Annotated in this window: 47 protein-coding genes, 1 tRNA gene and 3 pseudogenes; 25 read left to right on the forward strand and 26 right to left on the reverse strand. The window is 33.6% G+C overall.

The window, feature by feature from the left end; genetic code table 11:
- Nucleotides 1-332: 332 nt before the first annotated feature.
- Complete coding sequence (locus HOG88_RS00310; RefSeq protein ID WP_295002059.1) at nucleotides 333-845, forward strand: DUF302 domain-containing protein; 513 nt, start codon at nucleotides 333-335, stop codon at nucleotides 843-845.
- A gap of 148 nt (nucleotides 846-993) precedes the next feature.
- Here the strand turns inward: HOG88_RS00310 and HOG88_RS00315 are convergent.
- The 4 genes and pseudogenes from HOG88_RS00315 to HOG88_RS00330 all read right to left on the reverse strand — a co-directional run.
- A pseudogene (locus HOG88_RS00315) lies at nucleotides 994-1,150 on the reverse strand (transposase); the annotation flags it as partial.
- 684 nt (nucleotides 1,151-1,834) lie between these two features.
- Complete coding sequence (locus HOG88_RS00320) at nucleotides 1,835-2,095, reverse strand: transposase (protein WP_295002060.1); 261 nt, start codon at nucleotides 2,093-2,095, stop codon at nucleotides 1,835-1,837.
- A 101-nt stretch (nucleotides 2,096-2,196) separates the two neighbouring features.
- Entirely contained in the window at nucleotides 2,197-3,972 is a 1,776-nt protein-coding gene (recQ, locus tag HOG88_RS00325) for a DNA helicase RecQ (protein ID WP_295002105.1), read from the reverse strand.
- Nucleotides 3,973-4,059: 87 nt separating this feature from the next.
- The gene (locus HOG88_RS00330) at nucleotides 4,060-4,677 is read right to left on the reverse strand and encodes a riboflavin synthase (protein WP_295002061.1); all 618 of its coding nucleotides are present in this window, start codon (nucleotides 4,675-4,677) and stop codon (nucleotides 4,060-4,062) included.
- A gap of 159 nt (nucleotides 4,678-4,836) precedes the next feature.
- Here HOG88_RS00330 and HOG88_RS00335 point away from each other — a divergent pair, with 159 nt between their 5' ends.
- Nucleotides 4,837-5,496 carry a ferritin family protein gene (locus HOG88_RS00335; protein ID WP_295002062.1) on the forward strand — a complete coding sequence of 220 codons (660 nt, stop codon included), beginning with the start codon at nucleotides 4,837-4,839 and terminating at the stop codon, nucleotides 5,494-5,496.
- 21 nt (nucleotides 5,497-5,517) lie between these two features.
- Here the strand turns inward: HOG88_RS00335 and HOG88_RS00340 are convergent, their stop codons facing one another.
- Nucleotides 5,518-6,204: a tetratricopeptide repeat protein gene (locus tag HOG88_RS00340; protein WP_295002063.1), complete on the reverse strand. Its 687-nt coding sequence runs from the start codon at nucleotides 6,202-6,204 to the stop codon at nucleotides 5,518-5,520.
- A gap of 109 nt (nucleotides 6,205-6,313) precedes the next feature.
- Here HOG88_RS00340 and mnmG point away from each other — a divergent pair, with 109 nt between their 5' ends.
- The 5 genes from mnmG (at nucleotide 6,314) to HOG88_RS00365 (ending at nucleotide 12,144) form a co-directional block, all read left to right on the forward strand.
- The gene (gene mnmG / locus HOG88_RS00345) at nucleotides 6,314-8,194 is read left to right on the forward strand and encodes a tRNA uridine-5-carboxymethylaminomethyl(34) synthesis enzyme MnmG (RefSeq protein WP_295002064.1); all 1,881 of its coding nucleotides are present in this window, start codon (nucleotides 6,314-6,316) and stop codon (nucleotides 8,192-8,194) included.
- A gap of 86 nt (nucleotides 8,195-8,280) precedes the next feature.
- Nucleotides 8,281-8,805 (forward strand): ubiquinol-cytochrome c reductase iron-sulfur subunit, encoded by a 525-nt coding sequence (gene petA, locus HOG88_RS00350; protein ID WP_295002065.1) that lies wholly within the window; start codon nucleotides 8,281-8,283, stop codon nucleotides 8,803-8,805.
- 13 nt (nucleotides 8,806-8,818) lie between these two features.
- A complete protein-coding gene (locus tag HOG88_RS00355) occupies nucleotides 8,819-10,036 on the forward strand; it encodes a cytochrome bc complex cytochrome b subunit (protein WP_295002066.1) in 1,218 nt (405 codons plus the stop codon).
- A 10-nt stretch (nucleotides 10,037-10,046) separates the two neighbouring features.
- Nucleotides 10,047-11,129, forward strand: a complete 1,083-nt coding sequence (locus HOG88_RS00360) for a c-type cytochrome (RefSeq protein WP_295002067.1) — start codon at nucleotides 10,047-10,049, stop codon at nucleotides 11,127-11,129.
- 136 nt (nucleotides 11,130-11,265) lie between these two features.
- Nucleotides 11,266-12,144, forward strand: a complete 879-nt coding sequence (locus HOG88_RS00365) for a DUF234 domain-containing protein (RefSeq protein WP_295002068.1) — start codon at nucleotides 11,266-11,268, stop codon at nucleotides 12,142-12,144.
- Here the strand turns inward: HOG88_RS00365 and HOG88_RS00370 are convergent.
- Entirely contained in the window at nucleotides 12,137-12,940 is an 804-nt protein-coding gene (locus tag HOG88_RS00370) for a J domain-containing protein (RefSeq protein WP_295002069.1), read from the reverse strand. The two genes, HOG88_RS00365 and HOG88_RS00370, sit on opposite strands and share 8 nt — an antisense overlap.
- Nucleotides 12,941-13,072: 132 nt before the next feature.
- Between HOG88_RS00370 and purF the strand changes: the two genes are divergently transcribed.
- Both purF and HOG88_RS00380 read left to right on the forward strand, forming a co-directional pair.
- A complete protein-coding gene (gene purF, locus HOG88_RS00375) occupies nucleotides 13,073-14,434 on the forward strand; it encodes an amidophosphoribosyltransferase (RefSeq protein ID WP_295002070.1) in 1,362 nt (453 codons plus the stop codon).
- Nucleotides 14,434-15,393 (forward strand): TIGR01212 family radical SAM protein, encoded by a 960-nt coding sequence (locus HOG88_RS00380; protein WP_295002071.1) that lies wholly within the window; start codon nucleotides 14,434-14,436, stop codon nucleotides 15,391-15,393. The genes purF and HOG88_RS00380 overlap by 1 nt, the downstream gene beginning before the upstream one ends.
- Nucleotides 15,394-15,396: 3 nt before the next feature.
- Here HOG88_RS00380 and HOG88_RS00385 read toward each other — a convergent pair whose 3' ends face one another.
- The 5 genes from HOG88_RS00385 to HOG88_RS00405 all read right to left on the reverse strand — a co-directional run bounded on the left by HOG88_RS00385 (nucleotide 15,397) and on the right by HOG88_RS00405 (nucleotide 19,201).
- Nucleotides 15,397-15,942, reverse strand: a complete 546-nt coding sequence (locus HOG88_RS00385) for a DUF2393 family protein (protein WP_295002072.1) — start codon at nucleotides 15,940-15,942, stop codon at nucleotides 15,397-15,399.
- Nucleotides 15,939-16,451 (reverse strand): DUF2393 domain-containing protein, encoded by a 513-nt coding sequence (locus tag HOG88_RS00390; protein WP_295002073.1) that lies wholly within the window; start codon nucleotides 16,449-16,451, stop codon nucleotides 15,939-15,941. The genes HOG88_RS00385 and HOG88_RS00390 overlap by 4 nt, the downstream gene beginning before the upstream one ends.
- On the reverse strand, nucleotides 16,451-17,134 hold the full coding sequence (gene hisIE, locus HOG88_RS00395) for a bifunctional phosphoribosyl-AMP cyclohydrolase/phosphoribosyl-ATP diphosphatase HisIE (protein ID WP_295002074.1): 684 nt from the start codon (nucleotides 17,132-17,134) through the stop codon (nucleotides 16,451-16,453). The genes HOG88_RS00390 and hisIE overlap by 1 nt, the downstream gene beginning before the upstream one ends.
- Nucleotides 17,134-18,213, reverse strand: coding sequence for a prohibitin family protein (locus HOG88_RS00400; protein WP_295002075.1), 1,080 nt, complete (start codon nucleotides 18,211-18,213; stop codon nucleotides 17,134-17,136). The genes hisIE and HOG88_RS00400 overlap by 1 nt, the downstream gene beginning before the upstream one ends.
- 61 nt (nucleotides 18,214-18,274) lie before the next feature.
- On the reverse strand, nucleotides 18,275-19,201 hold the full coding sequence (locus tag HOG88_RS00405; RefSeq protein WP_295002076.1) for a branched-chain amino acid transaminase: 927 nt from the start codon (nucleotides 19,199-19,201) through the stop codon (nucleotides 18,275-18,277).
- A 117-nt stretch (nucleotides 19,202-19,318) separates the two neighbouring features.
- On the opposite strand from HOG88_RS00405, the gene HOG88_RS00410 reads away from it, so the two are divergent.
- The 9 genes from HOG88_RS00410 to HOG88_RS00450 all read left to right on the forward strand — a co-directional run bounded on the left by HOG88_RS00410 (nucleotide 19,319) and on the right by HOG88_RS00450 (nucleotide 26,671).
- Nucleotides 19,319-20,491, forward strand: coding sequence for a fatty acid desaturase (locus tag HOG88_RS00410; protein ID WP_295002077.1), 1,173 nt, complete (start codon nucleotides 19,319-19,321; stop codon nucleotides 20,489-20,491).
- A gap of 161 nt (nucleotides 20,492-20,652) precedes the next feature.
- Complete coding sequence (locus tag HOG88_RS00415; protein ID WP_295002078.1) at nucleotides 20,653-20,862, forward strand: hypothetical protein; 210 nt, start codon at nucleotides 20,653-20,655, stop codon at nucleotides 20,860-20,862.
- 666 nt (nucleotides 20,863-21,528) lie between these two features.
- Nucleotides 21,529-21,936: a hypothetical protein gene (locus tag HOG88_RS00420; RefSeq protein ID WP_295002079.1), complete on the forward strand. Its 408-nt coding sequence runs from the start codon at nucleotides 21,529-21,531 to the stop codon at nucleotides 21,934-21,936.
- Nucleotides 21,937-22,780: 844 nt separating this feature from the next.
- A complete protein-coding gene (locus HOG88_RS00425) occupies nucleotides 22,781-24,439 on the forward strand; it encodes a hypothetical protein (protein ID WP_295002080.1) in 1,659 nt (552 codons plus the stop codon).
- Between the two features lie 26 nt (nucleotides 24,440-24,465).
- A complete protein-coding gene (locus HOG88_RS00430) occupies nucleotides 24,466-24,879 on the forward strand; it encodes a hypothetical protein (protein WP_295002081.1) in 414 nt (137 codons plus the stop codon).
- Between the two features lie 378 nt (nucleotides 24,880-25,257).
- A complete protein-coding gene (locus tag HOG88_RS00435) occupies nucleotides 25,258-25,407 on the forward strand; it encodes a hypothetical protein (protein ID WP_295002082.1) in 150 nt (49 codons plus the stop codon).
- Nucleotides 25,408-25,476: 69 nt separating this feature from the next.
- A complete protein-coding gene (locus HOG88_RS00440; RefSeq protein ID WP_295002083.1) occupies nucleotides 25,477-25,710 on the forward strand; it encodes an addiction module protein in 234 nt (77 codons plus the stop codon).
- Nucleotides 25,711-26,004: a type II toxin-antitoxin system RelE/ParE family toxin gene (locus tag HOG88_RS00445; protein WP_295002084.1), complete on the forward strand. Its 294-nt coding sequence runs from the start codon at nucleotides 25,711-25,713 to the stop codon at nucleotides 26,002-26,004. It begins immediately after the preceding gene.
- Between the two features lie 97 nt (nucleotides 26,005-26,101).
- Entirely contained in the window at nucleotides 26,102-26,671 is a 570-nt protein-coding gene (locus tag HOG88_RS00450; RefSeq protein WP_295002085.1) for a tetratricopeptide repeat protein, read from the forward strand.
- A gap of 86 nt (nucleotides 26,672-26,757) precedes the next feature.
- On the opposite strand, the gene HOG88_RS00455 is transcribed toward HOG88_RS00450, so the two are convergent.
- Together HOG88_RS00455 and HOG88_RS00460 are read right to left on the reverse strand one after the other, a co-directional pair.
- On the reverse strand, nucleotides 26,758-26,925 hold the full coding sequence (locus HOG88_RS00455) for a hypothetical protein (protein WP_295002086.1): 168 nt from the start codon (nucleotides 26,923-26,925) through the stop codon (nucleotides 26,758-26,760).
- Between the two features lie 118 nt (nucleotides 26,926-27,043).
- A complete protein-coding gene (locus HOG88_RS00460; RefSeq protein ID WP_295002087.1) occupies nucleotides 27,044-27,223 on the reverse strand; it encodes a hypothetical protein in 180 nt (59 codons plus the stop codon).
- Between the two features lie 311 nt (nucleotides 27,224-27,534).
- Here HOG88_RS00460 and pstB point away from each other — a divergent pair.
- From pstB to HOG88_RS00480, 4 genes and pseudogenes are all read left to right on the forward strand, one after another.
- Nucleotides 27,535-28,317 (forward strand): annotated as a pseudogene (pstB, locus tag HOG88_RS00465) (phosphate ABC transporter ATP-binding protein PstB).
- Nucleotides 28,318-28,439: 122 nt separating this feature from the next.
- Nucleotides 28,440-29,099, forward strand: a complete 660-nt coding sequence (locus tag HOG88_RS00470) for a PhoU domain-containing protein (RefSeq protein WP_295002088.1) — start codon at nucleotides 28,440-28,442, stop codon at nucleotides 29,097-29,099.
- A gap of 63 nt (nucleotides 29,100-29,162) precedes the next feature.
- Entirely contained in the window at nucleotides 29,163-29,840 is a 678-nt protein-coding gene (locus HOG88_RS00475; protein WP_295002089.1) for a response regulator transcription factor, read from the forward strand.
- Nucleotides 29,834-31,213 carry a HAMP domain-containing sensor histidine kinase gene (locus HOG88_RS00480; RefSeq protein WP_295002090.1) on the forward strand — a complete coding sequence of 460 codons (1,380 nt, stop codon included), beginning with the start codon at nucleotides 29,834-29,836 and terminating at the stop codon, nucleotides 31,211-31,213. The genes HOG88_RS00475 and HOG88_RS00480 overlap by 7 nt, the downstream gene beginning before the upstream one ends.
- A 193-nt stretch (nucleotides 31,214-31,406) precedes the next feature.
- Here HOG88_RS00480 and HOG88_RS00485 read toward each other — a convergent pair.
- A tRNA-Leu gene (locus HOG88_RS00485) sits at nucleotides 31,407-31,490 on the reverse strand.
- Between the two features lie 449 nt (nucleotides 31,491-31,939).
- Between HOG88_RS00485 and glnA the strand changes: the two genes are divergently transcribed.
- The 3 genes from glnA to leuA all read left to right on the forward strand — a co-directional run bounded on the left by glnA (nucleotide 31,940) and on the right by leuA (nucleotide 36,135).
- Nucleotides 31,940-33,370: a type I glutamate--ammonia ligase gene (gene glnA / locus HOG88_RS00490; RefSeq protein ID WP_295002091.1), complete on the forward strand. Its 1,431-nt coding sequence runs from the start codon at nucleotides 31,940-31,942 to the stop codon at nucleotides 33,368-33,370.
- A gap of 72 nt (nucleotides 33,371-33,442) precedes the next feature.
- Nucleotides 33,443-34,396, forward strand: coding sequence for a sensor histidine kinase (locus tag HOG88_RS00495; RefSeq protein WP_295002092.1), 954 nt, complete (start codon nucleotides 33,443-33,445; stop codon nucleotides 34,394-34,396).
- 80 nt (nucleotides 34,397-34,476) lie between these two features.
- Nucleotides 34,477-36,135 carry a 2-isopropylmalate synthase gene (gene leuA / locus HOG88_RS00500; RefSeq protein WP_295002093.1) on the forward strand — a complete coding sequence of 553 codons (1,659 nt, stop codon included), beginning with the start codon at nucleotides 34,477-34,479 and terminating at the stop codon, nucleotides 36,133-36,135.
- On the opposite strand, the gene HOG88_RS00505 is transcribed toward leuA, so the two are convergent.
- From HOG88_RS00505 to HOG88_RS00560, 12 genes and pseudogenes are all read right to left on the reverse strand, one after another.
- The gene (locus HOG88_RS00505) at nucleotides 36,132-38,123 is read right to left on the reverse strand and encodes a penicillin-binding protein 1A (RefSeq protein WP_295002094.1); all 1,992 of its coding nucleotides are present in this window, start codon (nucleotides 38,121-38,123) and stop codon (nucleotides 36,132-36,134) included. The two genes, leuA and HOG88_RS00505, sit on opposite strands and share 4 nt — an antisense overlap.
- Nucleotides 38,120-38,809 carry an ATP-binding cassette domain-containing protein gene (locus HOG88_RS00510; RefSeq protein WP_295002095.1) on the reverse strand — a complete coding sequence of 230 codons (690 nt, stop codon included), beginning with the start codon at nucleotides 38,807-38,809 and terminating at the stop codon, nucleotides 38,120-38,122. The genes HOG88_RS00505 and HOG88_RS00510 overlap by 4 nt, the downstream gene beginning before the upstream one ends.
- Nucleotides 38,809-39,900 carry a pyridoxal phosphate-dependent aminotransferase family protein gene (locus HOG88_RS00515; protein ID WP_295002096.1) on the reverse strand — a complete coding sequence of 364 codons (1,092 nt, stop codon included), beginning with the start codon at nucleotides 39,898-39,900 and terminating at the stop codon, nucleotides 38,809-38,811. Before HOG88_RS00515 ends, HOG88_RS00510 begins: the two co-directional genes overlap by 1 nt.
- Entirely contained in the window at nucleotides 39,900-40,445 is a 546-nt protein-coding gene (gene maf, locus HOG88_RS00520) for a septum formation inhibitor Maf (RefSeq protein WP_295002097.1), read from the reverse strand. Before maf ends, HOG88_RS00515 begins: the two co-directional genes overlap by 1 nt.
- Nucleotides 40,446-40,928, reverse strand: coding sequence for a hypothetical protein (locus tag HOG88_RS00525; RefSeq protein ID WP_295002098.1), 483 nt, complete (start codon nucleotides 40,926-40,928; stop codon nucleotides 40,446-40,448).
- Nucleotides 40,928-43,480 (reverse strand): alanine--tRNA ligase, encoded by a 2,553-nt coding sequence (gene alaS / locus HOG88_RS00530; RefSeq protein WP_295002099.1) that lies wholly within the window; start codon nucleotides 43,478-43,480, stop codon nucleotides 40,928-40,930. Before alaS ends, HOG88_RS00525 begins: the two co-directional genes overlap by 1 nt.
- Nucleotides 43,481-43,637: 157 nt before the next feature.
- A pseudogene (locus HOG88_RS00535) lies at nucleotides 43,638-43,916 on the reverse strand (hypothetical protein); the annotation flags it as partial.
- A 311-nt stretch (nucleotides 43,917-44,227) separates the two neighbouring features.
- Nucleotides 44,228-44,425, reverse strand: coding sequence for a hypothetical protein (locus HOG88_RS00540; protein WP_295002100.1), 198 nt, complete (start codon nucleotides 44,423-44,425; stop codon nucleotides 44,228-44,230).
- Nucleotides 44,425-44,625 carry an addiction module protein gene (locus HOG88_RS00545; protein ID WP_295002101.1) on the reverse strand — a complete coding sequence of 67 codons (201 nt, stop codon included), beginning with the start codon at nucleotides 44,623-44,625 and terminating at the stop codon, nucleotides 44,425-44,427. The genes HOG88_RS00540 and HOG88_RS00545 overlap by 1 nt, the downstream gene beginning before the upstream one ends.
- Nucleotides 44,626-45,016: 391 nt before the next feature.
- The gene (locus HOG88_RS00550) at nucleotides 45,017-45,271 is read right to left on the reverse strand and encodes a type II toxin-antitoxin system RelE/ParE family toxin (protein ID WP_295002102.1); all 255 of its coding nucleotides are present in this window, start codon (nucleotides 45,269-45,271) and stop codon (nucleotides 45,017-45,019) included.
- A complete protein-coding gene (locus tag HOG88_RS00555) occupies nucleotides 45,272-45,478 on the reverse strand; it encodes a hypothetical protein (protein ID WP_295002103.1) in 207 nt (68 codons plus the stop codon).
- A gap of 282 nt (nucleotides 45,479-45,760) precedes the next feature.
- Entirely contained in the window at nucleotides 45,761-46,630 is an 870-nt protein-coding gene (locus tag HOG88_RS00560) for a hypothetical protein (protein WP_295002104.1), read from the reverse strand.
- Between the last annotated feature and the right edge of the window lie 388 nt (nucleotides 46,631-47,018).

A 47,018-nucleotide genomic window follows, 5' to 3' on the forward strand; every position in this document is an offset into this window, starting at 1 on the left:
AGATAAAAAAGTTCTACCAACAGGTAAAACGGCAATGGCTGAAATCAAAAGAAATTGCCTATATCGTGATGATTTTATTGATGATTTATTTGAGCAAGAAGGTATATAAGGTTTATTTTATTTTTCATCGGATTTACCTAGATAGAATATTAGTAAGAATATTTTTAAGTAATCTCTTGGCCAAGTGAACTCTCCTCTACTAAGTTAATATTAGAATTCTTTTTTTTGCTTCATAGGCTGATTAGTTACTAATTTTTGAACACCTTTTATAGTTATATAAGGAACATATCACTATAATTAATAAAAATTAATAAAAATTAATAAGGAATCCAATGAAAACTATCATTCTTTCATTACTACTACTAGGCTCATTGCTTCAAGCAAATGAGATATATACGAAGACCATAACTAAGCCTTTTTCTGTTTATTTTCCAGAACTTAAAAAATCGATCGAGAAAAATCATATGGGAATTATTTATGAATTTGATTTGGTGGAACGTTTCAAAAAAAAAGGTTTTGATAAAAAATTTGGCGATGCATTTAATAAAAATGGCTTAGATAAAATCGTAACTTTGTTAATATGTAATGGATATGTAGGAAATCAAGTTTCAAATATAGACCCTAATATGATGGCTCTTTGTCCGATCAAGATAACTGTAATCAAAAAAGGTGCTCAGACTACAATTACTTTCTTGAAATATCAAAATGTAACTCAGAACAAAGAAATTAAAGAACTTTTATCAACACTTGACAAGATTGTTATTAATACAATTGACTTAACTCTTGACAAGTATATGGAATCATCTGTAACTGGTGGTTATGAAGAACAGCACGAAGGAAACTAGCCTTTTTCATAGGCTTCGGCCTATTTCATACACATCTTCCCTGTTCTATATCAAAATAATTGTAACTTTATTACCCTCTCTAAAAGAGAGAATTTCCCTACATCACGGAAACGAGTGATTCAAATTCAATTAAGCAGCGCTTACGAGAAGTATCAATAACTGATACTAAATTAGCATAATTTTTTTGCACCATCAATTGATTTAAATTGTCCAGATACTTTTTACTTTACTTTGATATTTCTATTAACTCTTTCACTGCCATTATTGTCAGCTGGTATATTTTCATCAAGCAAGAAAGTAAAAAGTTGTAACTAATCACCCTCTAAAATACCAAAAAGAATTCTAATATTCACCTCAATAAATCTTCATTAAAAGCCTATTTATAGGACTTATTAGCTATAATTCACTACATAAAAAGTAGGAATAAATATTGAAGAAAACTCTCCTGAAATATCAATTTTCAATTAAGAACTAAGAGATTTATCTCATGAAGAGCTTCTTAAGTATATAGAAAATATTCAAGATAACCTCGTGCAAGAAAAACCACCAAAGAATTCCAGTAACTCTAGTATCTCACCATCAAGTGAGATAGCACCTTTAAAAAAGAGAAACACTAAGAACCAATCTCTTCGAGAGAAGAGTAATAAAAATGTTGGTGGACAGATAGGAAGAGAGGGAATTACACTTTTACAGAGTGATACTCCTGATGAGATTGTTACACTGCCTTATTCTTTTGCAAAAAATGCACCAAACGGGCCACCCATCGCGATTCTATCCGGCCACCCATGTCGCTTGATATCCGGCCAGTAATGACGGAGTTTATCCAGCCACTTTGTGCTTGAGTCCGCGATTTTATATTCGGTTAAGTATTAACTGAATTTTCTAAGAGATATTTTCTAAATTCAATTACACTCTTTGTGAATTTTTACAAAGGTGTTACGATGAGGAAAATAAATATGAGACAGATACGAGAAGTACTTAGATTGCATCTACTTGCTATCTCTAGGGATAGAGACATCAAACTGACCATACTTAGAGTTGATGGTTTTTGCATTATATCCGTTACGAGCATTGGAATTGGTGGATTCCTCGTGTTTAGCATAACCGAGGTGTGAAGTTAGTTCTTCTTGTGATGCAGTCTGTATTACTTCTTTGAGTATATTTTTGAACTCTTTGGTAATATCATCTAAAGATGTTAATTCTCCAGATTGTATCTGTTTTTTTAGCTCTTCGTGGTTGATTAAACTCATGTGTAAATCCTTGTTAATAATTTACTTGATGACTATATCAAATAAATCTATTTTTTGAGGTTTACACAGTTTATTTTACACTCTCCAAAAAGTAGAATTTTTCATGAATTTATAACATCTAAAAATACTTCACCAAATTGTGTAAATTTTTTCTCACCAATGCCATTGACCTCTAGCATACTATCTTTGTCAATGGGCTTGTCATTCGCGAGGTGTTTGAGTGTTTTATCAGTAAAGATTATGTAAGCGGGAACACCCATGTCAGAAGCTAGTTCACTGCGTTTACTGCGAAGTTCTTCAAACATCTCTTCATCATAATCAAACTCTTTATCTTGTTTAACTTTTTTCTCTGTGACATTTATGAGTAAACGCGAGGATTTTATATCGATGAGTTTAAGTGATTTTAAAACATTTATAGCATCATCAGTGAGTTTTAAAACACTAAAGTCCCCTAAGTTAAGAACTCTAAGTTCGATTAATCTTTCTACTATGATAAACCATTCTTTTTTACTTAACTCGGTTCCTATGCCGTACATGGAAAGTTTATCTGCTCCATTAGCGAGAAGCTTATGCTCACTTGATCCACGGAGTATATCAATGACATAGTTCTTACCAAAGCCTTGGTCTGTTTTATAAATGGCAGAGAGTATCATTTGAGACTCTTTGGTTATATCTGTGCGTTTATCATCGGACTCTAAACAGTTGTCACATCTATCCCTGCATTCATCGAGTGTGTCATCAAAGTATTCTGCGAGCTGTTTATGAAAACATATTTCACTTGTTGAGTACTTATAAATTTGGTCTATTTTTGTTTCAAGATGAGCTTTATAGTCTTCATTTGAGATGTCATTTAAAAATCTTTTATGAATGACAATATCCCCTGCATTAAAGAGTAGAAGTACTTCACTATCATCTCCATCACGTCCTGCTCTACCTATCTCTTGGTAGTAGTTTTCTTGTGATTTTGGGAGAGACATATGCACAACAAAACGTATGTCACTCTTGTCTATGCCCATACCAAACGCGATGGTAGCAACCATGATGTTTACTTTGTCATTAACAAATATCTTAAAATTTTGCTCACGAACATGTGCTGGTAGCCCGGCATGGTATGGAAGAGATTTATAGCCACTTTGATTTAGAAAACTAGAGAGTTCTTCAGTTTTTTTACGAGAACTTACATAGATGATACCTGACTCGTCTACATGTCTAAGTAAAAAGTTTTTGAGTTGTGCTTGACCATTTGCTATACGTCTCTGGGCTGAGATAAAGAGGTTCTTGCGAAAGATTTTCCCTTTTAAAACAACAGGGTCAGTTACTTGTAATTCTCTTAGTATATCATCTGTTACATTATCGGTACTTGTAGCTGTAAACGCGGCTATCGTTGTATATGGAAAGTTATGTTTGAGACTTCCTAATGCTCTATAGTCATCACGAAACTCATGTCCCCATTGTGAGATACAGTGTGCTTCATCAATGACAAAAAAATTGATGTGTAGGTTATGTAAAAAATCTAATGTTCTTCCATTGTTCAGGCGTTCTGGAGAAAGGTAGAGAAACTTTAAGTCACCATTGACCGCAGCATACATGATGTCATCTACTTCTTCATAACTTTGCGCTGAACTTATCATCTCTGCGTTTATATTTTGTGCTTTAAGTGCTGAAACCTGATCTTGCATAAGAGCTATAAGAGGGGATACGACTATTGTTATGCCTTCCATCATCATAGTCGGTAGTTGAAAAACAAGAGATTTTCCACCACCAGTCGGGAGTATCATAAGAAGGTCTTGATTATTTAGTATGGCGTCAACTCCCTCTTCTTGGAAGTCGCGAAAATTATTATGTCCGAAAATATCTTTGAGTATTTTATGTTTGATTTTTTATCCTAATATAATACAGTTGATGTAATTATAGTTAGTTTTGATGTTAGTAGTTTAAAGTATGCCAAAATGCAATATTTCTGTTTAAAAAGAGGCATTTATAGCATCAACTTCACCCCAGCTAATTGAAGCGGTTTTTGTCTGATGGCTAATTATATGTGAGACATAACGAGCAAACATATCTGTCTCAATATTTACTTTGGTGCCTTTTTTATAATTTTTAAAAAGTGTTTCTCTCATAGTGTATGGAATGACAGTAAGTCTAAATGTATCGGTACTTACATCGTTGACTGTGAGACTCACACCATCTATGGTTATAGAACCTTTTGGCACTATAAATGCGATGTGCTTAGGCTCTACTTTGATAAAGATATCATAAGAATTACCCAAGTTTTTAATCTCACTAATAGTTCCGATAGTATCAATATGACCTTGAACAATATGCCCTTCAAATCTATCTCCCATCATCATGGCAGGCTCTATATGAACTTCATTTTTGTAGTTTTCCATAACCAAATATTTTTGGCTTTCAGGGGATAGTTCAACACAGAAACCATCATTGGAAACTTTTACTACTGTTAAACAAGCACCATTAATAGCGATAGAGTCACCAATTTTTGCTTTATGTTTAGCTCTAATACTGAGAGTAGAACCAACGAGGCTTTTAACATTTGCGATTTCTCTGATTAGTCCTGTAAACAAGGGTCTAGTTCCTTTATGATTTATATGTGAAAGTTTATTCTTATTTTATATAAATAAACTTAATTATTTACACAAGTTTCACAATAAAAACATAATTTTTTTTAAAGCTTATTGTGGGATAATACTTATAAATCGAGATTATTTCTTAAAGAGAAGTATATGAGACAATATGAATCGTACAAATGTGATAAGTGTGGCAATACAGTTGAAGTACAAAGTGTAGGTGGTGGAGAACTCCATTGTTGTGGACAAGCAATGAAAATGATTACAGAAAATTTGACTTTAGTAAATCTTATGAAAGCATTTGCAGGGGAATCACAGGCACGAAACAAGTATGAGTACTTTGCAAAAGTAGCTCAAAAAGAAGGTCTTAGAGATGTTGCAGAACATTTTCAAAGAGCTGCAAATAATGAAAAACAACATGCAAAAATGGAACTAGCTCTTAACAATAGAATGGTTAATGAAAGTGAAAATAATTTCGGAAATACGCAAGAGAATCTTCAAATGGCAATAGATGGTGAATCATATGAAAATACTACTATGTACCCCGAGTTCGCTCGAATTGCTAAAGAAGAAGGTTATAAAGAAGCGGCAAGATTATTTGATGGAATAGGAAAAGTAGAAATAGAACATGAGAATATGTTTAAAATGCTTTTACATAGATTAGCATCTGATACTGAATTTGTGAGTGAAAATGAAGAAGAAGCATGGATTTGTGAAATTTGTGGTCATGTACATTATGGAAAAAAAGCTTTAAAAGTTTGTCCAGTTTGTAAACATCCAGAGGAGTATCAGTCAAGGTTAAACTCTAAAAAATAGGGTACTAAAAGGAAAGGATAGTTAAAAAACTATCTTTCCGTCTTCTTGAAGACCTTGTATGATCTCTTTGGCTTTTTTATGCCCAGCGTAAGCTGCTTTTCTACATAAGTCTAATGCTTTGTCGTTGTCTGATTCACAGCCAATTCCTTGGTCATAAAGTAGTCCTAAGTTATAGTGACCTTGAGCAAGTCCACCATTAGACGCACGGGTGAAACATATAAATGATTTGGCCTCGTCTTTCTCTACTCCATGACCCTCTTTATATAAAACACCAAGGTTATTAAAAGCTTCTAAATGACCGCGTTTAGCTGCTTCTTCATACCAAAATGCTGCTTCTGAGTAGTTTTGCATACAACCAAGACCCCGTTCTAACATCAGGCCTACTTCATACTGTGCAGGTGGCACTTCGCGTTCAGCTGCCGCCATATGTAACTCGTGTGCTTTAAATTGGTTATGCTCAACACCACCAATTCCGTTTTCATAAAGAATTGCAAGATTAAAAAGTGCATAGGGCTGGTTTGCCTCTGCCGCTTTTGTGTAAAGTTCTAAAGTTCTTGCTTCATTTCTCTCACAGCCTTGAGAGTTTTGGTACATGAAACCAAGTGAAGTTTGTGCATTTGCATCACCTTGCTCTGCTAAAATTGTAAAAAGTTCAAAAGCTGTTTTATAATCTTTCGCACCATATGCGGTATTTGCCTTATTTATCATTATCTATTCCTCCACTCATCTTAAAAAGCTTAACTAATTTAGTTTATATTATACAAATGATACTCAAAAATGCTAAAATTCGTATTAAGATAATATAATGGATTTTTTTATGAATTATGATGTAATAGTAGTAGGTGGTGGTCATGCTGGGGTTGAAGCTTCATTAGCAAGTGCTAGAATGGGTCACAGAACTCTTTTAGTCTCTATGCTAGCTGAAAATGTTGGTGCAACAAGCTGTAATCCTGCTGTTGGTGGTCTTGCAAAAGGACACTTAGTCCGTGAACTTGACGCGCTTGGTGGGGAAATGGGACTCATTACTGATGAGGCTGGTATACAGTTTCGTATACTTAACCAGACAAAGGGCCCAGCAGTTCGAGGCTCTCGTGCTCAAATAGATATGGATAAGTACAGAGTTATTGCTCGTAATGTAATTTTAAACACCCAGAACCTTGAACTAGCACAAGAAACCATAGAATCACTCATCATTGAAAACGAGGTTGTAAAAGGTGTGAAAACTGACCTTTTAAATGACTATATGGCATCAAAAGTTATCATAACTTCAGGAACATTTTTAAATGGAATCATTCATGTTGGAGAGATTCAGAAAAAAGCTGGACGTTATGGAGAGGAAAGAAGCGAGGGCTTAAGTGCATCACTTAAAAATGATGCTGGACTAAATCTCGCACGTTTAAAGACAGGAACTTGTGCCCGTATAGATAGTTCAACTATTGATTTTTCTGTTATGGAAGAGCAGGGTGGAGATGAACTTCCTTCTCCTTTTTCTTTTAGAACAAACCGTGAACAGTTTCGTGCTTCAAAAGAACAGCTTCCTTGTTATATCGCTTATACAAACCCTCTTACACATGAAATAATCTCTTCAAACTTTTATAGAGCACCACTTTTTACAGGTCAAATAGAGGGGAATTCCCCACGGTACTGCCCCAGTATAGAAGATAAGATAAGTAAGTTTGCAGATAAAGATAGACATCACCTTTTTATAGAACCACAAACCATGGATAACACTGAGTGTTACATAAATGGTCTCTCAACTTCGTTACCTCCAGAAGTACAACGCGAGATGATAAAGTCAGTTGTAGGAATGGAAAACGCGAAGATAGTTCGTTATGGTTATGCAATAGAGTATGATTTTGTAGACCCTCGTGAACTAAGACATACATTAGAGACTAAAAAGATAGCGGGTCTGTATTGTGCTGGTCAGATTAACGGTACTACGGGTTATGAAGAAGCAGCTGCACAGGGTATTATGGCGGGAATAAATGCGGGTCTTTCACTTCAAGGGAAAGATCCTCTAATTTTAGGACGTGATGAGGCTTACATCGGTGTTTTAATCGATGACCTTGTAACAAAAGGGACTAATGAACCATACAGAATGTTCACGTCTCGTGCTGAGTACAGACTTCTTCTTCGTGAAGAAAGTGCTGATACGAGACTTTCAAAGTATGGACATGAACTCGGTTTGATTGACGACGCGGAGTACGAAAGAGTCAAACTCAAAGATGAGGAGATAAAATATGGGGCACAGCTTTTAGAAGATACAAAATTTACGCCAAACAAAGAGTTTAATGCAATTTTAGAATCAATAGATGAACAGACTTTAAGAGATGTTTCAACTGCACAACAGCTTATCGCTCGTAAAACTTTTGATGTTGCTAAAATGCTTGTAATTGTGCCAGAACTTGCAAAATTTGATGACTACATTAAAGAAGAGATTCTTGTAGAAGGGAAGTATGCTCGTTATATTGATAAGCAGAGTGAAGAGATAGAACGCATGAAAAAGTATCTTAAAATCAAGATACCAGAAGGTTTTGACTTTACTAAAGTGAGTGGTTTAAGTAAAGAGGTTCAAGAAAAACTTAAAAGTTTTGCTCCCCCTACACTGCAAGCTGCTATGAACATTAGCGGTATCACACCTGCCGCTATAGAAATTCTTCACATATATATTAAAATTGCTAAAAGAGATGCTAAGTAGATTGTTTAAATTTTACTCATAAAGACACTAAAATTTACATTTCTAAGTTATAATGACTGGAAATACTATGATATAAGTGAGAAAAAATGAGAGACAGTAGTCGCAGAGGGTTTATGGGTAAAGCATTTGGTGCTGTTGCCGGTGTAGGGGCAGTAGCTTCATTATTTGCAATGAAAAAAACTTGGGACCCCCTTCCAAGTGTAAAAGCAGCAGGGTTTACTACTCTAGATATGTCTGCTTACAATGAAAATGAACTTATCACTGAGAAGTGGAGAGGTAAACCAATTTTTGTGCTTAAAAAAAGTGCTGAGATGATTGCTTCTCAAACTCCAGTACAACAAGAGAGAGATGTTATCGTTGATGGAAGTCATTATATGGTAGCCATTGGATTATGTACTCACTTAGGCTGTATTCCCGCATATAACACCGATAAAAAAGATTTTCTTTGTGCATGTCATGGAGGTCAGTTTGACTTTTCTGGCGCTGTAGCAAAAGTTCCACCTCCTCGCGGACTTGATATACCCCCCTTTAAAGTTGATGGAAATAAGTTGGTCTTAGGTGAAGTAGGACCTGAGTATACTAAGATGAAAGAATCTGGCATTACGCTTTAAACGAGGAAAATAAATGGCAAAATTTACAAAAGCAACAAGTATAAAAGATTGGATAAACCAGCGTTTAGCAATTGAAAAAGTTGAAAAAGTGATGGGTTCAGAGTATTGGATTCCTAAAAATATAAACTTTCTTTGGGCAATGGGAATGGTACTTGTTATTACTTTCGTACTTCTTTTAGTTTCAGGAATTTTTCTTTTAATGTACTATCAGCCGAATATTGATACTGCATTTTACAGTGTGAACTACACGATTATGAGAGATGTAGACTTTGGTTGGTTATGGAGACATATTCATGGTGTAGCTGCTTCTGTAGTCTTCCTTATTATATACATACATATGTTTACAGGGATATACTATGGTTCATACAAAAAAGGCCGAGAGATGATTTGGCTCTCAGGAATGCTACTTTTAGTAGCATTTTCAGCTGAAGCATTCTCGGGCTATATTCTTCCATGGGGGCAGATGTCTTACTGGGCAGGCATGGTTATTACAAATCTTTTTTCAGGTGGTTCTTTACATGCAGACGGCCTTGTTGAATGGATTCGTGGTGATTATGTTCCAGCTCAAGCATTTTTATCTCGTTTCTTTATGCTTCATGTGCTTCTTATTCCTTTAGCTATTTTAGGTCTAATAGGGCTTCACTTCGCAGCTCTTAGAATTCCCCATGTGAATAACCAAGATGGTGAAGAGATTGATTTTGATGCAGAAAGTAAAAAGTACTTAGATGGTGACAAGAAAGGCAGTAAGGTTATCCGTTTTGCAAATGACTTTATGTCAAAAGATATGATGGTTGCAGGAATATACTTAGTGTTCTTTTTCTATCTCGTCTTTTACAACTATGGTTTTGCCATGGATCCTGTAAATTTTGACCCTGCTGATGGACTTAAAACTCCAGCACATATTTACCCTGAGTGGTATTTCCTATGGTCGTATGAAATCTTGCGTCCGTTTTCTATAGACATAGGGCTTATCGCATTTGCATTTGCACAAGGTATTTTTCTTGGACTTCCATTTTTAGATAGAAGTCCAAATGCTATTGCTGCTAACCGTCGTGGACCTGCATTTATGATTTGGTTTTGGTTAATGCTTACAAATATGATAGTACTTACAGCTATGGGAAAACTTCCTCCAGAAGATCCATATAGCACTATTGGTTATTGGGCTGCAATCTTGTTTATTGTTCAGTGGTTAGCACTCCCAATCATAACATCATATGAAAAAAAAGTATAAGGAGCTAGGGATGAAAAATAAAGAACCATTAATATTAGCAGTAGTTGTATTCTTCTCACTAGCTACTTACTATTTAGTTGAGCCGTATGCTCACCATATTTTACATAAAGATGTTGAGAGTAAAGGTTTTGTGTATGATGGAAGTGATGACATCTTAGAAGTAGAAAATATTATAAGTGGACTTCAAAAGACAAAACTAGAGAAAGAACTTGAATATAAAGATGCATCAGCAGATGAAAAACAAAAACTAAAGACAGCAATAATCACTTCAGAAAATGATATAGCAATACAAAAAGTTCGACTAGAAAAGAAGCAAACTTTTTTTTCAGATGTAGCAAGAATCGCTAAAATAAAAGGTGATGCAGTTACTGGTGAAGCAATCTTTGCAACTTGTAGCGGTTGTCATAATGATGCTGGAATTGTTATGGGAACAATACCTCCTTCACTTGATAATGCTGGTGTTTATTACACTAAAAACTACCTTATAGGTATCATTAAAGATCCTGTAATGATTTCAAATGTAGATCATAAATTTTCTGTAGAAAATGAACACCCTATGGCTAGTGTTAAGTACATGGTGTCTTCTGATGAAGATATAGCAAATGTAGTTGCTTATATGCAAAAAATTGCTATCTCTCCAGAAAAAGTAACACCAAAAATGGCATACGAAAATACTTGTGGAAGATGTCATTCTGTTGTGTATGAAAAATGGACACAGCTCGGAACAACTGAGAAATTCAAACACAAAAAAGATACTTTAGCTGCTGAGATTAAAGTCTTAGAGTATGAAGACTCACTTAAAGTATACATGGGGAAACTACCACCAGATTTAAGTATGTATATTCGTTCTCGTGGAGAGCACTTTATAAGCACATTTATAGAAAACCCTCAGAGTCAACTTGAGGGAACATCAATGCCTCGTGTCGGTGTAACAGCAGATACAGCAGACAAAGTTGTAGAGTACTTAAAAAATGCAGGTGATACAAAACGCCATGAACGTGAAGAAATTGGTAGAAATGTAATGATTTATATCGTTATATTCGCTCTTTTTGCTTTTCTTTGGAAAAGAGAGATATGGAAAGACCTACATTAATAGGCCCTAAATCACTACTTCTTGATACTCAATTGAGTATCAAGTTTGTGTTAAAGTATGTTACAATTATTATATGACAAATTCAAAACTCCTTCACCAATTCCGGTCTTTTTACTTTAGAAATTATCCTGATGATATGGAAATCCAAATAGACTATTTTTCTGTTTTTGGTGGCCTTGGATGGGATGTTGATACTTCTAAGCCTATAGCAGAATTAGTACAGACCCTTATCTTAGAAAACTTCGATACTTTAAATGAAAAAATAGAAAAACTTACCCTCAATGAACCTATAAACAAGCGTTTACTTCAAGCTCTTGCTATTGGAGACAGAAGAATATTTTCTGCTTTTAACCGTGCAGGACTGAATAATGGCAACGGAGGAGGCGCACTTAACTTCTTACAAGATAGCGGACTCATTCAAATGGAGTACTCAAGAGAGAGTGATAATAGAGATAGAAATTCAAATACTAAGTTAAAACGCCGAGATGCACGACATAGAATCTCACATAAAGTTTTATTTACTCACCCATTTGTCCGTTTTTGGTTTTATTTTATCGCACCTCAAATAAAAAATATACAAAAAGGGGAGTATTCTAAACTTTTTGAAAACTTTGAAAATCATCAAAATAGCTATACTAGTTTAGTGTTTGAAGAATTATCAGAAGTACTTCTTAACTACAACTTAAGAGAAGCTCAAATTATCAGCTCAGGAAGTTATTGGGATGCGAATATAGAAATAGATATTTTAACTATTACAGATGATGATAGCATATATGTAGGTGAGTGTAAATGGAAGAACCATAATATAAATAAAAAAGAGTTACATAAGCTTCATGAAAAATGTGAAAAACTTGGTATTGAACCGACTCAGATAGTATTTTTTTCTAAACGCGGCTTTTCAAATGAGTTAATGCAAATGAGAGGAGTTGATCTTGCTCTTTATGGAAGTGAAGATTTTGAAGCACTTGTTAAGAGTAGTTCAAAAGAGCAGTTAATAGAAAACTTTATTAACTAACGACTCGCAAGGCTGTATATGCTTCTTGAAGAAGTTGAAACTTTTGTGTATAGTGCTTTACCATATGTGGTGCTTCATGAATTATTTTATCAGGATGGTATACTTTAGTAAGTTTTTTGTATGACTTTTTAAGGGCATCTTGACTCGCTCCAATAGGGCATTCTAAAACTGTATAAAAGAGAGTGTTATCTTCTCTTTCCTCCTCACTAACCAAGTCACCAAAACTAAAGTTTGCAAAGTCTGAATAAAGTTTAGACATAAAATGATTATCATAAGTATACTGAATTTGATAGTGTAAGATATGGCGTTTATTGAGAGCACGTTCAAGTCGTGATTTCGCTTTTAAATCAGAAACATCAACAACCAATGAAAGATCTGTTCCTCGTTCAATATATACTTCAAGTTGTGAACGCATATAGTTCAATACCCAAGAATTTGATTTGTTTAAAGAGATGAGTACTGTGTCTTTATCATAAGCATATAGATTTACTTTAACAACTTCGGGTTCGAGAAGCTCTTCTAGTTCTATCTTGATAGGTTGATTTCCATATTTTAGCATTGAACGTAAAAAGAACTCATGGTTAAAGTCATGTTTAGCAGCATGATGTAAACTTAACTGACTTAAAAATTCTTCCCTTGCTTCAACTAAAGTTTCATTTCTAAAGACTAAAACGGCTTTTGGTAAAAAGAGCATACCGCGTGAATGATGATTTAAAAATTCTTTCATCCACTCAGTATCCAATGAATCAAACCCGGTGGTGATAAGAATGAGATTATTACGTAATACAATATTCATATATCTTACCTTTTAAATGGACGATTTTGTAAAATAAAGCAATTAGAGTTCCAATTTCATCTAAGATTGCTTATATCTAATTCTAGTATAATTTCACTACATGAAGAGCTACCATGTTTACAAGGATTTAATTTGCGCGAAGATATAAATGAAAAGTGTGCTGTTGTTGGGATTTTTGGGTCTCAAGAGGCTTCTAAGTTAGCTTACTTTGGGCTACATGCACTACAGCATCGTGGTCAAGAAGCTGCGGGAATTAGTTCTTCAGATGGAAAGAAACTTCATACTATTAAAGACCGTGGATTAGTGATGCGTGTTTTTAACGAAGAGAAACTAGCAACACTTAGTGGTTCAAGTGCAATTGGGCATACGAGATACTCAACTGCCGGGGATGACTCTATATTGGATGCACAGCCCGTATTTGCAAGATATGACTTAGGTGAAATGGCAATTGTTCACAATGGTAATCTTACAAATGCAGAAGAAGTTAGAAATTCCCTTATTAAAAAAGGTGCAATTTTTCAAACTTTTATGGATACTGAAAACCTAATTCACCTTATAGCAAAGAGCGAAAAAGAAAAACTTACAGATAGAATTATAGATGCTGTTCAAAGAATTGAAGGTGCATTTTCTCTTGTTTTTTTAAGTAGAAAGAAAATGTTTGCAATGCGTGATAGATTTGGATTTCGTCCTTTAAGTCTTGGAAAACTACCAAATGGTGGTTACATAGTTGCCAGTGAAACGTGTGCATTTGATCTTGTGAGTGCTACATATATTCGAGATGTTGAACCTGGAGAGCTGCTAATATTTGAAGAAGGCAAAGAACCTACAAGTATTAAAGTTTTTGAATCAACTCCAAAGCATTGTATTTTTGAGTATGTGTATTTTGCACGCCCGGACTCTATTGTTTTTGGTCAGTCAGTTTACCAAACAAGAAAAAATATGGGCAAAGAACTTGCACATGTATTTCCTATTGAAGCAGATGTTGTTATACCAGTTCCAGATGGTGGTGTTCCATCAGCTATTGGGTATGCTCAAGAGAGTGGTATTCCTTATGAGATGGGAATAATGCGTAACCATTACATTGGTCGTACTTTTATAGAGCCAACACAAGAGATGCGTGATCTAAAAGTGAAGATGAAACTTTCTCCTATGACAGATATTATTAAAGGGAAGCGTGTCATTGTTATAGATGACTCAATCGTTCGTGGTACTACATCTCGTCGTATTATTCGTATGCTTAAAGAAGCGGGAGCAAGTGAAGTACATATGCGTGTATCTTCTCCTCCAACAACTGATCCATGTTTTTATGGTGTAGACACTCCAAGTAAAGATAAGCTTATAGCGGCAAATATGACTAACCAAGAAATTTGTGATTATATAGAAGCAGATTCTCTTGCATATCTTGATGAACCAGCACTTCTTAGAAGTGTTAATGCGAAGGAAGGTGAAGAGAGTTATTGTACAGCTTGTTTTACCGGTAAGTACATAGTCTAATGAAACAGATATTCACTTATGGTAATTACCTAAAAGAAAAGTTTTCGTGTAAAGTCTATAAAGTTGGTATTAATATCTCAGGTTTTACTTGTCCTAATATTGATGGAACAGTTGCTAAAGGTGGTTGTACATTTTGTGAAAACGATTCATTTTCTGCGAGTACTGATGAAGTTCAGGAACTCAAAGGTTTTCACCTTAACCTTGACTCTAAAGAAAATCCTTTTTTAGATAAACAAATTAAACAACTTGAAATCCAATTTGATGCTATTAGTAAACGCCAAGCAAAAGAATATGGAGCAGAAAAGTTTCTTGTTTATTTTCAATCTTTTACAAATACTTATGCTCCCTTTGATACTCTAAAAGCTTTGTATGAAAAAGCCCTTTCATTTGATAATGTAGTTGGTTTAAGTATAGGAACTCGTTCTGATAGTATTACAGAAGAGACTTTAGAGTACCTAGCGGAGTTAGCAAAAACAAATGAGATATGGCTAGAGTTTGGTATACAGTCCGTATATGATGAAACACTTTTAAGAATTAACCGTGGACATGATAGTGCAAATGTTAAAGAGTGGATTATAAAGTCTAAAAAAGCTGGTGTGAATGTATGTGGACACCTTATATTTGGCCTTGGTGGTGAAACGCAAGAGATGATGCTTGAAACATCACGTGCCGCTTATGAGTGGGGTATAGACTCTGTTAAGTACCATCCTTTATATGTAGTGAAAAAAACAGCCTTAGCAAATGAATTTAATCGTGGAGAGTTTACACCTATTAGCGAAGAGTTATATCTTGATACACTGCTTAAATCAGTACAGATGAAGCCTGAAAATGTAAGTGTACAAAGAGTTACGGCAGGAATAGATGATGATTCACTCCTTTCACCTAAATGGTGTAGAGACAAGAATAAACAAATTAAAAATATTAATGCTGCGTTTAAAAAGATAGGCTTAAAATACTAACTTTTAGTGACCCCAAACCTTAGCAAATTGTGTAGTACTTCTAAAATATGGAGGATATGGAAAGTAAACCCTAAAGGCTTTAGCTTCGCCAGGTGCTAAGTCCTCTGCAACTATGAACTTTTTTGTTATAGATTGTGGCCTAAATTTTAGGCTATTGCCACCTTTAAAGAAGTCCAAAAACCCACTTGTCTTATAAAAATCAACACCTTTTACATTCCCAATAGCATGACCTTTATTTACAAGTTTTATTTCAAATGTAACTTTACCTATTGAGTGCTTACCCTCATTTCTTACAGTTCCTGTGTAAATTATTTTTTCTATACTTAAGAGTCTTTCGTTTTTTAGTTTATGAAGTTTTACTACTTTTGTATACTTGTCAACTGCTAGCACTGAAAATATTGTCAAAATGATGCTTATCAAAGTGATCGAAAACATCATAGCAAAAATATTTTTTTTGCTTTTTTGCTTTGTTGAAGTAACAATTCCTATAATAAAGATGATAAAAATAGCGAAAAATACAAGGTAATGTACATAATTTAGCTCAGTCATTTACAGTCAGCTCCTAAAGTGATATTATAATCTTTTTCATATGTAAAAGGTTCTATTATTATCTTAAACGCGATTGTTTGAGATATAGCAATATCTTCTTCCATTATCGACATATTTTTAAAAGGCTTTAGTTTGTAGAGATAATTTTTAAGAGAATTTCCACCTACCTTATAGGTACTCGCAGTTATTTTACAGCTTTGAAAGTTTCTTTGAGAATCATTTGAGAGGGTGCCCTTTAGAACTATTGCATCTGTAAAGCTTAGTCTCTTTTGACTTGTTATTTTAGTAGTATTTTGAAAGAGTATATCGTGCATTGTAATATAGCCATAGGTAGAACCAACTACAAATATAGTAAACGCGAGTAGTATACATAAAGCAGCTATAAGAGGTTTTCTTCTAAGAACTATGCCTAGAATGACAAAGAGGATAAAGAGAATAAAAACACTAGTAAAAAGAATATAATCATAGACTATAAGATCAGAGATAAACTCTTTTACATTTATCTTCACTAATCTTTCCTTGCATTCTTCTCAGCTATACCACTCATGTTAAATCTACGAGAAAGCTCTTGTTTAACTCTATCTGGAGAGATATTTTTTACAGCTAAGGCAACTAATATATGGTATGTTAAGTCAGCTGCTTCATAAATCATCTCTGCTTCATCGTTGTCTTTATAGGCAAAGCTAAATTCACCAGCTTCTTCAACTACTTTTTTAAGAATAGTGTTCTCACCTTTATGGATGAGTTTTGCTGTCCATGAAGTCTCAGGATCTGCATTTTTACGCTCTTGAATAGTATGGTAAAGTGTGTCTATAACGCCATAAGCAGCAGTTGTATCTACTTCAACTTGAGAATTAGTCTCACCACTTTCTAGTTCTGTAAAAAAACAAGACTTTCTTCCTGTATGACAAGCTACACCTTCTTGAGTGACTTTTATGAGAAGTGTATCGCTATCGCAGTCAATATTAAAAGAGTGTATAGTCTGTGTGTGTCCACTACTTTCACCTTTTTTCCATATACGTTGTTTAGAACGAGAAAAATAGTGTGCAATTTTTGTAGAGAGTGAAAGTTCTAATGCTGCTTTATTCATATAAGCCATCATTAGAACTTCATTCGTTGTAGAATCTTGAACGATAACGGGAAGAAGTTCAGACTTCTCCCAATCCACTCTATTTAAAGCTTCCTCTACCATTATTTAGCCGTAGTTCTTTGTCTAGCATTTTTAGTATCAACCCAAATATTTGGAGTTGACCCACCAGGTGTTAAGAAGATCTTAGCATCTCTGTTTACACTAAGTGCATCATTAAACTTCCCTTGAACTTTCATTTGCTCTAGTTGTAAAAGTTTAGTAGTTAATGACTTAGAAATAAGAATATTTGCTTTGGCTTTTGCATCTGCTTGAATAGTTACAGAGTCTGCAATACCTTGAGCTTCAATTCTTTTCTTTTGTGCTATACCTTCAGCTTCTGCAGCACGTTTAAGAGCTTCTTGTTTTACACGTTGTACATCTTGTTCTGCTTTTTGAACTTCTTGTTTTGCAACTTGAACACGTTCTATCTGCTCTTTTACTTTTTGAGGAAGACCAATTTCACGAAGTTGAACAGACTGTAAATCTGCTGGTGAGTTTTTAAGTCCAACTACACTTTTTCTTACAGCATCATCGATTTCTGTTGCAATTTTATTTCTCATTTGTGGTAATGATTCAGCATCATACTTACCAACTACATTACGAACAACATCACGAACAACAGGATTAATAATCTTGTCTTCCCATGAGAATCCCCAGTTAGATATAGTTTGTGCTGCAAATTGAGAGTTAAGACGATACTGAACAGTAAGTTCAATTGAAACAGGAAGTCCACGTCTGTCTAGTACTGTAATCGCTGGTTTTGAAGTAATACCTGCACTACTATGATTTGCTTCAATACGAGAAGCATAGTTAATAATACGAACTTTTGTATCTACAACATATACCTTTTGAATAATAGGTACGATGAAGTGTAGTCCTGGTAGAAGTGCTTGGTCCTGGTACTTACCATTTGTACTTAAAATACCACGTTGACCCTCTTCGATGATAGTAAAAGGTTTCGCTAAAACCATCATAATTACGACAGCAATAATAAAGTAAACTATTCCAGATTTACCACCCATGTTGAAGTCTATATTTGGCATTTTAGGACCTGTTGGACCGCCACCATTACCGCCAGAAGATTTTTTAGGTCCACCTTCGCTCTTTTTTTTGTTAAAGTAATCATTCATATCTGATGCCATTTTCTATCCTTAATTTTAATTTTATTTTCTATTGGGTGAGGCTAAAGCCACACATCCATTTTTACTGTTCGTCTATATAAGTTAAATAGTGCGCATACTTGGCATTTCTACCAAATACAATGTCAAAGTAAGTACTCTGAATTTTCTCAGTCATTTCGCCACGAGAACCAGAACCTATTTCTCTTGCATCAACTAGTGCAACTGGAGTGATTTCTGCTGCTGTTCCTGTTAAGAATGCTTCATCTGCTACATAAACTTCTTCACGAGTTATACGACGACGAACTACTTTTATACCAAAGTCCTCAGCCATTTCTATAACCATTTTTTGTGTTATAGATTCTAGTGAGTTGTCATTAGGAGGTGTAATAAGTTCTCCATTTTTTACCATGAAAAAACATGCACCACTTGCTTCAGCTACATAGCCTTGGTCATCTAAAAGAAGAGCCTCATCATAACCACAGTCAATAGCTTCATACTTTGCCATTTGTGAGTTAAGATAGTTAGCTGTTGCTTTTGCTTTTCCCATACTTGAAGTATTAGCAGCTCGAGTCATAGAAGCGATTTTAAGCTTGATACCTTTTTGAAGTCCTTCTTCACCAAGATAAGCACCCCATTCCCAAGCTGACATTACAGTCTCTACTGGAGCGTCTTTATGGTAAACACCCATAACACCATAACCTAAAAATGCAAAAGGACGAAGATAAACATTGTCCCCTGTAAATTCATTTTTCTTTACAAGGTCAATTTGAGCTTGACACATCTCTTCAACCGTGTAAGGAATATTGATTAGAGTCATTTTTGCAGACTCTTTTAATCTCTTAGTGTGCTCATTTAAACGAAAGATTGCATAACCTTTTGCAGTTTTGTAAGCTTTCGTTCCTTCGATTACACCATTTCCATAGTGTATTGTGTGTGAAAGGACATGTACCTTGGCATCATTCCAAGCAACAAACTCTCCATTCATCCAAATGTATTTGGCTGCGTCCATAAAATCTCCATAGTTTATAATTATGGCTATTCTATCCAAAATGCTATTTATATAGTATTAACTCTAAGAATATTTGTATATAATTTCGAGAATTAAATATGATTTAGGAAAAATAATTTGGCTGAATATACAGACTATAGAGATATAGATCAAGAACAATTACAACGCGATATTGAAGATATAAAAAAAGTTATAAAGATTGAAAAAAAGGACTTTGATCATCTTTTAAAACTTGAAAGATGGGGCCGTGCTTCAACAATAGTTGGTTCACTAATAATAGCATTAGTGGTTATCATTGGTTCTGGTAATTTTGATGGAATTGTTTTAGAGCAGTTCGACTTTTGGCTCTTTGGTTTAGGGGGAGCTTTTTTAGTTTCAGTTGGCAACCTCTCTAGATGGGCAAACATTACACATCCTATTTTACATGGTGCTTATGACAAAGTACCGAATATCCCTTTCCGATATACAAAAAAAGGTTTTGCTTCTGGAAGTAGAAGATTTATAGATTGGCTTGACTGGATAAAACCTGATGCTTGGGCATATGAACATAACATTATGCACCACTACCATTTAGGCGAGATGGACGATCCTGATAACGTAGAAAAAGACGTTAAATGGATACATGATATGAAGGTACCAATATTTGTAAAATACTTAGTAGTATATGCTTTTGCAATTATTTGGAAAATCGCTTATTACGGACCTAATACTCTAAGAATTTTAGAAAACAAACAGAGAATGGCACGTGGAGAAGAACCGACACTAAAGTATGAGGTTTCTCCTTTTACTAAAAATGGAAAAGAGTTATGGAAAAGTTACTTACTTCCTTATGGACTTTTTCAGTTCGTTTTTTTGCCACTGCTGTTTTTACCATTTGGATTAAGTAGTGTTTTAAGTGCTTTTGTTTTTTTAGTGATAGCAGAGATTATGACAAATTTACATTCATTTTTAGTCATTGTGCCTAATCATTCAGCAGAAGACATTTATCAGTTTTCTACTCCTCATAAAACACAGGGAGAGTACTACTTAAGACAGATTATGGGAAGTGTAAACTATAACACTGGAAGTGATTTTATAGACTTTATGCATGGTTTTTTAAACTACCAGATAGAGCATCACCTTTTTCCAAATATGCCTTTAAGTTTCTATCAAGAGATGCAACCTCTTGTTAAGGAAGTATGTAAAAAACATAACATAGAGTACAGACAAGAGTCTGTATTTAAACGTATGAGAATGACTTTAGAATTGATGGTTGGAAAAACTAAAGTTCTTCGTATTGATGGGGTTTAGTTTCTCTATTTTAGAAATCATATCTTCAAAGGAGGGTGAATATATCTATATTCCCTGTGTCTCCACTCTCAACCGTTCTTAAAGCTACCTTTTTAACTACAGTCCAAAGGTTAGGCATTTTATGCCTACCTTGAGTAGACCTACATAGTAGTATTGGGTTTGTGACACCTATTCAAAGGCATTTACTTCAAGATGAAGAGATTTTAAAGAAGAGACATTTAGTATACGAGAAGGCTAAAGAAGCTAATTCTCTTAGATGGAGTGGTAATACTCGTAATTGGCATTTTATCAAAGAGGTGCATTTAAATCCAAATAAAGTAAAGGCTAATAATACAACAGATATGATAGCAACTGAAATATATTCAAGTTAGACAAAGGTGGTAATTTTTAGGTACTTAATTTGGACAACTAGCCTGACATCTACCGATAGCAGATAGTATTAAGAAAGATTTTTATATTAAATTACTCCAAGAGCTTAGACAAAATCAAGAACAGTACTTTATTCAAAAGTTAGATTATTCTATAGATATAAATCAAGAAGCTAAAAACATATTTTTATATAAAAACTCTAAAGGAAGTAATTATAACTCTCTTGCTGACTTTGATTTTAAAGATACTAAAAAAGGTAATTTTAGATTAGAAATAGATAATGAAAAATATAATTCTAATAGAAACGATAGAGCTACTATTTACGATAAATCTCTAAAAGAAAATCTAGAAAAGACTCTTACGAGAGTAGAAATATCTTTGCTACCTCAAACTTTTAGAAATCTAAGAAAATTAGATAGCTCTAGTAAATTCTTGAGTTATCTAAAAAATGAGATTAGTAAGTATAAAATCTATTATTTTGAAGATATAGATTTAAAAAATGATTGTATAGATTTTTATGAAAGCTCTAATTATTCTATTAGTAAAAGAGCTATTAATAAATTAAATAAAAATTATCTAAAATACAGTGATAAAGTAGATTTAGATTTTAATAGCTTAGAAGAGTTCTTCTGTAATTTTTAAGTAGTTAGAGAAGAACTTATGGTTCTATGGGCGAGTTTCAAAACAGAACTGATGTACATAGTCAAATGAGAACAATAAGTGAAGCAGGTGATGTTGACTTTTTTAAAATCATTGTTGCACCGTATAGTGCTGGTAGACTTATAGATAGTGGGATGGGTACACTCAATGCGAAAAATCAATACTCTTATGAAATTCAAGATGAAAATGCAACACTTCAGTTCTCAGGTACAAGTTCGGTAGGAAAAACTTTTACAAACACAACAGATACCGCAGTTACATACTACTTAAAAGTATTTGCAACAGATGGAGTAAGTATAGGTGGTTATGTTACAGCATATATAAGTTATGGTGAAGATCGTGATGGTGATGGTTACTATACTAAAGACTCTAGAACTTATGATCCTGATGACAATGATCCCTTGATACCAAATTAAAGAAGAATCTAAGTACCGGAAAATAATAAAATATTCAAGGAAAATTAATGAATTTTATAGCTTCAACTGTAAATACATTGAGTTTTCTAAATGCCATAGGACAGGAAGTCTTTTTAATTAGCTTTATATCAAATAGTTTAGATTATAAAAAAGAGGTGGCATGATGGAAGATAAAAGAATAGATAATAATTTTATAGTTATAGGAATGGGCTTTGGTTAATAATTACAATTATTATATCTTACACATTTTTCTTTGCAGGAATAATAGATTGGAATCAAAATATCTCAATATTTGAGATTGTCAAACAAGAAAGTCAAAGAAATGTAAGATTTATTTTTGCAATCTTTTTGTGGGTTCTATCAACAGTTATGGCTTTTTTAAGTTTTTTAAACTTAAAAAAAGAACCAAAGTATTTTACATACCTATATCCAGATAAATTTGTTCACATACCATTTTCAATGGAATTAAGTGAGATAAATCATTCTGATGTACTACATATCAAAAAAAGTTTTTTTCCTCTTTTTGGTAAAAGTCCTAAAAGAATTAATCCTGTACATTTACTGTTAATCATAGTGGTTCCAATTATTCAATCAATATATTTAACGATGTATTTGTATAAGGTCTGCTATTGGGTATGGAATAAAGTAGTATTGAAGAAGAATAGCAAATTGATGATTTTTAATTATATCATTATTTTTAATAAAGAACATGAGTTAATAAATATAAACTTATTCACTCATAAGGATTACTTGATACTTGATGAATATTTATTTAAGTATTTTAATAAACATATTGAAGATTTAGAGATTAATTATAGACTAGTTAAACAAGAAGGAAAATAAAATGCAAGAAATTATATTACAACATGGTAAAGCGACTTATGATACTGCTCAGTTTGTAAAAGAAGTAGTTGATACACAAGCAATTACAAGTGGAAAGATTAAACCAAATAATGTGATATTTACACAAAATAAATTAACGGTTACAGGACATGGTTTAAATTTAGTAATTCCTTTGTATCAAGCATCAGAAGGTCAAAAAGAATGGGATGAGGCTATTGCTAAAGGTTTTGGTGATGTTGCTCAAGATATATTAATTGATGCTCTCTTAACAGCAGGTTATATAATTGTCGTTGGTAGTAATCCAGTTGGTTGGGCAGCAGTTGGACTTAGTGCTGTTGCTTTATCTGCAACATGGGCTAGTTCATTAAGTGGAAAAAGTTTAGGTAAGGTAATAGAAAATGATTTTGATTTAAGTAATACTATGAATGATTTATTAAATGGAACACCAACAACAGCTGCTCTACCAGGATTAGATTCTTTTGATTATCTAGATCCAAATGACCCAAACAATTTTGACCCAAATGATGGTAACAACTTAAATACTGATGATGGAACTGATACCTCAAACCCAGACGACGGCATCCCACCAATAGACCCAACCCCACCAAGAAGAGACCCATTAGTCCTAGACACAGATAAAGATGGTTTTATCTCAACTGTAGCGTTAGCAGACTCAAACACATACTTTGACATAACAGGCGATGGTATAAAAGAGAAAGTAAGCTGGATAGGTGCTAATGATGGGATACTTACTTTCGATAAAAATGAGAATGGTAAAATAGATGGCATAGATGAAGTGTTTGGTAACTTAACTACAAGTGGGTTTGATGAACTTAAACAACTCATAGACTCTAATGCTGATGGCGTTATAGATAAAAGAGATGAACTCTTTAACAGACTTCAAATATGGCATGACACTAACGGTGATGGTATGAGCCAAACAGATGAATTAGTAAGCCTTAAAGAAGAAGGTATAAAAAGTATAAACGCCAATAATGTCTTAACAACAGATATAGAACTAGGTGGAGCCACTTTATCCGAAGCGAGTAAATATACTGATAGCGAAGGTAACAAAGAACTAGTAGCAGATATAAACCTAGAATACAATCCACTCCTAACAACCATAGACACTACAACCATACCAGACTATAGCATAGACCTAGATACACTAACCCTACCAAATCTAAGAGGATACGGACTCTTTCTAAACAGCTTCATAAGCTACAACATAAACGATAGCCTCAAAGCCAAAGCACAAGAGTTAGTGACAGGGGTAGAGAGTATGAGTAGTGGCTTTACAGAGTTTATAGAAATATGGTCAGGTTATACTGAGTATGTAAATGGCGTTAAAGAGAAGTTTAACATAAGTGGAGATATAGGACTAAGTGAGTTAGATAAAAAAGTATGGATAATAGATAGACTTTTTGGTAGAAACACAAATGCAACTGCTATAGAAACTAACTTCGAAAAAGAGATGAAAGAGTTCCAAAGCACAACTGTAATAAGTAAAACCTCTTCAAGTGTAACCATAGACTTTCAAAAAGATTACTACAACAACTACTTCCAAAAAGAGATACTAGATAGATATGAGGGTGCATTTGCACTGCAGGCTTTTTATAAGTTTGATGGTGCTCATTATGATGCTAGAGAGGTGGCATGATGATACTGTATAAAAGGGTCTTAATCATGTTATTTATATTATTGGCATTAAGTACAACCTTAATGGCCGGGTGGGGTGGACTGAAATATGATAATTATGCTAGTCATATTTCAAGTGAAATTGACAGAGTTTTTATCAAATATAATTTATGTAAGGACATTAGACGAGATTGTCAGGAAAAACAACTATTCTTTATGAATCAAGCAGAACCTAAAATTCAGGTAATGGTTAATTCGATAGAAAACTATAAAATAATTAACGAAATTATTACAATTGTCATTGATGAATTTGAATTATCAAAAAAAAATGGTGATAAAGATTTAACAATATACTTGAGTTTTAGTAGAAAGAATGAGAAACAAACCGGATTTTTTAGCAGTTTATTTAATGATGATGATTTTATAGAATTAGAATTAAAATTACAAGGAGAAGAAAAATGAGTAATGCAATGGTGAATATTATGGTGGACAATGGAATATATGATAAGAAAGATCCTAACTTTATTCCACATACCTTTTTAAAACTTACACATCCAGATGAGGAAACACCCCTGTGAGTGAATCTCCACTTTAAGGCTGCAACAAACAAATAGATATAACAAAAACGAGGAGACCAATAATTTACCCTAGCGGGAAAATTATTGCTCACGACAAACGTTATATCCAAAAAGCCACATTATCTGGAAGTTTGAATATGCCTATTTATGAAAGTAAATTGGTAAATTAAATGTTCGGAGATTTTATGAAAAAATTAGTTTTAGGATTAGCAATGTTAGGTTTATTAACAAGTTCAGCACATGCAAAAAAGTTACAACTTGTATGTCATACTTGGTTGGTGCAACATCTGAAACGACTTGTAGCGGTGATTATAGTGGTAAAACTACAATGCAAAAGCTGTATAAAAAAGGTTGGAAGTTTCTTGGTAACATTAGTGGAACAAGTAGGTTTGTTTTAGTATTTGAAAAATAATCTTAAAATTTAATAACAAAATATAAATCATTTTGATAAAATGGTTTATATTTAAAACTGGAGTTTAATATGTTAGCTTTAAAACAAGAACAACTATTTGATGAAATAGATATTTTACCAATAGATTTAAAAACTAAAATTGTTGATAAGATATTAGCTAGTATCACACCTTTAAACACTTCAATAGACTCACTATGGATAAAAGAAGTAAACAGAAGAAAAAATGATATTGAAACAAACAGTGTACCACTTATTGATGGGGATGAAGTTTTTCAAAAAATAGCTAAAAGATTAAATTCATAAATGAAATACTTATTTCATCCAGATGCTGAACTTGAACTAAATGCTGCAGTTGACTACTATGAAGAATGCAAAACAAATCTTGGCTCAGAATTCGCTTATGAAGTCCAAAAAACAATCCAAAGAATTTTAGCTTTCCCAACTGCTTGGCAAAAACTAGATGGAGATATACGAAGATGTCTGACAAACCGTTTTCCTTTCGGAGTAATTTACTACAAACGAGATGAAGAGATTATTATTTTAGCCATTATGCAACTCCAAAGAAAACCCAACTACTGGAAAAAGAGAAAGATATAACAAAAACGAGGAGACTAATAATTTCCCTAGCGTGAAATTATCGCTCACGACAACCGTTCAAAAGGAAATTATATAAATGAAAAGCTTATACTATATTATGAGCATATTAATAATTGGATTTAGTGGTTGTGCAGGACCAAACCCAAATATAGGAGAGCGAACCGCTGATGTTGCTTGGCATCAGGGAGATACTCAATCTGCACATGGAATCATAAAGAAAAAAGCTATTGTTGGTTACCCGTGGGCACAATTAAGACTAGGTGTTATGTACGAACTTGGAGTATCTGTAGAAAAAAATATACCAGAAGCGATAAAATGGTATAAACTTGCTGCGGCTCAAAAGTCAGATACTAAATGGGCAGATGGATATATTATTGGTGCGATTGGAGAGCAAGGTTTTTTTGGTCAAAATAGTGATGCTCGAATCGCACAATATCAATTAGCTAATATATATTTAACTGGAAACGGAGTAGAAAAAAACATTAAGCAAGCCTATAGATATATTGCTCCCGTAGTAAAAGAAACTAAAGGTTCCCCAATTTTTTACTGTTGTGAGTTTTCTGGAGGACAATGGATACCAGCAGAGAAAATAGAAAAAACATACAAACAAACGATATCTCAATTAACAAAAGATGAAGTTTCTACACTAGATATAGAGTTAAGGTAACACAAAAAACATAACAAACTCGAAGAGACTAATAATTTACTCTAGCGGGAAAATTATTGGTCTCCTCGTACTTGTTATATCTAAACTTATAAATATCTTTCTATCGCTAGTGCTCCATGAAATACACCTAAAATATCTATAGTTTCTGCATCTTTAATAAAATATGCAATGCGATAGTGTCCATAAAGTAAAATCCTAATTTCATTATTTGTGTCATTTTGATATGGATAGCCAACTTTTGGGAATGTAGACAAGATTTGAGTTTTAGTAAAAATTTCGTTTACAACTCTCTTGGCTATTTTTGAGTATCTTGTGCAATGAGGTCATGAATATCTTTAAGCCAAAAACTTGCTTCATCGGTCCAATTAATATTTACCATTGCTTGATTCTATGTTCCATCTCTTTGCTTGAAATGGTTTTACCATTTTTAGAATCTTCTAAACCCTTTTTTATCATTCTGTCAAATGCAAGCTCTTTTATAATCTCATCATAAGAAGTATCTGTTGGAAGTGAGTCGATAATGCTTTTTGCCATAATTATAGGTGCAGTCATAATTTACCTTTTTGTTTATATTAGGATTATTATAACAGAACTCAAGCGAATTTCACTTGAGTTCTTAATACATAAAAATATTTTACTGAATTAAAGCATTAAATTTAGGATTTTAAATATATTTCAAAAGAATAAACCGTTATAGAAGTTCAGATACAACAAAACATAAGAATGCACGACAACCGTTCTCATTAAATGCTAACAAACTAAGTCAAAAAACATCTCCCTTTCTCTCGTAACCATTATGTAACCAAACTTTTCTATAATTCCATATAAAATAAATATTATTTAAGACCTACAAGGAACTTCCCATGCAAGTTATGAACATAAAAAAATTCTCTTTTACTTACCATGGGGTGGAGCATCCATCTCTTCGTGATATAACACTTCCTATTAAGAAAAACAAGATCACAGCTCTTATAGGTCCAAGTGGTTGTGGAAAGTCTACACTTCTTCGTAGTATGAACCGTATTCACGATTTATACCCTGGCAATAAGTATGATGGAAAGATAGAATTACTTAATCAAGTAAATGGAAGTATGCAAAATATATTAGATATTAAAAAAGAAAATGAATTTATAGAACTGCGTCAAAGAGTAGGGATGATTTTTCAAAAGCCTACTCCCTTTCCAATGAGTACTTTTGATAATGTCGCTTACGGCCTTAAAATTTCAGGGCTTAAAAACAAAACAGAATTAGCTGATAGAGTAGAACAAGCACTCAAGGATGGAGCACTGTGGAAAGAGGTTCATGACAGATGAGGAAAGTCTGCAATGGGTCTTTCAGGTGGACAGCAACAGCGTTTATGTATAGCACGAGCCGTTGCCGTAAAACCAGAAGTACTTCTTTTTGATGAACCTACTTCAGCACTTGACCCAATAAGCACAGGGGCTATTGAAGAACTTTTAGTAGAACTAAAAAAAGACATAAGTATCTGTATCGTCACACACAATATGCAACAAGCTTCTCGTATTAGTGACTACACCGCATTTATGTATTTAGGTGATTTAGTCGAGTATGACAAAACAGAAAATATTTTCTTAAATCCAAAAGAGAATAGAACAGAAGATTATATCACTGGCCGTTTCGGTTAATAAGGGTTAAAACCCAATGCAACAAACTACTAAATAGTTTGTGTATAAGGGTTAAAACCCAATGCAACAAACTACTAAATAGTTTGTGTATAAGGGCTAAACCCCAAAATAAAGGAAAAAATATGTTACCAAATTTTAAAACTAATGTAGATGGAATAAAAGAGAAGTTAATAAAAATAGGGAGTGGTTTATTAGAAGCTAATAAACTTATACTTTCAGCCTTAAATGATTGTGAAGAACAAAAATTTATTGATGCAAGAGCAAATATTAAGAACATTGCTTCAAAAACAGATGAAGTAGATAATGCGATCATTAAAGTTTTAGCTCTTTATACACCTGAAGCTAGAGACCTTAGACAGGTTATAGCTTATCTTAAAATCACAAATGAACTCTCACGAGCTTGTTCAAGTACTAGAAGTTTCATACGTGGTTTTACAGATGTTTGTAATGATGTAGATGTTGCTACCATTAAAGAGTATGCACTTCCAATGCAGTCCTCAACAGTAAAAGCAATACAACTTACTCTTAATACTCTTAGCTGTGAAGATGAAGAAGAGATTCAAGAGATATATAATGAGATTCTAATCGAAGAGAGTAAGTCTGATGACTTGTATGAGATGGTAGAACGTAATCTTTATCTTCAGGCAGATGATGCAAATAGTTTTGAGAAGTACCATAAAATGTTAAAAGCTTTAAGAAAAAGTACAAAAATTGCCTCACGTGCGATGAGTATAGCAAACCTTCTCGTATATGCCAAAGTTGGTGGTAATTTTCATAACTAGGTAAATTAGATACAATACTTTTATGAATAATACAATATTAATCGTTGAAGAAGTGAACTCAAAATGCAATTAACTAACCAAACAATTCTAATTGTAGAAGACTCAGAAGATATTTTAGACCTTATGGAGTATACACTCTCCAAAGATGGTTACGATGTTATAACCTGTGTAGATACATCAAATGTAAGGGATATACTGGATGAAGAAGAAATTTCTGCGATACTGATGGATAGAAACTTACCTGGAATTGATGGGAGTGTTTTCATCTCACAAATTCGAGAAGAGGGTTACAATCATCCAGTGATTTATGTAAGTGCTAAAGATTCAAGTGAAGATATAATCGAGGGGCTTGATAGTGGCGGAGATGACTACATTACAAAACCATTTAATGTTAATGAGCTTAAAGCAAGAGTAAAATCTCTTATAAGAAGAACATCAAAAAAACAAAAAATTATAAAATATAAAGACATTACATATAATTCTTCCAACAAAATATTTAGTATTGAGGGAGAAGATGTAAAACTTACCACACTAGAACATGACTTACTTTTAGAGTTTCTTAAAAATCAAAATATACTTCTTAGTCGAGAGACCCTTCTTGAAAATGTTTGGAAAAATAGTGAAAACAAACAGCTAAAAACTGTAAATGTAGCTATAAAGAGACTTAAAGAGAGCATTGACCCTAAGGGTGAAAAAAACTACATAGAAGCAGTTCGTGGGGAGGGTTACAAACTTTGCTAAAATTTCATGAGATTGTACTTAGAAAGATACTCCTAGTTCTTGGAATACTTTTTATAGTGTTAGGTTCCCTCATTTACTTCTGGATAAAAGATTTTTATATCTCTCAAACGCGAGAGGCACTTCTCAATAACATCAAAATAATTTCTCTTAATCTGAAGAATAAACCTAACTTAGACAGGATAGCTACAAACATAAAAAATGACTTAGGTCTGCGTTTGACCATTATCTCTCTAGATGGAGTAGTTGTTGCAGAGTCCCATAAAGATAAAACAAAACTTGATAACCATAAATATAGAGCAGAAATTATGGAAGCAGATAAAGATAAGTATGGTTCCATCATTAGACACTCAAATAGTATAGAGAAAGATTTTTTATATGTTGCAAAAAAGTATAAATATGATGATAAGTTTTTTTACATTAGAGTCTCAAAAGCACTTGAAAGCATTAATGAAAAAATATATATTTTAGGTGCTGAGATACTTTTCACTTTAGCTATTTTTTTTATTATTATCTTTATTATTACTTATAAAATTAGTACTAGTATAGAAAGAGAATTCCAGAAAATTGCTACATTCTTGAGCTCTCTTACAAAAAAGAATAAAAATACATATATCACATCCACTCTTTCATTGGAATTTCAAAGTATTACTTCCCTTTTGACAAAAGTTTCACAAATTCTTGTTAAAAAAGAGAAGCAAAAAAGTAAATTTACAGATAAACTACAGAGTTCCAATAAACAAAAAGATGACATAATCTCTGCGATTAGTCATGAGTTTAAAAACCCAATTGCTGTTATTAATGGATATTCTCAAACACTTATGGATGATGAGGATATCAATCCTAACATAAGAAAGAAGTTCTTGAGTAAAATTTATAACAATGGAATAAAACTCAGTGAGCTCATAGACACACTGAGACTCTCAAGTAAACTAGATAGTGGGCAACAAGCTATGCACTTTAAGACTACTAATCTTTATGAACTCATCAATGATTCAGTAGAAAACATTAGACTCAGTTACAACAACAGAGAAGTTATTATAAGTGGTGATAAAGATATAGTTATTAAAGTGGATGCTTCATTATTTAGTGTTGTCATCACAAATCTCGTTGAGAATGCTTTTAAGTACTCAGAAGATGAGGTGCATATAGAATTTACGCAGGAGAGTCTAAAAATTATAGATAGCGGAATAGGTATATCTCAAAAAAATCTTTTAAACATTACTGAAAAGTTTTATCGTGTTCATGAAAATAGTTGGAATAATTCTCTTGGATTGGGGCTATTTATAGTAAGTAATATACTAAATCTTCATCACTTTAAGCTAGGGATAACTAGTAAAGAAAATGAAGGTTCAACCTTTAGTATAAAGTTTTAAGAATTACCTTTTCTTTGGAGCTGATTTTTCTGTAGCTTTTTTAGCTGCTGCTTTTGCTCTAGTTACTGCTTTAACAACTTTCTTCTTTAAAACTTTTGCCATTTTTATTTAAATATGATTAAGTTTAATTATATAACTTTAATTTATTTCTTATAAATACGATATATGTAAAAGGATTAGAGCTTCAAGAGTGTGGTACCGAAGAGGGGATTTGAACCCCTAAGCCTTGAGGCGGGGCATTTTGAGTGCCCTATGTATACCATTCCATCACTTCGGCTGATTTAGAAGTATGATTATATTCTTTGTTGTCTTAAGAAAGAGATAAAATTACATATAAAGTGATAATAACTACCCTAATCCTATAAAACAGCATCTTAAAAACAGTAGTTAAATACAATTCTGCATTGCTAACTTTCATGAAAGTAAAACTACGTATTAATATAAAGACAATGCACTTCTATGGGATGCTAACAATTGTCATTTCAACCAGTTTTTAGTGACAATTACCAGAAGTATGATTTGAATATTCTATACCTAATGGTGGAAACTCTATAAAAAACAACAGATTAATAGATGATATGGAATTTAATCTAGATGGCAAAGTTTCGATTAGAATATAACTTTACGAAACAATCAAATAAATTGATGACTTTTTAATCAATAATAAATAGAGACTTACAGATTAATGAGTTATAATACTTTAAATTATAATTTCAGGAGAAATAAATGGGTAAATTTGTTAATAATACAGAAGAGTTTTTTACTTTTTGTGAAGAAAATGATGTTCAATTTGTAGATTTTAGATTTACAGATATTAAAGGTGCATGGCACCATATTAGTTACAGGATGAGTGCTGTAAACGCTGGTCAACTTGAGAATGGTCTTCCGTTTGATGGTTCTTCTATCGAAGCATGGCAGCCAATTAATAAGTCTGATATGTTACTAAAGCCTGAGGTAGATACTGCATTTCTGGATCCATTTACTGCTGATCCAACTATCATCGTTATCTGTGACGTTTATGACATTTACAAAGATCAAGCATACGAAAGATGTCCACGTTCAATTGCTAAGAAGTCTCTTAAGCATGCTGATGAAATAGGTATTGCAGATACTGCATACTTTGGTCCTGAAAATGAATTTTTTATGTTTGACTCTGTAACTTTTGTTGATAACATCAATGAAGCTGGTTACAAAGTTGATACTGAAGAGGGTGAATGGAATTCAAATAATCCATACCCAGATATGTACAACACTGGTCACAGACCAGGAACTAAGGGTGGTTACTTCCCAGTTGCACCAACAGATTCTGCTGTTGATATCCGTGCTGAGATGATGCAAGTTCTTGAGCAAGTTGGTCTTGAAGTTGTTCTTGGTCACCACGAAGTTGCACAAGGTCAACATGAGCTAGGGATAGTTTTCTCTGATCTTATCGGTGCTGCTGATAATGTTCAAAAGTATAAGTATGTTGTAAAAATGATTGCACACCTTAATGGTAAAACTGCTACATTTATGCCTAAACCACTTTATGGTGATAATGGTAACGGTATGCACGTTCATCAATCACTATGGAAAGATGGTAAAAACCTTTTCTATGCACCAGGTAACTATGCAAATCTTTCAGAGATGGCTGTTCACTATGCAGGTGGTATTTTTAAGCATTCTCATGCTGTTGCTGCGTTTACTAACCCAACAACTAACTCTTACAAGAGACTTATTCCAGGTTATGAGGCTCCAAGTATCTTAACTTACTCTTCTCAAAATCGTTCTGCAGCTTGTCGTATCCCTTATGGTGCTGGCGAAATGGCTACACGTATTGAAATGAGATTCCCAGATTCTACTGCTTGTCCTTACTTAGCATTTGCTGTAATGATGATGGCTGGTCTTGATGGTATCAAACAAGCTACTGTTCCTGTTGGTCCAATGGATGAAGATTTATTTGAACTTTCTCTTGATGAAATCCGTGAGAAAAAGATTCCTCAAATGCCACACACATTACGCTCTGCACTAGAAGGTCTTATCGGTGATAATGATTTCTTAAAACCAGTATTTACTGAAGAATTTATCAATGCTTACCAGCACTATAGATTTGAGCGTGATGTATGGCCAGATGAAGGTCGTCCAACTGCTTACGAGTTTAAAACTACATACCAGTGTTAATAAAAGCGAGAATTATCTCGCTTTTACCTCTTCTTTTGAATTAATTGATATCTTTTGTTATAATATATAATAATGAATCTAAGTACATCTAACCAAGTCCCAATTAAAATAAAATCTCGTAAAAATCCTATGGGAGAGTACTCTCATCTAAACACTGAAGAACTATTCAGAGCGGTAAAAGAAAGTGCACATTCAAAGTATCGTGCAGACTTTGATATGTTACTTGGTCTTTTTCTAGAACGTTATGATGCTAGAGAAAAAGAACTAGATGAGTTAAATAAAGTTTTAGAAAGACGAATGCAAGAGGAAGTAAATCTCTCTAAGGCAAATCATAAACGCTTTGAACAACAAGCTAAGATGGCAGCTATGGGTGAAATGATGGATGCAGTTGCTCATCAATGGAAACAACCTTTAAACGCTCTTTCAATGATGTCTGATATGCTTGTTGAGGACTTTAGTAATTCATTAGTAGATCAAGAGTATATTGATAGTTTATCTTGTGATACTCAAGTTCAGATTGAGCATATGATAACAACATTACAAGAATTTAGAGATTTTTTTAGACCAAAAGAGACTAAAGAGAGTTTTGGTCTTAAGCGTTGTGTACAGTCCGTGATGCTTTTAGTGAATGATGAGTTTATGAAAAATTATATTACTATAGATATAAACTGTGAAAAGGAAATCTTGATCCATGGTATTGAAAATGAGTTTAAGCACCTTGTCTTAAATATAATTAACAATGCAAAAGATGCCTTTAACGAAAAAAGTATTCAAAAAAGAACAATTACTATTAATATTTATAAAAATGACATTTATAATTGTGTTGATTTTGAAGATTCTGCTGGAGGTATTCCTCTTAATGTTATCAATCATGTTTTTAAGCCAGAAGTGACAACAAAAGTAGATGGAAAAGGTACAGGAATAGGACTTTATATGAGTACTCAAATCGCTGAAAAACTTGGTGGAAAACTAAGTGTAAAAAATGTCAACAATGGAGCTTGCTTCCTTCTTCAAATACCTTTATAACTACAAATTAGATATAATCGCAATATAGTAACAATATGTAAGAGTGCTGTTATTTTAAAATATCAAGTGAAGGATTCATAATGAATCAGATTTCAATAGGTAAGTATAGAGCTTACCCCCAAATAAAGTTGCCATCTCGCCAATGGCCAAACAATACAATAACATCCGCTCCTATATGGTGTAGTGTAGATTTACGTGATGGTAATCAAGCACTTGTTAACCCTATGTCAATGGAGAAAAAACTTGAATTATTCGCACTCTTACTCAAACTTGGATTTAAAGAAATAGAGGTTGGATTTCCTTCCGCATCTGCTGTAGAATTTGATTTCTTACGTCGTCTTGTTGATGATAATCTTATTCCAGACGATGTTACGGTTCAGGTACTTGTTCAAGCTCGTGAGCACCTTATAGAAAAAACATTTGAATCACTTAAGGGTGTTAAAAAAGCTACGGTTCATCTTTACAATTCAACTTCCGTTGCACAAAGAAAAATAGTTTTTGGAAAAACAAAAGAAGAAATCACAGCACTTGCATTAGCTGGAGTTAAGCTTGTTAAAAAACATGAAAAATCTCACGATGGACAAATTTGCTTAGAGTATTCTCCGGAGAGTTTTACTGGAACTGAGTTAGAGTTTGCAGCTGAAATATCAAATGCAGTAACGGCTTGTTGGGGTATCAGTCCTACTCGTAAAGTCATCATAAATCTTCCAGCAACTGTGGAAATGGCAACACCAAATATTTATGCCGACCAGATAGAATGGATGGCTCAGAATTTAGACAACCGTGAAAACGTAATTATCTCTACTCACACGCATAATGACAGAGGAACTTCGGTAGCAGCAACTGAGCTTGCACTTTTAGCAGGAGCAGATAGAGTCGAGGGGACACTTTTGAGTAATGGTGAGAGAACTGGTAATGTAGACATCATTACTCTAGCTCTAAACATGACAACTCAAGGTGTTGACTCGCAGTTAGATTTTAGCAATGTTGATGAAGTCTTGGATGTAGTTGAGAGATGTACAGAGATAGATACTCATGTTCGTCATCCATATGTTGGAGAACTTGTATATACGGCTTTTTCAGGTTCACATCAAGATGCAATAAAAAAAGGTATGAGTTATCAAGCAGAGAAAGAAGATTCTTTTTGGGAAGTTCCATATCTTCCAATTGATCCGGCTGATGTAGGCCGTACTTATGAGAGTATTATTAGAATAAATTCTCAATCAGGTAAAGGTGGAGTGGCTTATATACTTGAAAAAAATTATGGATACCAACTACCAAAGGCTATGCATCCTGAAATAGCCAAGGCTGTACAAACATTGACTGAAACAAAGGGACGAGAGTTAGAAAATCAAGAAATTTTAGACGTTTTTAAAAAGACTTATCTAGAAGTTCAAGAGCATATTTCTTTAGTTGATTTTACATTTACATCTGATAAGAAAGTTTCTAAATGTACATTGACTTATCTTTACGATGGCAAAGAGGTTATATCTAATGGCGAAGGAAATGGTCCAATAGACGCTTGTAAAAAAGCACTAAGCAAGGATTATAAACATAAGTTTAGTATAAACTCTTACTCTGAACACTCTCGTGGAGACAAAAGTTGTGCCCAAGCAGTTTCATATATTGAACTTCTTAGCGATATAGGAAATATGCATTTTGGAGTAGGTGTTGATAACGACATTGCAACAGCATCTATTAAAGCAATGTTCTGTGCTCTTAATAGGACATTTAACTAAAAAAGAAGTTCCGCTTCAGGGTCAGAGTTATCCTCTGTCCTGGGTGGTTTAGATATATCACTAAAGTATTCTTTTTCCCCATCATACTCTACTTCAATAATTCCCTCAGGAACATCAAACTTACGCTTAATCTGTGGATATAACTTAAGTACACTTCTGTAAAAATGAGAAAAAGCTGGTCCAGCAACTCGTCCACCAGTCTCTCTATTATGCATTGGAGTATTATTATCGTTTCCAAACCAAACTACAGTTGTCATAGTTGGAGAATACCCTGCTAACCAACCATCTACATTGTTATTAGTTGTTCCAGTTTTACCTGCTAACTCTAAACCTCTCACTCGAGCTCTTCTAGCAGTACCGCGTTGAACAACATCTCTTAAAATTGTTGTCATTATATAGGCCTGAGTAGGAACTGTGATTTGATGTGACACTTCTGTTCTTTCATAGATAGTCTTGTTTCTTTGATCAATTCTTAATATCATCTGTGGTTTAACTTTTTTTCCATTGTTCGCAAATGAAGTATAGTTTTCGGCTAACTCAAGCGGAGACATTGACATTGTTCCAAGTGAGATGGAGAGGTCTTTAGGAATGTGCTTAATATCATATTTCTTAAGTCTTTTAATAAGTGTTTTTAGCCCTATATCGTTTACAAGGTTAATTGTTGCAAGGTTTCTTGAGTGTATGAGAGCTTCTCGCAAACTCACTATGCCCTTATAATTTTTCTCATAGTTTCTAGGACGCCATTTCATATCTTCACCATTCTTTTGATACTCATAAGTTTTGGCAATATCAACAAGTTGTGTAGCTCCTGAGAATCCTAAGTCAACAGCAACTTGATAGATAAAAGGCTTAAACGCAGAACCTGGCTGACGACGACCTTGTGTGGCACGGTTGAATGAGCTCACTTTATAGTCAACACTCCCAACAAGAGCTAATATATCTCCACTGCTTGAGTCAACTGAAACTAAAGCACCATTTAGTTGTGAGATATTTACATCCTGAAGTACAAAGCTTTCATCTTTTTGAAGTTTTTTTAAATCTTTTGCTTTGTACTTATCCACTCGACCTATAGAAGCTTTATAAGCAAATTCTAAGGCTTTTATTGCTAATTGCTGTAGTCTTAAATCTATTGAAGTGTAAATTTCATAACCACCACTTTTAAAGTTGTCAATACCAATAGCTCTAAATCTACGTGCTACTTCATCTACGATAAAGGGAGCTTTGTTCTGTGTTAATGTAGTGTTAAAAACTTTAGGATTCTGGGCAATCGCATTGTCGTATGTTATGTCATCTATCCAACCTAAAACATGCATTCTTTTTATAACTCTATTTGCTCTACCCATTGAGATTTCATAGTTTTTTGTTGGTGCATATGTACTGGGCGCTTTTGGTAAACCTACTAAAATAGCCATCTCTTTAAGTGTGAGTTCATTGAGGTGTTTATGAAAGTATCCATCTGCAGCTGTTCTTATACCATAGTATCCATGCCCATAGTATATTTCATTGAGGTAGCATTCTAATATTTGCTCTTTTGAAAGAGAGAGTTCTACTTTTATAGCAAAGATTGCTTCTTTTATTTTACGAGATAATTTTTTATCTCTCGTGAGAAGAACATTTTTAACAAGTTGTTGAGTGATTGTACTTGCACCCTCAACCGCACGACCTGCGCGGATAACTTTTATAACAGCCCGAAAGATTGCGTCAATATTTATTCCGGGATGTTCAAAAAATGTTGTATCTTCTATTGCGACAAGAGCTTCTATTATGCGAGGTGGAATAGTCTCAAAAGGTGCAAAATATCTATGTTCACCTTGAAATATATTTGCTATTTTTTCACCATGTTTATCATAAATTCTACTTGTAAGAGATGGTCTGTAATTCTCTAACGGTGAGATATCATAGTCAAAAAAGAGAAGGAAGTAGGCAACAAGAACAAATGGAGAAATGAAACCTATAATAAATAGTGTTAGTAGTGTTCTTTTTATCATTTCCTAAATTCCCTATTAACAAAATTTGATTCTATGAGTACTTTTGTATACTCTTGTTTTGGTGAGCTAATTATATCACTCATTTTACCACTCTCAATTATTTTTCCATTTTTAAGAACGGCTATATCTTGACAAAGTACTTTTACTGAAGTTATATCATGTGTTACAAAGAGTATCTTAAAATGCTCTTTTTTTTGCAAGTCGCCCAGTAGCTGTAGGATAAGCTCTCTTGTCTGTGGGTCTAGTGCTGTTGTTGGTTCATCTAGAAGTAAAAGTTTTGGACTTATACTCAAAGCCATTGCTATAAGAACACGTTGTAACTGTCCACCGGAAAGCTCAGGTGGGAATCTTTCTAAAAGTTCATAATCTAAATCAACCTTATCAAATAATTCTTTTATCAATAACTCTTTAACAAAGAACTGTTTTTTTATCTTCGTAAGAGGGGAGAGTGCCGTAAATGGGTTTTGAGGTATAAACGCGACACTCTCTCCTGCTATTAAGTCAAAATCAGAATTGATCTTGAGTTCGCAAGACATATCTTGGGGGAGTATAGACAGAAGAGCTTTTAAAGTTAGGCTTTTACCACTGCCGCTTTCACCGACTAAAGCTAGAGACGTATCTATGTTCAAATTAATATCTACTAGGTTGTTATTCTTGTGTGTGATTACTAATTTTTCTATTTTCATTATTGCATCTTACTTAAGTGTTTACATAAGTCTTTTAATGACTCTTCACTTTGTGATACTCTCGCAATAAGCCTAATAATTGCACTTTTAACGGTTGGTTGACGTATAGCACCTACTCCAAAACCTAATGAAAAAAGTTCATTTTTTATATCGAGGACTTTTTGATTGCTTCCAATTAAAATAGGAACTATGAGGCCTTTAACTTGAATGCCGAGAATTTCACTAATAATATATTGTCTGCGTTTAATTGCTTTATTTAAAGTATCTTTATTGTTTAAAATATATTCAAGTGACTTATGAGCTAAGAGTGTGTCATATAAAGAGAGAGCAGTTGCATATACAATAGGTTTTGCACGATTAAGTAGATACTCAACTATGTGCTCATCCGCTAGTATAAAAGCACCAAAGCTACCATAAGATTTACCGAGTGTTCCCATCTTAATATGATTCTTTTTTGGAGTAATGTTATAGTAATCAAAAACACCCATAAGGCTATCACCAATTACACCACTACTATGAGCTTCATCAACTATTAGTATAGCATTTGAATCATCTGCAATCTTAAAGACTTTCTTAGGACAAAGATCACCGTCCATAGAATATATACCTTCTACCGCAACTATTTTACGTTTAGCATGAGAGTTTTTTAGAAGTGAGTTTAGCCCATCCATATCATTATGTTTGAAAAAAACTACATCAATGTTGTTGAGATTTGAGGCTAAAACACCAGATGCATGATAAAGCTCATCCATAAAAAGAGTGTCTCCTTTACGTACAAGGGCCTCGATTAAAGCAATATTTGCATTAAAACCACTTCCTACAATTATGCCCGATTCAAAGTTGTTTGCCTTACAAAGTGCATCTTCAAAATCTTTATGAATTTGATGATATCCGTTGACAAGGAGAGATGCTTTCGCACTATGAACTTCTAAGTTTGAAAGTTCTTGGGATGTTTTTTCGTGAAGTTCTTTGTTGTGAGCGAGGCCAAGGTAATCATTAGAAGCGAAATCTTTAATGGAGTAGTTTATAACTTCACGAGTTCTATAGCGACCTGATTTTTTAAGTGCTTTTAACTCGTTTTCATAAAACATTAGATAAATCTTTGAAGGACTTCTATACTGAGTCCCATAGCAGTACTTTCATAGCCTCTAACTTCTTTGATGTAAGATTTACAAAATCCTTCAACCATACAAGCACCAGCCTTACCCTTCCATTCACCATTTTTGAGGTAATTTTCAAGGTCTTCTTCATCAAACTTATCAAAAAGATAGTCTGTTTGACTGATATCTATAATCTTTTTCTCTACAGAGTGGTAAATCATACAGGTAATAATACTCGTAATATTTCCACTTTGTGTAGATAAAATATAACGAGCATCATCAATGGATTTTGCTTTTCGCAGTATTTTTCCTTGAGCTGTGACAACGGTATCGGCGACTAAAAGGGGCATGTCTTCATAGCCAAAAGCGGTAATGTTGGCATTATACTTTCCAAGTGTAGCTTGATATACAAAATTTTTAGGAGAGGTCGCGACGATGCTGTCCTCATCATAATCAATGCTTTCTTGCTTGAACGCGACACCTGCGTTTGTAAGAAGCATATGTCGTGTTTGAGATGAAGAAGCTAGACGTAGCATTTAAAAAACTGAAGAGAAATATGAACCTAGAAATATAGCGATAGTTCCAAGTGTGATATTTAGCGGAACCATAAAACGACCGATCATACCAAGTTGATTTTTAGCTGTTACAAAGTCACCTTGCACAAGAGCTTTTGCTGCTTTGTTTCTTCTGTAAACCATCACTAAATATGCAATGAACATAACAGTCCAAATACCTTCTTTAGCATAACCAATAGTTTTATAGTCAGTAGAAGAAATTGAATAGCCTTTAATCATTAAAACAGCTGTGACAACGAGTATAAGTATAAAAGGAGCGACTATAATAAAAAGGTTTTTGAGTGCATGAGAAACTCTCTCTAAACGCTGTCCTGGAGATTCTATCTCCATAAATGATGGATGTGCGGCATAACGAAGTGCTACCATCCCTCCAACCCAAACAACAGCAGAGATTACATGTAAAAAAACTATGTATGTTTTATATTCTAAGAAAAATTCAGTCATTATGCAAGAGCCTTTGTAATAAATTCTAAAGAAGCAACTTTTGCTTCTGGTAGTTTAGCAGGAAGTTTCCCACCAGCTTGAGCGAAGTCTGGCCGACCGCCACCACCGCCACCAAGTATAGGAGCAATATTTTTAATCCAGTCTCCAGCTTTTGCATTGGCATTTTTTACACCACAAGCTATGAGAACTTTATCTCCTTTTACTTGAAAGAGCATAGCACAGAGTTTCTCATTGTCATTTTTAAGTGCGTCTATCTTCTCTTTGATATCACCAGTTGGGTACTCTTCAACTATTACAGAAACACCATTTACTTCTGATGCGACAACTTCTATCTTTACAGAATTCTCTGCATCTTTTAACTCAGACTTGAGTTCTACGATGTTAGTCTTTAAACGCGATACACCTGCAAGAATATCAAGGTTCTTAACTTCAGACTCAACTGCTTTTACTAGAGTTCTTTGTTCACAAAAGTGTTTGTAAGCTGCATTACCACAAACTGCTTCTATTCTTCTCACACCGGCAGAAACACCGCTCTCTTTAGTGATGATGAATGAGCCTATGTTAGCAGTGTTATTTACATGAACACCACCACAAAACTCTATAGATGCATCAGCAAAACTTACAACACGAACTTCATCGCCATATTTTTCGCCAAACTGGCTTTTAGCACCACTTTTTTTGGCATCGTCTATCCCTAAAACTTCTGTTTTAGTTGAGATACCTCTCATGATGGAGTTATTGACTCTATTTTCTATTTCTTGAACTTCCTCTGCACTTACAGGCTTTGGATGAGAAAAGTCAAAACGCAGTCGAGTCGCTTCGTTAAGTGAACCCGCTTGAGAGATATGATCTCCAAGTACGTCTGATAAGACTGCATGTAAAAGGTGTGTAGCTGAGTGATGTTTTATGATTTCATTTCTACTTATATCTACATGAGAATCTACAACAGTTCCAACACTTAGACCTTTACTAACTTCTACTTGAACTAAGTTAAGTCCGAAAAACTTCTTCGTATCAAGAACTTTAGCAAAACCTTCCAACTCGCCACAGTCACCAGTTTGTCCACCAGATTCAGCATAAAAAGGAGTGATGTCTAAAAGTACCCAACCTTTTACATTAGCTTCTAATGTTTGTGTGGATTTAAAACTTGCATCTAAAAGTGCTAAAACTTCTCCAGAATGCTCAGTAAAGTCATAACCAACAAAAGTATTCTCTCCAAACTTCTCTAAAAGCTCTTTAAAGTCACCGTTAACCGCATCGTCTCCACTGCCTTTCCAAGCAGCTTTTGCAAGTGTGCGCTGAGCTAACATAAGTTCATCAAATCTTTTTGAATCAAGACCTAGTTCTTTCTCTTTAAGCATGTCCTCTGTTAAATCAAGTGGAAAACCAAATGTATCATAAAGTTTAAATGCAACCTCTCCAGAAAAAATGTCTTTAGTATTTTTCAACTCTTCTTCAAAAAGAGCGATTCCAGACTCAATAGTCTTAAAAAACCTTGCTTCTTCAAGTTGTATTTGTTCTTTGACTGCATTTGATTTTGGTGCTAAGTATTCATACTCACCACCCATAATCTCTACAAGAGTATCAACTATTTTAAACATAAATGGAGCACGAAAACCTAGAAGGTAACCATGACGAACTGCACGGCGAAGAATTCTACGAAGTACGTAACCACGACCTTCATTTGAGAAGTTTGTTCCTTGAGAGAGAAGAAAAACAGCTGTTCTAATATGATCTGCTATAACGCGATAAGATGCACCTGTAGCATACTCATACTTTTTAGCTATCATTTTTTCAACAAGTTCTATCATTGGCATGAAAAGTGATGAACCATAGTTAGAAAGATGACCTTCTTTTATAGCTATAACACGCTCAAGACCCATACCAGTGTCAATTGATGGTTTTGCAAGTGGAAGTTTTGGTCCACCTTTTTCTTTGATTTCATACTGCATGAAAACAAGATTCCAGATTTCTAAAAATCTATCACCTTCTCCACCCATTCTATCTTCAGGACCAGAAAAGTTTTCTACACCTTGATCATAAAATATTTCTGAACATGGTCCAGATGGTCCAGTATCACCCATTGACCAGTAGTTGTCAGCATCGCCTAAGCGCATGATTCTATCTGCACTTATATGTTTTTTCCAAAGCTCTTCCGCCTCATCATCAGAATCATGAACCGTTACCCAAAGCTTATCGATATCAAGTTTAAGTATTTGAGTAATGAACTCCCAAGCATGAGAGATAGCTTCTTCTTTAAAGTAGTCTCCAAAAGAGAAATTACCCATCATTTCAAAGAAAGTATGATGACGTGCTGTATGACCTACATTTTCAAGATCGTTATGTTTTCCACCTGCACGAATACAGGTTTGGCATGAAGTGGCACGGGGGTTAGCGGGACGTGGTACTTCACCTGTGAAAATAGACTTAAAAGGTACCATTCCGGCATTGTTGAAAAGTAATGTTACATCATCAGGTACTAATGGTCCTGATGCTACTCTCGTGTGTTGTTTTGATTCAAAAAATCTTAAATATTCTTCTCTAATGTCCATAATGCATCTCTTATATAAAATTACGCGATTATAGCTAAAATGTACTAAATTTATTGATTTTTAGACTCTCTTTTTCTTTTTATACCAATGGTCAGAACAAGTTATACCCAAAAGAACTACACTAAAGGTGATAAAGTCTAAATTAATGAAAAAAGAATTAATTTAGTTCAGTGAATATTTCAACATCTTTAAAGTATTTTTTAAATATCTCTATGGCTATACCATTACCTAGAGTTAAAAACTCTCTTTTTTCATTTAAAATAGGCGTTGTTTTATAAACGCAACTTGGGGATTTAGACTTTAGAACTATTGCATCCACATCGAGGTGTTTAAGACAAAAGGATTCTATTTCATCGTGAAGTTGTTGTGTTATATCTTTGTTTGTGGAGTCGGTGATAATTCTATTTTCACCATTAATATTAATGACATTAATGCGTTCACGAGGTGTTCAAAAATGAGGTGCTTCTGGACAAAAAGGAATGATTTCGTAATCTCTATAGGCTTTTATTACAGATATGTTTATGATTTATGCACCTATTCTTTACATCATTACCTATTTAGTCTTGGATGGAAAAGAAGATTTCCAAGCTTCTCAACTAGCACCTTTAGTTGGTGTTCATTATAGAAGCCGTTTTACTTAAACTTTTCTTATTACTTTTTTCGTTCAGTCCAATAATTTGGATATCTGTGATGATGTGCAATTGCTATGATTAAGATACAGTCTTCTTCTATGGAGTAGAGTACATTTTATGGGAACTTATGCATGATACATCTTCGTATATTTGGTTTAATAGTAGTCCATGCTGTTGGAAAGGTAGCAACTCTTTTTATCGTTGACTTAGCGACACTTTTAAATGTAACTCCTAAACCTTTTGCTTGGAGTTCATAGTATTGAACTGCTTCATCTAGTTCAGCTTTTGCTTCTGGTAAAAACACAATTTTCATTAATTGAAAACATCCTCAAATGGAATAGTCTGAACTTTATTGTCTCTATAGTTGTTAAGTCTCTTTTCTGCTTCATTAGCCCAAATAGTGTCAACACTCTCATCTGGTATATCTAAGCTCTTTAGTAAGCTTTCTACAACTATATAACGTTCTTGAGGGTTTAGCTTTAGTGCTTCTTGTAGTATCTGTGCATTACTCATGTGGCACTCCTCGTTTTTTGTATTATATCAAAATACTAATCTACTTTTACTTTAGAAACAGAGTGGAAAGTAGTTTTATATGGTATTAACTATAAAGTGACGACTGTAATTAATTCTCTAGCTATAGCTTTTTTTACAAAAACTTTTAGGAATTAGATACATTTATTTAGGCTACTTAATTTTGTGTCAGTAGCCGATAGTCATTAACATTATATTATAGTTCGACAATTTGGCTTGAAACTTAGAGATGCTCCAAAACCTACAGTTTTGTAACTTTTTTACACTCATCATTTGAGAAATAAGAAAACTGATTTTACTGGTTTATGATAATAAAATTACTTCTGATAAATTAGTCTGTATTAATCTCTGATTCATTAATGTCAATATATTTCTACATCATTAAAATACTAACACTTTTGGGGTATATTTTGTAAATTATTTTAGTACCGTCTAGAACAATTTCTCTAATCTTCTCATCATTAAATGTAGCATTGATTTTACCTATAAAAGGGTACTGTAACATATCTGTAATACGGGATACAAGTTTTAAAGTATACTGTTTTGCTCTTTGAGGGTTATCTTCTGAGATGAAACTCTTTGTTTTAAATATAAATTCTTTAGAGTCTTTTGAAAAATTTACTTTCATTTATTTATTGAGTTCATCTAGAATCTCATCTGATGAGTAAACTTCACCATTTTTAACTTGTTCTAAACCTCGGGTAATACCATCCTTTTCAAATTTATAGATAGAGTCATCAATGATTTCTACAGATTCACCTTGTTTTGTTAGTGATTCTAAAAATGATAATATTTTTTGAGATACACTCTCTGATGCATTTAAATGTAAAGTCATAGTGTTAACCTTTGAAATTATTTCTTCTATTATAGCTTATATTAATAAACTCTGTGGAGTTATATATCTTAGAATTGTGGAGCATTGACTGTTATCGTGGGCCAAACCTTCTACTTTCCCTTCACTGCCTACATTTTCATACATCTTCTTTTTATAACGGGTCTTAAATAGTGCCTTATTTTTAGTCTTAAGTTATATTTTGTTCTTTTATTTACTCCAAAACCTACAGGTTGTAGAACGGTCCCTTTAAGGACTACTGGCATATTCACTATCTTGTAATTTTTAATAAGCTAATTTTTTGAATTCACCTAAATTATCATTTATATAAGGCATATATTCACAGCCTATTTTAAAAAAACCTTCTCGTAATTTATTTTTAGCATATAAATTATGAGTTAATTCAAAACCTTCTGTTAGTTTCTTTGAAATCTCTGTTGATTTCCAGTCCGAAAAAATAATCCCACTAATATTCTCATACTCATCTGTAGCAAAATAATTTGTTTTAATTTTTACATTATTGGACTTTTTTACATTTAATCTATGTTGATTACTGACTTCTTTTGTCGTAAAGTTATATGTCATAGAGCCAATTCCATAAAGAGCTTTTTGGATTAGTGGAAAATCCATTTGAGCAATTTCTGTTAAGTCCAACTCTCCAGTATTCATAGCGATTAAGACGATATCCTCACTACCAATAACTCCAGATTCTCTATGGTTCTCTATTTGTTTATATTTTGAAGTAATTGTTGAAGTAATTCTCAATATATAATCTTCATCATTAAATGTATGTAATACGTCATCATCACATTCTTTTACAGCACCATTTCCTTTTGACAAAGTAGCACATTCTATCCAAATAATTTGATTGTCATTTTGTATTTTAACATCTGGGGCATTGCCTTTTGGGCAATTAATATCAAATCCTAATTCCATAAGTTTAATAGTAAAGTATAATTCCCAAACTCTTGGATGCCACTGTTTTTTAATACCATCTAAAAAGTTATTTTCTTCATAGTTCAACTCTACATACTTATTATAAAGTTTTTGAAAAAAACTTTTAGCTTCAATTGCTAGTGAAGATTTTTCTAGTGCTATATTTTCGTATGCAGGATGATAATTGACAGTTTCACTTAAATCAAATAGTTCTTTCAATTCTTGTTTATCTTTATTTTTTACTATTTAGGATTTTAAGTAAAGCTTGTGCAGTTTCCGAATCTCCATTTGCGACAGCTTTATTTATTAAATTTTGCAAATTACACCCCTGTGAATGAATCTCCACTTTTATGATATAATTTTCAACTATTGACATAATAAAAGAAATAAGGATTTTTAATGCCTACAAGATCAAGAGTTGATATTGCTGGTTATCATCATGTTATCAATCGTGGTGTAAATCGTTGTAATATTTTCAACTCAGATTTTAAATAAAAGTGCTACTTTAAATAAAGTCATTATACATGATTACTGTTTGATGGATAATCATTATCATCTGCTTATAGAGACTACAAAAGAGAATTTACCTGTACTCATGCGTACTATA

It is taken from the genome of Sulfurimonas sp. (assembly GCF_018698455.1).
GTDB lineage: Bacteria > Campylobacterota > Campylobacteria > Campylobacterales > Sulfurimonadaceae > Sulfurimonas.

Coding starts and splice junctions, on each gene's coding strand:
- HOG88_RS00310 (WP_295002059.1), top strand. CDS start 333: ATGAAAACTATCATTCTTTCATTACTACTACTAGGCTCATTGCTTCAA.
- HOG88_RS00320 (WP_295002060.1), bottom strand. CDS start 2,095: ATGAGTTTAATCAACCACGAAGAGCTAAAAAAACAGATACAATCTGGA.
- HOG88_RS00335 (WP_295002062.1), top strand. CDS start 4,837: ATGAGACAATATGAATCGTACAAATGTGATAAGTGTGGCAATACAGTT.
- HOG88_RS00340 (WP_295002063.1), bottom strand. CDS start 6,204: ATGATAAATAAGGCAAATACCGCATATGGTGCGAAAGATTATAAAACA.
- mnmG (WP_295002064.1), top strand. CDS start 6,314: ATGAATTATGATGTAATAGTAGTAGGTGGTGGTCATGCTGGGGTTGAA.
- petA (WP_295002065.1), top strand. CDS start 8,281: ATGAGAGACAGTAGTCGCAGAGGGTTTATGGGTAAAGCATTTGGTGCT.
- HOG88_RS00355 (WP_295002066.1), top strand. CDS start 8,819: ATGGCAAAATTTACAAAAGCAACAAGTATAAAAGATTGGATAAACCAG.
- HOG88_RS00360 (WP_295002067.1), top strand. CDS start 10,047: ATGAAAAATAAAGAACCATTAATATTAGCAGTAGTTGTATTCTTCTCA.
- HOG88_RS00365 (WP_295002068.1), top strand. CDS start 11,266: ATGGAAATCCAAATAGACTATTTTTCTGTTTTTGGTGGCCTTGGATGG.
- HOG88_RS00370 (WP_295002069.1), bottom strand. CDS start 12,940: ATGAATATTGTATTACGTAATAATCTCATTCTTATCACCACCGGGTTT.
- HOG88_RS00380 (WP_295002071.1), top strand. CDS start 14,434: ATGAAACAGATATTCACTTATGGTAATTACCTAAAAGAAAAGTTTTCG.
- HOG88_RS00385 (WP_295002072.1), bottom strand. CDS start 15,942: ATGACTGAGCTAAATTATGTACATTACCTTGTATTTTTCGCTATTTTT.
- hisIE (WP_295002074.1), bottom strand. CDS start 17,134: ATGGTAGAGGAAGCTTTAAATAGAGTGGATTGGGAGAAGTCTGAACTT.
- HOG88_RS00400 (WP_295002075.1), bottom strand. CDS start 18,213: ATGGCATCAGATATGAATGATTACTTTAACAAAAAAAAGAGCGAAGGT.
- HOG88_RS00405 (WP_295002076.1), bottom strand. CDS start 19,201: ATGGACGCAGCCAAATACATTTGGATGAATGGAGAGTTTGTTGCTTGG.
- HOG88_RS00420 (WP_295002079.1), top strand. CDS start 21,529: ATGGGCGAGTTTCAAAACAGAACTGATGTACATAGTCAAATGAGAACA.
- HOG88_RS00425 (WP_295002080.1), top strand. CDS start 22,781: ATGCAAGAAATTATATTACAACATGGTAAAGCGACTTATGATACTGCT.
- HOG88_RS00430 (WP_295002081.1), top strand. CDS start 24,466: ATGTTATTTATATTATTGGCATTAAGTACAACCTTAATGGCCGGGTGG.
- HOG88_RS00435 (WP_295002082.1), top strand. CDS start 25,258: ATGTCATACTTGGTTGGTGCAACATCTGAAACGACTTGTAGCGGTGAT.
- HOG88_RS00440 (WP_295002083.1), top strand. CDS start 25,477: ATGTTAGCTTTAAAACAAGAACAACTATTTGATGAAATAGATATTTTA.
- HOG88_RS00445 (WP_295002084.1), top strand. CDS start 25,711: ATGAAATACTTATTTCATCCAGATGCTGAACTTGAACTAAATGCTGCA.
- HOG88_RS00450 (WP_295002085.1), top strand. CDS start 26,102: ATGAGCATATTAATAATTGGATTTAGTGGTTGTGCAGGACCAAACCCA.
- HOG88_RS00460 (WP_295002087.1), bottom strand. CDS start 27,223: ATGACTGCACCTATAATTATGGCAAAAAGCATTATCGACTCACTTCCA.
- HOG88_RS00470 (WP_295002088.1), top strand. CDS start 28,440: ATGTTACCAAATTTTAAAACTAATGTAGATGGAATAAAAGAGAAGTTA.
- HOG88_RS00475 (WP_295002089.1), top strand. CDS start 29,163: ATGCAATTAACTAACCAAACAATTCTAATTGTAGAAGACTCAGAAGAT.
- glnA (WP_295002091.1), top strand. CDS start 31,940: ATGGGTAAATTTGTTAATAATACAGAAGAGTTTTTTACTTTTTGTGAA.
- HOG88_RS00495 (WP_295002092.1), top strand. CDS start 33,443: ATGAATCTAAGTACATCTAACCAAGTCCCAATTAAAATAAAATCTCGT.
- leuA (WP_295002093.1), top strand. CDS start 34,477: ATGAATCAGATTTCAATAGGTAAGTATAGAGCTTACCCCCAAATAAAG.
- HOG88_RS00505 (WP_295002094.1), bottom strand. CDS start 38,123: ATGATAAAAAGAACACTACTAACACTATTTATTATAGGTTTCATTTCT.
- HOG88_RS00510 (WP_295002095.1), bottom strand. CDS start 38,809: ATGAAAATAGAAAAATTAGTAATCACACACAAGAATAACAACCTAGTA.
- HOG88_RS00515 (WP_295002096.1), bottom strand. CDS start 39,900: ATGTTTTATGAAAACGAGTTAAAAGCACTTAAAAAATCAGGTCGCTAT.
- maf (WP_295002097.1), bottom strand. CDS start 40,445: ATGCTACGTCTAGCTTCTTCATCTCAAACACGACATATGCTTCTTACA.
- HOG88_RS00525 (WP_295002098.1), bottom strand. CDS start 40,928: ATGACTGAATTTTTCTTAGAATATAAAACATACATAGTTTTTTTACAT.
- alaS (WP_295002099.1), bottom strand. CDS start 43,480: ATGGACATTAGAGAAGAATATTTAAGATTTTTTGAATCAAAACAACAC.
- HOG88_RS00540 (WP_295002100.1), bottom strand. CDS start 44,425: ATGAAAATTGTGTTTTTACCAGAAGCAAAAGCTGAACTAGATGAAGCA.
- HOG88_RS00545 (WP_295002101.1), bottom strand. CDS start 44,625: ATGAGTAATGCACAGATACTACAAGAAGCACTAAAGCTAAACCCTCAA.
- HOG88_RS00550 (WP_295002102.1), bottom strand. CDS start 45,271: ATGAAAGTAAATTTTTCAAAAGACTCTAAAGAATTTATATTTAAAACA.
- HOG88_RS00555 (WP_295002103.1), bottom strand. CDS start 45,478: ATGACTTTACATTTAAATGCATCAGAGAGTGTATCTCAAAAAATATTA.